Source organism: Rhodovulum viride (assembly GCF_003265965.1).
Lineage (GTDB): Bacteria > Pseudomonadota > Alphaproteobacteria > Rhodobacterales > Rhodobacteraceae > Rhodovulum > Rhodovulum kholense.
Genome location: NZ_MUAV01000022.1, coordinates 1 through 57391 on the forward strand (window position 1 = coordinate 1; position 57391 = coordinate 57391).

Sequence of the window (57391 nt, forward strand, 5' to 3'; positions counted from 1 at the left end):
TCCTCGCCCAGCACAATGCCGGGGCGCGGATGCAGCGCCATGCCGGCCGCCCGGCGGGCGCCCCGCTTTCCACCCTCACCACGCGCGGCACGCAACAGCAGATCGTCGCCGCGCATCTGATGAGCCTGCACGGCAAGACCCGGCGCGATCAGCCCCTCGACGCGCCCATGCCGACGCTTTGCGCCGGGGGCGGGCATGGCGCGCTGGTCGCGGCCTTCCTGCAGAAATACTACGGCGCGGGCACCGGCCAGGCAGCTGGCACGCCGCTGCACACGCTCTCGACCCGCGACACCTTCGGACTGGTAACGGTCGAGATCGACGGTGCGAGCTATGCCATCGCCGATATCGGCATGCGCATGCTGACCCCGCGCGAGATGTTCCGCGCCCAGGGCTTCCCCGAGAGCTACCGGATCGACACCGCCCCGGACGGCCGTGCCTTCACCAAGACCGAACAGACCCGCATGTGCGGCAACTCGGTCTGCCCGCCCGTCGCCGCCGCCATCATCGCGGCCAACTGTCCACACTTGGCCGCCGCCCCGAAGCGCCATGCCGGATGACCCCGCGCGCAGCGCCCAGACCACGAAGGAGCCCCTCTGATGCCCAGGATCACCCCCGACCGGATCGAGGAGATCGAGAGCCTCGCCCGGCACAATTGCGACGAGCTGGCGGGCCTGACCGCCGAGCTCGCCGAGCTGCAGGCCCGCGTAGACAAGCTGGAAGGCAGGACGAATGAACTCGGTTCAACCGATACCAAACCCGCACAGCGCAGATACCGCGACCCTTGTCGATGCGAGGCTGTCGCGACGGAGACAGAAGGGATGCAGGAGGGCAGGAAGAATGGCGACACCTAGTCCCCAAGCTGTTGCGCGTCAGACGATGGCCGCACTGCTTCGCGAGGCTCGTGCGGCGGGCTGGATTCGCGTTCGAGGAGAAATTAGACCGGACGGGAGTATGACTGTGGACGCCGGTATGATCGAGGCGGACACGTCCGACGACTTCCTCGAAGGTGACCTGAGGATGGGGCAGTGACCAAGAAAAGCCTCCCCAAATACGTCTACTGGGATCGCGGCTATGTCAGGTTCATCCGCCGGGCGCGCGGTCAAAGCGTAATGATGAAAGAAGAGCCCGGGACGCCAGAGTTCTGGGATCACTATAATGCCCTGTTGAAAGGGCGCGAGCCCGTTCCCTCGAAAAGGAACTTCGAGGCTTTGATTCTCAGTTACTATGAAAGTGACGCGTTCAAGAAGCTGAAGCCGCGCACCAAGGCCGACTATCAGAAATACATCAGCCATATTCGGTCGATTTGGGGCACGAAAGACCCGGCTAAGATTGAGCCACACCACGTCTATGAACTGCACCGTGCCAATGCCGAGCGATGGCGGCAGGCGAATTACCTGGTGCAGGTGATGGTGGTCCTGATGAACCACGCCCGCCTGATCGGCCTCCTCAAGAAGGAGCATGGAAACCCCGCCAAGGGCATTCCGCTGTTCAAGCAGGAAAGCGACGGATGGCAGCCATGGCCCGAAGACATTCGCGCAGAGTTCGAGGCCGTGGCCACCCCACGAGCGAGATTGGTCTATGAGCTTTGCTTGGGCACCGGCCAGCGGATCGGAGACGTGCTGAAGATCCGTTGGGATCACCTCAAGGATGGGGCTTACGACTTCACCCAAGGCAAAACCGATAAGCCCTTGTGGATCCCCCTCACGGATCGCCTCAGCGCCCATCTGGCGATGGTGGAAAGGAAGGGACTGACAGTCATCACAGACGCGCAGGGGCGTCCAGTTCGCTACCGCACGGTTGCGGAAGAAATGCGCAAGGTGAAGGCTGGCATGAGCCACCCTGATGCGGCGACGTTCGTGACGCACGGACTGCGAAAGAACGCGACCATCGAACTCTATCTCGCCGGATGCGACGACGAGATGGTGAAATCCGTAACCGGACACTCCGGGGTCGAGATGCTGAAAAAGTATGGAGGGCGAGTCAGGCAGAAGGTCCTAGCTGCCAAGGCTCAAGACGCACGAAACCGGATGGAACGGAACAAGACCAGAACGTGAAAGTTTCAACGCCTGTTTCAAATTTCAACAGGTGAAGCGGTGTCCGAGCGCTAAGCTACTGAAAGTATTGGAGGCGAGTAGGAGAATCGAACTCCTGTACACGGATTTGCAATCCGCTGCGTAACCACTCCGCCAACTCGCCACGTCAAGCGACTAGCCCTCTAGCATCCGAAATCCCGCAGCACAAGCCTCAACATCGCGGCCTTGGGGCGAGTTCCACCAGGACGCGGAGAGACGGCCGCGCTTGCCTTGGTCGAGTCCGATGCCGGCCTGGGCTTGAGCCTTCGGCAGGCGGCCGTCAGTCCGCCAGATGAGCGGGCTTCTTGCCGGCGATGATCATCGCGAGGATGTCGTCGGTCGTGACCTCGTCGACCCGGACGATGCCGACAAGCTGGCCGTTCTTCATCACCGCCGCCCGGTCGCACAGCGCCTTGACCTGATGGACGTCGTGGTCGATCAGGAAGATCCCGAGCCCTTGCCGTTTCAGCTCGCCGATCAGCTCGGCCACCATCTGCGTCTCTTGCGGACCGAGCGCGGCGGTGGGCTCGTCCATGATCAGGATGCGGGCGTTGAAATAGACCGCCCGGGCGATGGCGACCGACTGCCGTTGCCCGCCCGACAGCGCCGAGACCGGGGAAGCGAACTTGCGGAAATTGGGGTTGAGGCGGGCCATGATCCGGCGGGTTTCGGCCTCCATCGCAGCCTCGTCCATCAGCCCCAGCGGCGTCACCAGCTCGCGCCCGAGAAAGAGGTTCGAGGCGGCGTCGAGATTGTCGGCCAGGGCGAGCGTCTGGTAGATCGTCTCGATGTTGTAGCGCCGGGCGTCGCGCGGGTTCGAGATGGCGGCGGGGCGGCCGTCGATCAGGATCTCGCCCGCATCGCGTTGATAGGCGCCCGAAAGGCACTTGATCAGGGTCGACTTGCCCGCGCCGTTATGGCCCAGAAGCCCCACGACCTCGCCGGGATAGAGATCGACCGAGACATGATCGACCGCCTTGATGCCGCCGAAGGAAATCGAGATGTCCTTCATCTCGACCAGGGGGGTGCCCGTCTGGCCAGCCATCACCGTTCTCCCGTCCGTTTGCGGTAGAGGATGTCGACCAGCACCGCCAGCACCAGAACCGCGCCCACGACGATGTTCTGGAACGGCGCATCGACCCCCACCATGGCCATGCCCGATTGCAGCGACTGCATGATCAGCGCGCCGAGGATCGCGCCATAGATCGTGCCCGAACCGCCCGCAAGCGCCGTGCCGCCGATCACCGCGGCCGCGATCACGCGCAGCTCGTCCAGCGTGCCGATGTCGTTCGAATGGAAGGTCAGCCGGGCGGAGGCCACCACCGCCGACAGCGCACACAGCACACCCATCAGCGCGAAGACCTTGACCGTCAGCCAGCGCGTGTTGATCCCCGACAGGGCAGCGGCATCGGGGTTGCCGCCCGTCGCGAACACATAGCGCCCGAACCGGGTGCGCCGGGCGATCACCGTCATTCCGGCCGCGATCAGGATCAGCAGGATCACCGAGAAGGGCAACCCGTAGCCCGCGGAAAAGCCCTCGGGCATGACCTCGCCGCGGGACTCGAAGATCCGCGCCAGACGCCGGGCGGGAACGTCATAGGCATTCAGAACCGCGACGAAGCCGAGGATCGCACCCGCGACCACAAGGCCCAGGAGCGCCTCGGCCCAGCGTGGCTTGACCGGGAAATCATGCGCCCGACGGTTGCGGCGGCGCGCGGCCATGTAGACCAGCGCGAAGACGGTCGCCGCCAGCCCGAAGCCCCAGGACAGGCTCTCGCCCAGGGTGCCGTTGATGCCGCCCAGAAGCTGATAGGTCGGGTCCAGCGGGCCGATGGTCTGCCCGTTCGTCAGGTACCAGGCGACGTTGCGCCAGACCAGAAGCCCGCCCAGCGTGACGATGAAGGCAGGGATGCCCAGAAACCCCACCAGCCAGCCCTGAAACCCGCCGATCACCGCGCCTGTCGCGAGCCCCGCGGCGATGGCCAGCGGTGCGATCGCCCAATGGCCGAGCCCAAGCCCCAGCCAGTCGGGCAAAACGACGGTCTGCACCATCGCCATCACCGCCGAGCAGGTCGCCAGCAACGCGCCGACCGACAGGTCTATATTGCGGGTGACGATCACGAAGACCATGCCGGTGGCCATGATCGCCACGCTGACGGTCTGGATCGTCAGGTTGAAGATGTTCCGGGGCGTCAGGAACCGCCCGTCGGTCACCAGATTGAACACCAGGCACAGCACCACGAAGGCGCCGATCATGCCAAGCAGGCGCGTGTCCAGCTCCAGCGAGTCGAAGATCGACTTGCGGGCGGGCGCGTCGCTGCGGGTCTGGGCGTGTTGCATTCCCTGCCTCTCCGAAGACCTTGGAGCCGCGCTTCGGCTCCGGGGGCGGCAGGTGCCGCCCGCCGGGCCGTTCGGGGCTCAGTTGCAGGGGGCGGGGCCGTTCTCGACCCCCTGACACAGCGCGTCGACGCTGATCCAGCCGGCATCGGTGACCGTGCTCAGGTTGTCCCGCGTGACCGGGATCGGTTCGAGGAACTTGGCCCAGAGCGTGGTGCCGCTGGGCGAGGTCCATTGCTGGGCGCCGTCGATGTCGCTCATCTTGGTGCCGCCCGCCAGCTCGACAGCGATTTCGCCCGCGGCCTTGCCAAGCTCGCGCGCATCCTTCCAGACCGACACCGTCTGGGTGCCCTTGGCGACCCGGTTCAGCGCGGCATGGTCGCCGTCCTGCCCGGAAACGGGAATGCCGCCCATGCCTTGTGCCATCAGCGCCGCCACCGCGCCGCCCGCGGTGCCGTCATTCGAGGCCACGACCGCATCGACCTCGTTGTCATTGGCGGTCAGGACCTGTTCCATGTTGCGCTGGGCGTTGGCGGGCAGCCAGCCGTCGGTATAGGCCTCGCCCACGATCTTGATCTTGCCTGCGTCGATCGCGGGTTGCAGCACCTGCTGCTGGCCGCCCCGCAGGAAATCGGCGTTCGGGTCGGTGGGCGAGCCCTTGATCATCACGTAATTGCCCTCGGGCGCCTTCTCCAGCACGGCGCGGGCCTGCATCCGGCCGACCTCGACATTGTCGAAGGTCAGGTAGAACGCGCGGCTGTCCTCGATCAGCCGGTCATAGGCGATCACCGGAATGCCCTCGTCCGAGGCCGATTGCACCGCCGGAATGATCGCCGAGGTGTCCTGGGCCAGGATCAGCAGCGCATCGACGCCCTGCGCGATCAGGCTTTCCACATCCGACAACTGCTTGGCCGACGAAGATTGCGCGTCGGTCGAGACGTATTTCGCCCCCGCCGCGTCCAGCGCGGACTTGATCGCGGCCTCGTCGGTCTTCCAGCGTTCTTCCTGAAAGTTCGACCAGCTTACCCCCACGGTCAGATCCTGCGCGAGCAGCGGCCCGCCAAGACAGGTCGCGGCCAGAAGGCCCGCGATCAGCGTTCTTCCTTGCATCTGATACCTCCCAAGCATCACCGGGCCGCGGCCGTCGCCTGGCGGACGCCGCGGCGCCTTGGCCGCAAGCATGACACCGATTTTTCACCTGTCAAAATAAAAATGTTCTGCGATACTTGAGCTGCCCGGATATGGGGAGGAAATGCCGGGGTCCAGCTGTCGCGGCGTGCGGATCGGCATGCGGCGCGGCGTAATTTCCCTATTTTTCGCGCGGATTTAGTTCGGTGAATGAAAAATGATGACGCCGGTCTCGACGCTGCATCTGGGGCCCGGAAACCCCGATCAGCCGCGCGGCTGCGGTCCTCTGGCGCCGCCGCGCAGCCCGGCGCCGCGCCCGCTGCGCCAGCAGATCTTCGAGCAGGTCCGGGCGATGGGTGAGGTCTCGCGGGGGCAGCTTGCGCGCGAGCTCGGGGTCAGCCCGGCGTCGGTGACGACCCAGACCTCCGAACTGATCGAGCAAGGCTATCTGACCGAGGTACCCCTGGTGCCCGGGGCCGAACCGCTGAGGGGGCGCCCGCCGGTCGCCCTGAGGGTCGCGGCCGGGGCGCATGCGGTGGCGGGGGTCAAGTTCTCGATGCGCAAGCATGTGGCGGTGGCGCTCGATTTCGCGGGCAACCAGATCGCCGAAGCCAGCGAGCCCGCCCGCGACCGCGCCCCGCCCGGCGACCAGATCGAGGTGCTGGCGCGGCTGATCGGGTCGGTCTGCGCCGAGGCCGGGATCGGGCCGGGCGATCTGGCGCAGGTCGGCATCGGGGTGCCGGGCTTCGTCGATCATGCCTCGGGTCGGGTGCACTGGTCGCCGGTCTTCGGCGCGCGCGATGTCGATCTGGCGCAGGCGGCCTCGGCTCGGCTCGGCCTGCCGGTGATCGTCGACAACGACGCCAATCTGGCGGCGCTGGCCGAACTGTGGTTCGGCAGCGGCCGGACCCTGTCGGATTTCGCCGTCGTCACGCTCGAGCACGGGCTGGGCATGGGGCTGGTGCTGAACCACCGGGTGTTTCGCGGCGCGCTGGGGCTTGGGGTCGAGCTGGGCCATACCAAGGTGGAACTCGACGGCGCGCTCTGCCGCTGCGGCCAGCGCGGTTGTCTCGAGGCCTATGTCGCCGATTACGCGTTGGCGCGCGAGGCCCATGTCGCGCTCGATCTCGCGGGCGGCAGTGTGGGCGGCGGGGCCGAGGGCGGCGCCGATCTGGTCGAGAGGCTCTATGCCGAGGCCAAGGCGGGCAATGCGGTGGCGCAGTCGATCTTTCGCCGCGCCGGGCGCTATCTGGCGCTGGGGCTGGCCAATGTCATCAACGTCTTCGACCCCGAACTGCTGATCCTCAGCGGCGAGCGGATGCGCTATGACTATCTTCATGCGCAGGAGACCATCGCCGAGGTCGGCGGCTCGGTGCTGCCCGCCCGCGCGACCCCGCCCCGGATCGAGGTCCATGCCTGGGGCGATCTGCTGGGGGCGCATGGCGCCGGCGCGCTGGCGCTGGGCGCGGTGACCGACCGCCGGATCGGCGGCCCGTTCGAGGGGGCGGCGGCATGAAGGGGCTGACGCTCGCACTGTTGGCTCTCGGCACGCCCGCCTCGGCCGGTCCGGTCTTTCTCGACCGCAGCGCCGCGCTGCCGGTGACCCATGTCTATTCCGGCGGCTGGGAGCATTTTGTGGGAGGGGGCGTCGCGATCCTCGATTGCAACGGCGACGGGCGGCCCGATTTCGCCGCCGCCGGGGGCGCGGGGCCCACGCATCTTTTCGTCAACCGCACCCCCGGGCCGGGCGCGGCGCTGGCCTTCGAGGCGGCCGAACTGTCGGTACCGACGGGCGTCACCGGGCTCTGGCCGCTCGATATCGACGGCGACGGGACCCTCGATCTGGCGGTGCTGCGGGCCGGGCCGAACCTGCTGCTGCGGGGCGACGGGCAGTGCGGTTTTGCCAAGGCCGATTGGGGCTTCGCGGGCGGCGACGGCTGGAGCACGGCCTTTTCCGCGACATGGGAGCCCGGGCGCAGCCTGCCGACGCTGGCCATCGGCAACTATGTCGACCGCGCCGATCCGAACGGCCCCTTCGGCACTTGCGACGGTAACGAGCTGCACCGGGCCGAGGCCGGACGTTACGGCGCGCCGCTGCCGCTCAGGCCCGGCTTCTGTGCCCTCTCGATGCTCATTTCCGACTGGCAGCGGACCGGTCGGCCCGAGCTTCGGATCTCGAACGACCGGCATTACTATGTCAGCGGCGGCTACGAGCAGATGTGGCGGCTGGACCCGCTGGCCGAGCGCGGGCCGGACGAGGGCTGGCGCCGGGTCTCGCTGTGGGGAATGGGGATCGCCAGCGCCGATCTCGACGGCAACGGCTTTCCCGAGGTGATGCTGACCTCGATGGGCGACCAGCTTTTGCAGTTCAACGAGGCGGGCGTGCTGCGCGACGCGCCCTATGCGCAGGGCAGCTATGCCCAGCGGCCCTATCTGGGCGATGACGGGCGGCCCTCGACCGGCTGGCATGCCGAATTCGGCGATGTCGACAATGACGGGCGGCTCGATCTCTTTATTGCCAAGGGCAATGTCGACCAGATGCCCTCGAATGCGATGAGGGACCCCAACAACCTGCTGATGCAGCAGCCCGACGGCACGTTTCATGAGGCGGGGGATGCGGCCGGGATCGCCTCGGGCGCGCGCTCGCGCGGGGCAGGGCTGGCCGATTTCGATGGCGACGGGCGGCTCGATCTGGTGGTGGTGAACCGCCGCGCGGCCCTGGAGCTGTGGCAGAACGCGACGCCCGGCACAGGTCACTGGCTTGGGGTCGAGCTGCGCCGGGACCCGCCCAATACCCGTGCGGTCGGGGCCTGGATCGAGCTGCGCGCGGGCGGCCTGTCGCAGACCCGCGAGGTCACGGTCGGCGGCGGCCATGGCGGCGGGCAGGCGGGGCCTTTGCATTTCGGGCTGGGCGCGGCCGAGACGGCCCTGCTGCGCGTGCTCTGGCCCGGCGCGGGCTGGAGCGACTGGCAGGAGGTCGCGGCCGATGGCGTGGTGACGCTGCGCCCCTAGCGGTCGACCGGCAGGCCGCTGGGCACGGCGTCGGGGATGCCCAGCCGCCCGGCCAGCGCGGTTTCGTCGGTCAGCGCCTCGAGAAAGGCCATCAAGGCCTCGATCTCGTCCGGGGCAAGACCGGGGCCGGGCTTGGCCGTAGCCTCGATGGCGGCGCGGGCCTCGGGGTCGTCGAGTACGGCCCAGACCGGCTGGGGGCTGTCGAAATGCGGCAGTACGGCCTCGCGCGGGTGGCGGTCCAGAACCTTTCGGGGTGCAGCGTGCCGGGCGAGGAAGGCGCGCAGGTCGGTATCGCCCCCGGCATGGCCCCAGGGACCGGTGCGGGTCACGTTTCTGAGCATCGGCGTGCGGAAGGCGAAGGCGTCGGCGGCATGGCCGGTGACGCGGAACCGGCCCGGATCGGCCTGGCCCGTCTCGAACCGCTCGACCTTGCCGGGGCCGAGCTGCGGCGCGCCCATCGCGTGAAAGCCCATGTCGGAGAGAAGCGGCCCGGAATGGCAGGCGTCGCAGCCCGCCGGGCCGTAGAACAGCGCCTGGCCTTCGGCTGCCGGTCCGGTCAGCGGCGGGCCGCCCCGGAGCGCCCGGTCGAAGGCGCTGTCATCGGCGCGCCACTCGGCCGAGACGAAGGCGGCGATGGCATTCGAGATGTCGGTGAAGGCAATGGGGCGCCCGGCGGCGATCTCGGGATAGACCGCCTCGAACCGGGTCCGGTAGGCCGGAAGCGCCGCGACCCGGTCCGCGATCCGGTCCCAGGCGCCGCCCGGCCCGGTGATGAACCCCTGCCGGACGGCGCGGGCCACGTCGTTTTCCTGATAATGCCCGGCCATCTCGTCGGGCGAAAGCACCGGGAACATGGTCTGCGCCGACAGCAGATTGGCGAACCCCGCCACCATCTCGTCCTCCATCGGGGTGCGGAACCCGGTCGGGCGGCGGGCATCGGTCTCGATCCGGCCGTCGGCAAACAGCACCGTCACCCCGGCCGCGCCCATGTTGAAGAGCGGCGGCGCGTTGCGCGGGATGAGCCGCTCGGGCAGGTTCGCCGGGTCGGCGCGGCGGTCGGGCCCCAGCCCGATGCCGCCCTCGCCAAGCCCCAGCGACAGCCCGTCGCCGGTCGCGAAGCGCGGATGGTGGCAGGTCGCGCAAGAGATGGTGCGGTTGCCCGACAGGATCGGGTCGTAGAACAAGAGCTGTCCAAGACGGATCTCGGCCTCGGGCGCGGCCGCGAAATCGGCATCGGTGAGCGGCGCGGGCAGGCTGCCCGCCAGACCCGGCGGGGCCGCCAGCGCCGCCATGAGGGCCGCGGCAAGGCGTGTCATCGTGTCCTCCCGCCGCCAGCAAAGCGCGGGCGGCAGGCGCGCGTCAAGCCCTTCAGACGAAGCGGTTCACCAGCCCTTCGAGGTATTCCTGCCGACCCGAGCGCGGCTCGGGGTCGCGTTCGGCAGCCAGAACCCGGTCGGCGATCTGATCGAGGCTGCGTTCGCCCTTCAGCATCGCCTGCGCCTCGGGCGCTTGCCAGCCTGCGTAGCGGTCGGCCAGTGCGGCATCCAAGCTGCCCTCCTCGATCATCGCGGCGGCGGCCTTCAGGCCCCGCGCGCAGGTGTCCATGCCAAGGATATGGCCATGGAACAGATCGGCCGGGTCGATCGACTGGCGCCGGATCTTGGCGTCGAAATTGGTGCCGCCGTTGGTGAAGCCGCCCGCCTTCAGGATCTCGCGATAGGCCAGCGCCACCGATTGCGGGTCGTTCGGGAAATGGTCGGTATCCCAGCCGCATTGCGGATCGTTCCGGTTCATGTCGATCGAGCCCAGCACGCCCAGCGCCGCCGCCAGGGCCAGTTCATGTTCGAAACTGTGGCCCGCGAGGAAGGCATGGCCGACCTCGATGTTCAGCTTGACCTCGTTTTCCAGCCCGTAGCGCTTGAGGAAGCCGTAGCAGGTGGCGACGTCGTAGTCGTATTGATGCTTGGTCGGCTCCTGCGGCTTCGGCTCGACCAGGATCGTGCCCTTGAAGCCGATCTTGTGCTTGTACTCGACCACCATCGACAGCATCCGGCCCATCTGGTCCAGCTCCTGGCCGAGATCGGTGTTCAGCAGCGTCTCGTAGCCTTCGCGCCCGCCCCAGAGCACGTAGTTCTCGCCGCCCAGCCGGTGGGTCACGTCCATCATCGCCTTGATCGAGGCGGCGGCATAGGCAAAGACCTCGGGGTCCGGGTTGGTGGCCGCGCCCGCCATGTAGCGGCGGTGGGAAAAGAGGTTCGCCGTGCCCCAGAGCAGGCGGATGCCGGTCGCTTCCATCTTCTGGGCAAAGACCTCGGCGACGCGGTTCAGGTTGGTGACCGTGTCGACCAGCGTCTTGCCTTCGGGGCGCACATCGGCGTCGTGAAAGCAGAAATAGGGCAGGCCGAGCTTCGAGAACAGCTCGAAGGCGACATCGGCCTTGACGAAGGCCCGGTCCATCCCGTCGCCATACCAGGGGCGCTCGAAGGTGCGGCCGCCGAACGGGTCGAGCCCCTCATAGGCGAGGCTGTGCCAATAGGCACCGGCAAAACGCAGATGGTCCTCCATCCGCTTGCCAAGCACCAGCGCGTCCGGGTCGTAATGGCGGAAGGCCAGCGGGTTGGTGCTGTCGGGGCCTTCATAGGCGATCTTGCCGATGCCGTGGAAGAAGTCGGTCATGTGCGGTCCTCCTGTCCGGGGCGGCGCCGCGTCCGCATGCGCCCCCCGCCTGTTTGGTAGCCCCGATCCGGGCATGGAACAATCGCGATGCCAGGATCGGGGGGGCTCCTGTCCGGTCGGCGCGTCCGGTCGGCACGCGCGCGGCGGAGCGGAAGAGCGATAGGGTGGCGGATCAGTCCGCCCCGGCGGTCTCGGTGCAGATGGCCCCGGCCGACGCCCGCGCGCCGTCGCGCAGAAGCTGCGCATAGGCTTCGGCCAGATGGCCCTTCAGGGTCCGGGCCAGCGCCTCGGGGAAGATCTCGCGGACCGAGAGCAGCGCCGCGACCTTGGCCTCGGGCGTCTCGGCCCCGTCGCTCAGCGCGCGCAGCCGCTCGGCCAGCGGGTCGCGCACGTCGATGGGTCGGCCCGCCTCGTCAAGACCGCCGACATAGCGCATCCAGGCCGCGACGGTCAGGATCAGCCCGGGGCTCGCTCGGCCCTCGACAAGGTTGTCGGACAGGGTCGCGAGGATGCGCTGGGGCAGTTTCTGGCTGCCGTCCATGGCGATCTGCCAGGTGCGGTGCCGGATCGCGGGATTGGCGAAGCGCGCGCCAAGCGCCTCGGCATAGGCGGCCAGCGACACGCCGGGCGGCGGGGTCAGCGCCGGGGCGATCTCGTCGGCCCAAAGGTGGCGCACAAAGGCCCCCAGCGCCGGATCGGCCACGGTTTCGGAAATCGTCTCGTGCCCGGCCAGATAGCCCAGATAGGCCAGCGCCGAATGGGCGCCGTTCAGCATGCGCAGCTTCATGTGCTCGTAGGGCGTGACCTCGGTGACCAGTTCGGCGCCGACCGCGCCCCAGTCGGGCCGCGCGTCATCGACGAAATCGTCCTCGATCGCCCATTGCCGGAAGGGCTCGTGCATCACCGGGGCGGCGTCGTGGCAGCCGGTCAGCGCCTCGACGCGGGCGATGTCCTCGGGGCTGGTGGCGGGCACGATCCGGTCGACCATGGTGGAGGGAAAGCGGCCCTCGGTGCCGATCCAGTCGGCGAGGCCCGGGTCGATCCGGCTGGCCAGCGCCAGCACCACGCCGCGCACCACCCGGCCGTTGTCGGGAAGGTTGTCGCAGGTCAGCACGGTGAAGGGGCGCAGCCCCCGGTCGTGGCGCAGCTGCAGCGCCCGCACCAGATAGCCCGGCGCCGAGACCGGATGGGCCGAGCCCAGATCGTGCAGGATGTCGGGATGATCGAGATTGAGCGCGCCGGTCGCGGGGTCGTGGCAATAGCCCTTCTCGGTGACGGTCAGGGTCACGATGCGGATCGCCGGATCGGCCATCGCCTCGAGCACGGCCTGCGGGTCTTCGGGCGCGACCAGCACGTCGCGCAGGATCTCGACCGGATGCGCAAAGGCGCCCTCGGGGCCAAGCTCCAGCGCGGTATAGGTGCAGCCCTGCGGCGCCAGCGCGTCGCGGGTGCCGGGCGATTTCAGCGAGACGCCAATGATGCCCCAGGCGCCGCCCGAGTGGGCCACGGCGTCTTCGGTATAGATGGCGCCATGGGCGCGGAAGAAGGCGCCAAGGCCAAGGTGGACGATGCCGGCCTCGGGGGCCTTGGCGGTGCGGGTCATTCGGTCAGCGGGCAAGCCAGCCTCCATCTACGTTCAGGACCGCGCCGTGAATGTAGCGCGCGGCCGGGGAGCAAAGGAACGCGGCGGTTCCGGCGATGTCCTCGGGGGCGCCCCAGCGCCCGGCCGGAATCCGGTCGAGGATCGCCTGGCTGCGCAGGGGGTCGTCGCGCAGCGCCGCGGTGTTGTTCGTGGCGATATAGCCCGGGGCGATGGCATTGACATTGATGCCGCGCCCCGCCCATTCGTTGGCGAGGATTTTCGTCAGCCCGGCCACCCCATGTTTCGCCGCCGTATAGGCCGGGACGCGTATACCGCCCTGAAAGCTGAGAAGCGAGGCGATGTTGACGATGGCCGCGGGCAGGGTGCCCGTCTCCAGACAGGCCCGGGCAAAGCCCTGGGACGTGAAGAAAAGCGCCTTCAGATCGACATCCATCACTGCGTCCCAGTCGGCCTCGGAATAGTCCAGGCTGTCGGCCCGGCGGATGATCCCGGCATTGTTGACGAGGATGCTGTAGCCCTCCCCGGCAAAGAGATCGCGCCCGGCCATCGGGTCGGCCAGATCGAGGATCAGGCTTTGGCCTGTACCGCCCGCGGCCTCGATCAGGCTCACGGTCTCGTCCGAGGGACGGCGCCCGGCGCAAGTGACGGCCGCGCCCTGGGCTGCCAGCGCCCGGGCGATGGCCTGACCGATCCCGGTATTGGCGCCGGTGACGAAGGCGCGGCGGCCGTCCAGCGAGAATGGGCTCATCGCAGGTCTCCGGGCGCGACCATGTCCATGTCGGTGAAGTCGATATTGTCGCCCGCCATCGCCCAGACGAAGCCATAGCGCCCGGTTCCGGCCCCGGCATGGATCGACCAGGGCGGCGACAATGCGGCCTCTTCATTGGCGACGAAGAGATGCCGGGTCTCGTCGGGCGGGCCCATCAGGTGCAGCACCCGGTCCCCGGGCGCCATGTCCCAGTAAAGATAGGCCTCCATCCGCCGGTCATGGGTATGGGGCGGCATGGTGTTCCAGACCGATCCCGGCTCGAGCACCGTATAGCCCAGCACCAGCTGGCAGCTTTCCATCACCAGCGGGTGGATGAACTGCATGATCGCCCGCCGGTTGGCGGCTTCGGCGCTGCCCAACTCGACCCGGTTGGCCTCGGCGGGACGGATCAGGCGGGTCGGGCAGGTCCGGTGCGCGGGTGCCGAGGCAAGGTAGAACCGCCCCTCGCCCGCAAAGCCGACCGGCCCCGCCCCCATCCCCAGATACAGCACGTCGCCCCGCGCCATCGCCCAGCTTTCGCCCATCGCGGTGACGGTCCCGGTCCCGCCCAGATTGACGATCCCAAGCTCGCGCCGGTCGAGAAAGCCCGGCGTGCCGGTCTCGGCCACGTGATCAAGCGTCAGCCGCCCGCCCGCGGGCACCGCGCCCCCCAGAACGAAGCGGTCGTAATGGCTGTAGACCAGCCGCAGGCGGCCGTCCTGAAAGAGCCCCTCTGCCAGGAAATGGCGGCGCAGCGCGGCGGTATCCATGGTTCTCGCCTGGTCGGGATGCACCGCATGGCGGGTCTCGACGTGAAGCATGCTGTCTCCTCTCACAGAAAATCGTCGCGGCGGGGGGCGAAGCTGTCGATCAGCTCGCCCGGCTCGAGGCAAAGGCAGCCATGTTCGGCCCCCGAGGGGATGACAAAGCTGTCGCCGGGCCCGACCTCGAAGCTGTCGCCCGCGACCGAAAAGCGGAACCGGCCCGACCGCACATGGGTCGCCTGCACATGGGGGTGGCTGTGCAAAGGACCCTCGGCGCCTTCGCAAAAGCGGAACGAGACCAGCATCAGCTCGGGGGTCTCGGCCAGCACGCGGCGGCGGATGCCGGGGTCGGTATCGGTTTCGGGATAGGGCATCGGGTTGTCCTTAGTGGAAGAGCCCGGGCAGCCAGAGCGACAGCGCGGGGATGTAGGTGACCGCGATCAGCGTGGCGAGCGCGGCCAGATAGAAGGGCCAGATCGTGCGCATCACCTGCCAGATCGGCACCCGCCCGACGGCGCAGCCGACGAACAGCACGGCGCCGACCGGCGGGGTGCAGAGCCCGATCCCGAGATTGAGGATCAGGATCACCCCGAAATGCACCGGATCGACCCCGAAGGCCTGCGCCACCGGCAGGAAGATCGGCGTGGTGATGACGATCAGCGGCGACATGTCCATGAAGGTGCCGAGGATCAGCAGCACGACGTTGATCAGCAGCAGGATCACCAGCGGGTTGTCGGACAGATCCGCCAGCACCGCGACCAGCTGCGCGGGCACCCGCAGGAAGGCCAGAAGCCAGCCGAAGGCGGCGGCGCAGCCGATCACCATCAGCACCATGGCGGTCGTGCGCACCGCCGCCTTGGTCGCCTCGACGAAATCGACGAAGCTGAGCGAGCGGTAGACCAGAAGCGTCACCCCCAGCGCATAGACCACCGCGATGTTCGAGCTTTCCGAGGCGGTGAAGACGCCCGAACGCACGCCGCCGAAGATGATCGCGATCAGGATCAGCCCCGGAATTGCGTTCAGCAGAAGCCCGCCCAGCGCGGAGAGGCCCGGGAAGGGCTCGGTCGGATAGCCGCGGCGGATCGCGACGAGGCGCGCCGCCACCATCAGCGACAGCGCCAGCAAGAGCCCCGGCACGATGCCCGCCGTGAAAAGATCGGCGATCGAGATCTTTCCGCCCGCCGAGATCGAATAGATGATCATGTTGTGCGAGGGCGGGATCATCAGCGCGATGATCGACGAGACCACGGTGATGTTGACCGCATAGTCGGTGCCATAGCCGCGCGCCTTCATCTGCGGCACCATCAGCCCACCCACCGCCGAGGCATCGGCCGCGGCCGAGCCCGAGACCCCGCCGAACAGCACCGAGGCCGCGATGTTGACCTGCCCGAGCCCGCCCTTGAAATGGCCGACCAGCGCGCCCGCCAGCGCCACCAGCCGCCGGGCGATGTCGCCCCGCACCATCAGATCGCCCGCATAGATGAAGAACGGGATCGCCATCAGCGCATAGACCGAGACCCCCGAATTCAGCCGCTGGAACACCACGACCGGCGGCAGCCCCAGATACAGGACCGTCGCGAACGAGGCCGCGCCGAGGCAGAAGGCGACCGGCGTGCCGATCAGCAGAAGCGTGACGAAGGTGCCGAAAAGAACCCAGAGCTCCATCCCTCAACGCGCCTCCGACCCGGGTGCGGCCGACAATCCGGCATCGGACGCGGGCTCGATCTCGTGATCGTCGCCGAAGCGCGGCGTCGACAGCCCGGCCGCGCGCCGGGCCAGCCGTTCCAGCGCGAACAGCACCAGCAGCGCGCCGCCGCCGACCAGCGGCAGGAAGTCGAAGGCGCCCGAGATGCCCAGCGCGGGCAGCTTGTTGCCGGCGGTGCGGCCGGCCAGTTCGGCGCCGTAGATCACCATGCCGGTGCCGAACCCCGCGACGACAAAGTCCGACACTGAATAGAGCCAGGGCCGCACCCGGTCCGGCAGCACGTACAGCACCACGTCGAAGGACAGGTGATACCCCTCGCGGATGCCCACCGCCGCGCCGAGGAAGATGAACCAGCCCATGATCATCACCGCGGCGGGCTCGGTCCATTGCAGCGAGTCGTTCAGCACGTAGCGCCAGAACACCTGGGCGGCGATGAAGACGGTCATCAGCACAAGTCCCGCCCCCGCCGTCCAGAGCCCGGCCGTGGCAAGCGCGCCGGTGACCCGCGCGACCCTTCGCATCGTCCGCTGCACTCTTTCCTCCCCGGTTGCAGGTGCGGAACGGCGCGCGATCCGGGCCGCGCGCCGTTCGCATCGCTCATTCGGTGGCCTGAATCCGGGTCACCATGTCCTTCAGCTTGTCCGAGGTGACGTATTTCTCGTAGACCGGCACCATCGCCTCGATGAACGGGGTCTTGTCGATCTCGGTCACGATCTCGACGCCCGCCTCGCGCATCTTCGCCTCCGACTCCGCCTCGCGCGCCGCCCAAAGCTCGCGCATGTGCGGCACCGAGTCCTTCGCGGCCGCCCGCACCGCCTCCTGCTCTTCGGCCGACAGCCCGTCCCAGGTCTTTTTCGAGATCACCAGAACCTCGGGCACGATCAGGTGCTGGTCGAGCGTGTAGTGCCGGGCGACCTCGAAATGACCCGAGCTGTCATAGGAGGGCCAGTTGTTCTCGGCGCCGTCGATCACCCCGGTCTGGATCGAGGAATAGACCTCGCCATAGGGCATCGGCGTCGCATTGGCGCCGAGTGCGTCGACCATGTCGACGAACAGATCCGACTGCATCACCCGGAATTTCATGCCCTTCAGATCGGACATCGCCTGGATCGGGTGCTGGCTGTTGTAGAAGCTGCGCGCCCCGGCATCGTAGAAGGCCAGCCCGATCAGGTCGTGATCGGCAAAGGCTGCGAGGATCTCGTCGCCGATGGGGCCGTCCATGACATGATGCATGTGCTCGACCGAGCGGAAGATATAGGGCAGCGACGGCACCTGGGTTTCCGGGATCATGTTGTTGAACGGGCCGAGGCTGACCCGGTTCATGTCGATGACGCCGAACTGGGTCTGCTCGATCGTGTCCTTCTCTTCGCCCAGCTGGGCCGAGTGGAACACCTCGATGCAAAGCGCGCCGCCGGTCCTCTCCTCCAGCAGCTTGCCCATGTATTGCACGGCCGCGACCGTCGGATAGCCCTCGGGATGGGTGTCCGAGGACCGCAGGGTCCGGTCGCAGGCCAGGGCCGCCGGGGCCAGGGCCAGGGTCGCGAGCGCGGCCGGGGCCAGCAGTGCCGCGAGGCGTTTCAGTTGGGTCATGGTCTCCTCCCTGTGGTGGCTGTCACAGCCGGTAGGCCTTCCGGGGAAGCCGGTGGGCGAGGTCGTGGATGACCTCATGGGCCTCGTCCCCGGTCAGCCGTCCGCTGCGGACGAGCGTCGCGAGGAACGCGGCATCGACCCGGCGCGCGACGTCATGGCGGGCCGGGATCGAACAGAAGGCGCGGGTGTCGTCGTTGAAGCCGACGGTATTGTAAAAGCCCGCGGTTTCCGTCGCGCTCTGGCGAAAGCGGGTCATGCCTTCGAAACTGTCATGGAACCACCAGGGCGGGCCGAGCCGCAGGCAGGGATAGACCCCGGCCAGCGGCGCCAGCTCGCGCGCATAGGCGGTCTCGTCGAGGGTGAAGAGGATCACCGTCAGCCCCGGTTCCTCGCCGACCGCGTCCAGAAGCGGTTTCAGCGCCCGGACGTAGTCGGTGCGCGTCGGGATGTCATAGCCCTTGTCGCGCCCGTAGCGGGCGAGAACCGGGGCCGAATGGTTTCGGAACGCGCCGGGATGGATCTGCATCACCAGCCCGTCCTCAAGCGAAAGCCGCGCCATCTCGGTCAGCATCTGGGCACGGAAGGCTTCGCGCTCGGCGGCATCGGCCCGACCGGCCCGGACCTTCCCGTAAAGCGCCTCGGCCTCGGCGCGGGGCAGGTTCGCGGTGGCGGCACTCGGATGGCCGTGATCGGTGGCGGTGGCGCCGAAGCTCCGGAAAAAGGCGCGCCGGGCGCGATGGGCGTCGAGATAGCCCTCGTAGCGGGCCGGGTCCTCGCCCGCGAGGGCGCAGAAGGCCTCGATATTTTGGGTAAAACCCTCGAAATCGGGATCGGTGACGGCATCGGGGCGGTAGGTGGTGACAACCCGGCCGGGCCAGCCGCTGGCGCGGATCCGGGCATGCCAGCGCAGATCGTCAAGCGGACCTTCGGTGGTCGCCAGCACCTCGATCCCGAACCGCTCGAACAGGGCGCGGGGCCGGTAGTCCGGCCGGACGAGGCAATCGGCGATCCGGTCGTAGATCGCGTCGGCGGTGGCGGGGCCAAGCGGCTGATCTATGCCGAAGACCTCCTGGAAGGCATGATCGAGCCAAAGCCGCGAGGGCGTGCCCCGGAACAGGTGGTAATGGTCGGCAAAGAGCCGCCAGATCGCGCGGCCGTCGGTTTCGGCCGGGCCGCCATCGGTGCGCGGCACGCCCAGCCGGTCCAGCGGCACGCCCTGGCTGTGCAGCATTCGGAAAACGTAGTGATCGGGGGTGACGAACAGCCGGGCCGGGTCGGGGAAGGGGGCGTTCTCGGCGAACCAGCGCGGGTCGGTATGGCCATGGGGCGACACGATGGGCGCTGTTGACACTGCGGCGTGAAGCTCTCGGGCCAGCGTCCGGGCGCCGGGGTCGAGCGGAAACAGCCGGTCTGCGTCGAGTAGCGCCATGGAACACCCCCCTGAAACCGTCCGGGCCTTCTTTGCGCTGTCCGCCCCGTCGCTGCGTCCGCGGTGGACTCGGGCCTTTGCTGTGACTAATATTCTAGTATATCACTTTTAGCCGCCGCTCAATCCCGATGACCAAACCGACCCTCGCGCCGCGTTTCGAGCCGCCCCTGCGGGCCTCGATCGCCGATGGTGTCTTCGCGGAACTGCAGCGCCAGCTTTTGTCGCTGGACCTCGAACCCGGCTCGAAGCTGTCCGAGGCCGAGATCGCCCGCGCGCTGGGGGTCAGCCGCCAGCCGGTGCGCGACGCCTTCTACCGGCTGGCCAAGCTGGGCTTTCTGCAGATCCTGCCGCAGCGGGCGACCACGGTGACGCTGATCTCGACCGGTGCGGTGATGCGGGCGCGGGCGATCCGCACGGCGCTTGAGGCCGAAACGGTGCGGGTTGCGGCCAGCGCGCTGACGCCTGCCGATTTCGACGTGCTCGACGCGCTGCTGGCCGATCAGGACGCGGCCATCGCCGCCGCCGACCGGCCGCGCTTTCACCGGCTGGACGACCTCTTTCACCGCGAGATCTGCGAGCGCGCGGGGCTTGGCTATTTCTGGGACCTGATCGCCGAGAACAAGGGCCATATGGACCGGGTGCGGATGCTGTCGCTGGCCTTCGCCTCGCGGCATGCCTGGGACGATCATGTGCGCATCGTCGCGGCGCTGAAGGCGCACGATCCCGAGGCCGCCTGCACCGCGCTGCGGGCGCATCTGAGCCGGATCCTGGGCCAGATCGAACGCATCCGCGCCGACAACCTGGCCTGGTTCGCCGACGAGCCCGCGCCGCCCGGCCCCTGACGACGATCTGCCGCGCCCGCTTCGGCCCGTCACAATGATCCGGCGCAAGGCAAGGTGGCGGCCGGGCTGATTCACTTGGGCCATCCGTGGGCGCGCGGCACCGGAGCCAGAACCATGCCAGACCGCAGTCCGAACCCGTCTTCGCGCCGCCGGGGCCTGCCGCCCCGCGCCCTTGCCGCCCTTTATCTGGCGGCGATCCTGCTGCCGCTGGCCCTGGCCTGGACCGGCGGGCTCGACCATCGGCGGCTGTCGATGATGCTGGCCGCGGGCGCCGGGATCGCCTCGGCGGCGATGATCCTGATGCAGATGGTCACCAGCGGCCGGTTCGAGGCGGTCTCGGGCCGGATCGGCATCGACGTGACCATGGCGTTTCACAAATGGGCCGCGCCGACCGCGCTGGTGCTGGCGCTGGGCCATGCGCTGCTGCTGGTCGGGCCGCCCGATGCCGCGCATCCGCACCGGCTGGCGCGGCGGCTTTTGCGGATGGCGACCGAGGACGGGCTGGTCGACGGGCGGCTGGCGCTGGGCCTGCTGGCGCTGATCGTGGCGCTGGCCCTGCTGCGCGAGCGGCTGCCGCTGCGCTATGAAATCTGGCGGGCAAGCCATGCGCTGGGCGCGGTCGCGCTGGTCGGCACGCTGCTGTGGCATATCGCCAGCGACGCGCGCCCGGCGGGCCTGACCCTGCCCTTGTGGGGGCTTTTCGCGCTGGCCGCGCTGGTCCCGGCCGCGGGCGTCTACCTGCGCCGCCTGACCCGGCCCGCCGCCGCCGACTGGCGCATCGCCTCGCTGCGGCCGGTGGCCGAGCGGCTTTGGGAGCTGCGGCTCGATCCGCCCGCGGGCGGCGGGCTTGCCTTCCGGGCCGGACAGTTCGCCTGGCTGTCCTTCGGCGGGCGGCGGCTGCCGCTTTTCGACCATCCCTTCTCGATTGCCTCGGCGCCGGGCCTGCCGGGCCTGCGCTTTCTCATTCAGGAAGCGGGCGATTTCACCCGACGGCTGGGTCGGCTTGCCCCCGGCACGCCGGTCGGGCTTGACGCGCCGCATGGCAGCTTCGGGCTGGCGGAGGGAACCGGGCCGGTTCTGCTGATCGCGGGCGGGGTCGGGATCGCGCCGATCCTGTCGGTGCTGGACGATCTGGCGGCGCGCGGCGACGGGCGGCCGGTACGGCTGGTCTATGCCTGCCGCAGCCCCGAGGCGATGGTTCCCGACGATCTGCTGCGCCCGGCCTGCGACCGGCTGGGGGTGGTGCCGCTGAAGCTCGTCGATCGCGGGGCGGGGCCGGGGCTTGCACCCGGGCCGCTGACCGAGGCGCATCTGCGGGCGCTGCTGAACGGGCTCGATCCGGGGGCGACCCAGGCGCTGATCTGCGGACCGGGACCGATGATGACCATGGCGGCCGATACGCTTGCCCAGCTGGGCCTGCGGCCCGAGCGGATCGGCTATGAGCGGTTCAGCTATGCCGTTGCCGAAAGCTCGGCCCGCGACCGGCGGATGCTGTCGGGGTTTGCCGCGCTCTTCGCGGCCATCGGTGCGGCGGTTCTGGCCTTCGCGCTGGTCTGACCGGCGCGACGGCCGAGTCTCGGCGCGCGCCATGCTTGGGGCGGCGTCCTTTTCGCCCCGGCGCCCGGATTGTGACCCTATTTTGGGCAATGCGTGCCGGGCGGCCGGATTAGGTCCCGCATCGGGCGTTCTGGAACTGGAACAGATTGACGCAGGGCAGTCCGGCCTTCAGGTTGATCGCGTGGCGGGGCAATCGCGTCTCGTCACACGAGTTTCACCCAAGGCGTTGTGGACACCTTCCAAAAGCCGTCCGGCCTCTCGCTTCGGCGAGACATACGGGCGGCTTTCTTCTTGTGACGGGGCTGTTGCGAGGGCCGCGCGGTGCGTGGTCCGAGGCCTTGAAGGGCGTGCTTCGAAAGCCTTGTCGGCCGACCCGACACCCGGTTATCCCGACTTGCTTGCCGGCCGAGAACGCCGAATAAACGGCAGGTAAAACAGACGTCAAAGAAAAGGCGAAAATTTTCTTTATTGCCACCATCGTGGGGGCGTAGAGCTCGGTGGTAACGAGAGTGTCTCCGGTTTGAGTGGAGCGTGGTCATGAGTGGCAAGACGGTTCTGGTGACCGGAGGCGCAGGGTTCCTTGGCTCGCATCTCTGCGACAGGCTGGTCGAGGGCGAGGCGCAGGTGATCTGCGTGGACAACCTTCAGACCGGCCGGCTCGACAACATTTCTCACCTGATGCAGCGGCGCGGATTCCGGTTCATCCGGCATGACGTGACCGACCGGCTCGGTATCGACGGCCCGATCGACGAGATCTACAACCTCGCCTGCCCGGCCTCGCCGCCGCAATACGAACGCGATCCGATCCACACCTTCCGCACCAGCGTGCTGGGCGCGATGAACCTGCTGGATCTTGCCGAGGCCAAGGGTGCGCGCATCCTGCAGGCCTCGACCTCCGAGGTTTATGGCGATCCGGCGCTCAGCCCGCAGTCGGAAACCTATTGGGGCAATGTCAACATGATCGGCCCGCGCGCCTGCTATGACGAGGGCAAGCGTGGCGCCGAGACGCTGTTTCATCTCTATCGCGAGGATCGCGGCGTCGATATCCGGGTGGCGCGGATTTTCAACACCTATGGGCCGCGGATGCGCCCCGATGACGGGCGGGTGGTGTCGAACTTCATCGTTCAGGCGCTGGCCGGAACGCCGCTGACCGTCTATGGCTCGGGCCGCCAGACCCGGTCCTTCTGCTATGTCGACGATCTGGTCGCCGGTCTGGTCCGGCTGATGGCCTCGCCCGCGACGGTGAAGGGGCCGGTCAATCTGGGCAATCCCGGCGAGTTCACGGTGCTGGCGCTGGCCGAGCTGGTGCTGGCCAAGACCGGCTCGCGGTCGAAGGTCGCGTTCCGGACGCTGCCGGGCGACGATCCGCGCCGCAGGCGGCCCGATATCGCGCTGGCCGAGCGGGTGCTGGGCTGGGGGCCGACGGTTCCGCTTGAGGAAGGGCTTGACCGGACCATCCCCTATTTTGCAGAGGTGATGCATCAAAACGTGGCCGGAGTCTGACGCAGAGTGTCAACGCCAGGTCCCGTTCTCGTCACCGGCGGGGCGGGTTATATCGGAAGCCATACCTGCCGGCGCCTGTCCGACGCCGGATACCTTCCCATAGCCTTCGACAATCTCAGCACCGGTCATGCCGATGCGGTCCGTTGGGGGCCACTGGTCGAGGGCGATACCCGCGACCGTGCGGCGCTGATCCGGGCGATCCGCACCCATGCGCCGGTCGCGGTCGTCCATTTCGCCGCCGCCGCCTATGTCGGCCAGTCGATGCGCGATCCGGGCTTTTATTACGACAACAATGTCGGCGGCATGACCGCGCTGCTTTGTGCCTGTGCCGAGACCGGGCTCGACCGCGTGATCTTCAGTTCGAGCTGCGCAAGCTACGGTCTGCCCGAGGCGTTGCCGATCACCGAGGCAACGCCGCAGGCCCCGATCAACCCCTATGGCCGGACCAAGCTGATCGGCGAGCAGATGCTGGCCGATTTCGGCCGTGCCCATGGGCTGCGCCATGTCGCGCTGCGCTATTTCAACGCCTGCGGCGCCGACCCGGCCGCCGGGCTGTCAGAGCGTCACGACCCCGAAACCCATCTGCTGCCGCTGGCCTTGTTCGCGGCGGCCGGGCTGCGGCCAGCGCTCGAGCTTTACGGCACCGATTATCCGACGCCCGACGGCACCTGTATCCGCGACTATGTCCATGTCAGCGATCTGGCCGAGGGACACCTGCTGGCGCTGCGCCATCTGCAAGGCGGCGGCGCCGATCTGCGGGTCAATCTGGGCACCGGCCGCGGTCACTCGATCCGCGAGGTGCTGGCGGCGGTCGAGCGGGTCATCGGCCGCCCGGTGCCGGTCGTGGAACGGCCGCGGCGGCCGGGCGACCCGCCCGCGCTGGTGGCCGATCCGTCCCGGGCACGCGAGGCGCTGGGCTTCGAGGCCCGGCATCGCGATCTCGACGGCATCCTGCGCGATGCGGCGCTGGCCCTGGGACTGGACGTGACCGATGCCGGGATGGCCTGACGCGGGACTGGCGGGACTGCTGCCCGGGGCCGATCCGGGCGGGCCGTTTCTGGTGTCGCTCTTCACCCGCGGCCAGCGCTGGCGCTATGGGCTGGCGGCGCTGGCCTGGCTGGGCGCCGCCGTCTTCTTCTGGTCCTGGTGGCTGCAGCCCGCGCATAATATCGGCGGCCTCCGCTTTGCGATCTGCTCGGGGCTTCTGGGCTGGCTGACCTTCCTGCAGGCCTATTTCCTGGCCTTCCTGCTGCAGGCCCGGCGGCCCGTGGGCGATCTGGCCGGGCTGGAGGGCGCCCGCGTCGCCATGGTGGTGACGAAAAGCCCCTCGGAACCCTTCGAGATCCTGCGCGAGACGCTGAGCGCGATGCTGGCCCAGGACTGGCCGCACGACACCTGGCTGGCCGACGAGGACCCCGCGCCCGAGACGCTGGCCTGGTGCGCGGCGCATGGCGTGCAGGTCTCGACCCGAAGGGGCCGGGCCGACTATCACCGCCCCGACTGGCCGCGCCGCACCCGCTGCAAGGAGGGCAACCTTGCCTTATTCTACGACAGCCACGGCTATGACCGCTACGATATCGTGGCCCAGCTTGACGCCGATCACGTGCCGCAGCCGGGCTATCTGCGCGAGATGCTGCGCCCCTTCCTCGACCCGCGTGTGGGCTATGTCAGCGCACCCTCGATCTGTTCCTCGAATGCCGCCGACAGCTGGTCGGCGCGGGCCCGGCTATACGCCGAGGCGGCGTTTCACGGTGTGTTGCAGGCGGGCTATTCCAACGGTTGGGCGCCGCTGTGCATCGGCTCGCATTATGCGGTCCGGACGCGGGCGCTGAGACAGATCGGCGGGCTCGGGCCGGAACTGGCCGAGGACCATTCCACCTCGATGCTGATGAATGCCGGGGGCTGGCGCGGGGTCCATGCCATCGACGCCATCGCCATCGGCGCGGGGCCGGCCAATTTCGCCGACATGCTGACCCAGGAATTCCAGTGGTCGCGCAGCCTCGTGACGATCCTGCTGCGCTATACGCCGCGCTATCTGAAGGACCTGCCGCCCCGGCTGAGGCTGCTGTTTCTCTTCACCCAAAGCATCTATCCCGCGCAGGTGGCCTTCATGGCGACCGGGACGCTGATCCTGGCGACGGCGCTGATCTTTGACATGCGGTTCGCCGGAGTGACCTATCCGGCCTTCCTGGGCCATGCGCTGCCGACGCTGGCGGTGTTTCTCGCCATCGGGGCGATGCTGCGCCGCGACGGGCTGTACCGCCCCGCCGGGACGCCGGTGCTCAGCTGGGAACGCATGCTCTTTCCCTGTGCGCAATGGCCCTGGGCCGCCTGGGGCACGCTGATGGCGCTGCGCGACCGGATCTTCGGCGGCTTCGTCGATTTCCGGATCACGCCGAAGGGGGCGGCGGCCGAGGCGCGGCTGCCGGTCCGGCTGCTGGCGCCCTATCTTGGTATCGCCGGGCTGGGGTTGGGGCCGGTTCTGCTGCTGCCCCATGTCGAGGAGGCTGCGGGCTTTTACCTCCTGTCTCTGTTCAACGGGGCGATCTATACCGGGCTCGTTGCGGCCGTTCTGGTCCATCATCTGACCGAGAACGGGCTTCGGCTGAGGACGCGGTGGCGGGACTTCGGGCCCCATGTCGCGATGCTGGCGCTTCTGGTCGGGCTGAGCGCCGGGTCGGTCTGGGTCCGGGGGGTGCAGAGTCTGCATTTCCTGACTGTCGGTCTTGGCCCGTTTCATGTCACCTCGGCACAGTATGTCGTGTCCGGGGCGGGGCAGGGGGGCCGCAAGAAGCTGCATTATGTGCTGGATTTCGGGCGCGACCCGGATTTCCGGCGCCCATGAGGACCTTCGCAGATGAGACGTGACTTCCTATTCGCCCTCGGTCTGGTCGCCGCGATCGGCCTGGCGGCCGCCGCACCGGCCGAACCGATCGAGGCCCCCCCGGGCGAGATGCCTTTCGGCGTCTACGACCCGGACGGCGCCTTCGCCGACGATCCCGAAGTGTCGATCGAGCACCTCTTCCTGCCCTGGGAGGACGTGTTCCTGCCCAGCCTGATCGAGGCCGACGCCTATGCCCGGGCGCGGAACCGGTCGGTCCTGGCCACGATCGAGCCCTGGACTTGGAACCGGTCCGAGCGCAATACCCCCGAAGCCTTGCAGGAGGGCATCGCCTCGGGCGATTACGACCGCTACATGGCCTCGATCTGCGCGGTGCTGAACCTCTTCGAAAGCCCGGTCACCGTGCGCTGGGCGCAGGAGATGGAAGATGACAGCGGCCAGTTCATCTGGTCGAACTGGGACCCCGAGACCTACAAGGCCGCCTATCGCCGGATGGTCGATGTCTGCCGCAAGAACGCGCCGAAAGTGGCCTATATGTGGTCGCCGCTGGGCTATGAGGCGCTCGACGCCTATTACCCGGGCGACGACTATGTCGACATCGTCGGCCTGTCGGTCTTCGGGCTTCAGCCCTGGGAGACCGCCATTCTCGGGGAGGAACAGTCCTTCCAGTCGATCCTGGCGCCGCGCTATGCCCGGGTCGAGCGGTTCAACAAGCCGGTGGTCGTGGCCGAACTCGGCTATTCGGGCCGCGAGGACTATGTCGCCAAATGGACCTCGGAGGTCCGCCAGATCTATCCCGAATTCCCCAATCTGGTGGCTGTGGTCTATTTCAACCAGGTCGAGGTCTATCCCTGGCCCGACGATTTCGGTCTGCCCGACTGGAAGGTCGGCGAACGCATCCTCGCCCCCTGAGGCCGACCTCCAACTGCCTGTTCCGGCATCGTTTTCGGCGGATTCCGGCGCATCCGGCCCGGCCCCGGCGCGCCGCCCGCGCCCCGGGGCGGCGGTGGCGCCGTTTGGGTCTCCCCTTTGCCTCCCGATGGCCACAGAAAGGAACCGTTTACCGGATAGCCTCGTTGGCATCCGTGGGACCGTCATTGCCATGGGGCCGTCCGTCCGGAGCGCGCACGCGTCTCTGTCCGGGACGGTTATCCCGGCAAGGGACGTGTGGGTGCAAGACGGCGAGGGGAATGTGTCATGCCGGATCGCAAGAAAGCAGTGTGCCTGCCCTTGGCGGGCCGCAGGTCGGCCGGGCCGATCGTCGCGTTCGGGGTCGCGCTTGCGGGCCTGTCCGGGCCTGCCGCGGCCGAGGGCTTCGCGCCGAACAAGGCCGTCGTCGGCGCCTCGGTCATGCGCTGGCTCGACCCGGCGCCAAAGCCGCCGCAGGCCAGCAAATCCGAACGCAAGGCCGCCGCGCAGGCGCTGGACCGGCGCCACGGTCAGGGCTCGCATATCTGCTCGGCCTCGGGCTTCGGCCAGCGCCCCCGCTGCTTCGCCCGCTGACCCGCGCCGGGGCTAGGCGCGTCCCGCAGCCCCTTTGCGGCCGCGCCAGAGCTGGGCTATGCCCGGGGGCGAGAACCGCAAAGGGGGCATCCGATGACAGCCGACAGATGTGCCGGGCCGGGACGCGGCCGATGATCGCCTATCTGGCCGGCTGGACCCGCCGCAAGGACGCGATCTTTCGTGCCATCGCCGCCGCGGCCGGGGGCGGCCACCGGCTGCCGCTGATCGGGCTGTCGTTTCGGGGCTTTCCCGAAACCCGTGCCCGCACCGCCGAGGCGCTGGCCGTGGCCAAGCGCCAGCCGAAGGGCCGCCTCGGCCGGAGGCTGAAACGCGCGCTGATCGCCGCGCAGTACAACTGGTCGCGGCGCTATTTCACCCGTCATCCCGACCGGATCGCGGTCTGCTGGAACGGGCTGACCGGCTCGCGCCGCGCCTTCATGGAGGGCGCCCGCGACGCGGGGGCGGGTCGGATCTTTGCCGAACTGGCGCCGTTTCCCGGCCGGGTGACGCTTGACCCCGTGGGTGTGAACGCCCGGAACGGGCTGCCACGCGACGCCCGCTTTTATCTCGACTGGGCGGCCGAGGACCCGTCGCGGCAGGGCGAGGACTGGCGCGCGCTGGGGCAGGGGCTGGTCGCGCGCGCCTCGCGCCGGGCCGATGTCGGGCAGGGCGGGGCCGGGGCGCTGGACGGCGCCGGGCCGTTCCTGTTCTGCCCCCTGCAGGTGCCCAATGACAGCCAGATCACGCTGTTCGCGGGCTGGGTGCGGTCGGTCGAGGGCATGATCGCGGCGCTGGCACGCACCGCGCAAGCACTGCCCGAGGGCTGGCATATCCGGTTGAAAGAGCACCCTTCGGCCAAGACATCGCTGGCCGGAGCTCTGGCCGAGGCGGTCGCCGATGCGCACGGGCGGCTGGTGATCGACAACGCGACCGACAGCTTTGCCCAGCTTGCGGCCTCAGGAGGGGTCATCACCATCAACTCGTCGATGGGGCTGCAGGCCTTCTTTCACGACAAGCCGGTGATCGTCCTGGGCGAGGCCTTCTTCGCCATCCCCGGGCTGACCACCCCCGCCCGCGACGAGGCCGCACTGGCCGAAGCGCTGCGCGCGCCCGCGGATCTGGGCTTCGACCCGGCGCTGCGGGCCGCGTTCATGACCTATCTCGAACGGGTTTATTATCCGAAGATCGAAGAGGGCCCTGACGGCGTCCGGATCGATCCGGCGGCGCTTGCGCGGGTGCTGGCGGCGGCGCGTCCCTGAACGGGCCTTTCACCCGCGCGGGCTTTCCTGTATGGCTCCCCGGACTGAAATCCGACTTGCCTTAAGGGAGCCAGATATGGGCTACAAGGTCGCCGTCGTTGGCGCCACGGGGAACGTGGGCCGCGAAATGCTGAACATCCTCGCCGAACGCGAGTTTCCGGTGGACGAGATCGCCGCACTTGCGTCGCGCCGCTCGCTCGGCACCGAATGCAGCTTTGGCGACAAGACCGTCAAGACCCAGGATCTGGAACATTTCGATTTCACCGGCTGGGACATGGCGCTGTTCGCCATCGGCTCGGACGCGACCAAGGAATATGCCCCCAAGGCTGCCAAGGCCGGCTGCGTGGTGATCGACAACAGCTCGCTCTACCGCTACGACCCGGACATCCCGCTGATCGTGCCCGAGGTGAATGCCGATGCGATCATGGGCTATGCCAAGCGGAACATTATCGCCAACCCCAACTGCTCGACCGCGCAGATGGTGGTGGCGCTGAAGCCCCTGCACGACCGCGCGAAGATCAAGCGCGTCGTCGTCTCGACCTACCAGTCGGTGTCGGGCTCGGGCAAGGAGGCGATGGACGAGCTTTGGGACCAGACCAAGGGCATGTATGTGCCGGGTCAGGAAGTGGCGCCGTCGGTCTACCCCAAGCAGATCGCCTTCAACGTGATCCCGCATATCGACGTCTTCCTCGATGACGGGTCCACCAAGGAAGAATGGAAGATGGTCGCCGAGACCAAGAAGATCGTCGACCCGTCGATCAAAGTCACCGCGACCTGCGTGCGGGTGCCGGTCTTCGTCGGCCATTCCGAGGCGATCAACATCGAATTCGAGGAGTTTCTCGACGAGGACGAGGCGCGCGACATCCTGCGCGAGGCGCCGGGGATCATGGTCGTCGACAAGCGCGAGGCCGGCGGCTACGTGACCCCGGTCGAATGCGTGGGCGAATTCGCGACCTATATCAGCCGGATCCGGCAGGACTCGACCATCGAGAACGGGCTGAACATCTGGTGCGTCTCGGACAACCTGCGCAAGGGCGCCGCGCTGAACGCGGTGCAGATCGCCGAACTGCTCGGCCAGCGCGTGCTGAAGAAGGGGTGAGCGGCGCTCCGGGGCGTCAGCCCCGGCAAACGCTCCAGTGGAGCGTTTGAGCCGCGAACGGGCGGAGCCCCGGCAAGGCGGCGTCCGAGGCGTCAGCCCCGGCAAACGCTCCGGTGGAGCGTTTGAGCCGCGAACGGGCGGAGCCCCGGCAAGGTGGCGGCCCGGGGCACCAGCCCCGGCAAACGCTCCGGTAGAGCGCTTGAGCCACGAACGGCGCCAGCTCCGGCACGGCGGCGCTCCGGGGGGCCCAGGCAATGGTCCGGCGCGTCAGTCGCGCCCCTTTCCGACACCCCCCCATCCCGAACCATCCCGCGGCCCCGGCGATGCGCCGCCAGGGGACGCAGGCCCCGCCCGATCCCCCCGCCTCGCTCTCCCCGCGCGCGACGCCTTGCCGGTCTTCGCGTTCCGCTTGCAGCCCATCGGCCCTTGCCGCAGTCTTGCGCCAGACCCGCCGTCTTCGGAGCGATACGATGCGAGCCTTTGCCCTTTGCCTGATCCTGACCCCCCTGCCGGTCTGGGCCGACGACCTGCTGATCCCCAGCCGGGTCAGCGCGGTGACCCTGTTTCCCGATGGCGCGGCGGTGACGCGGAGCGCGGCCTTCGATCTTCCGGCCGGAACCCACCGTCTGATTCTGGCCGATCTGCCCGAGACCACGCCGCTGGGCTCGGTCCGGGTCGCGGTCGAGGGCGCGAGCCTTGGCAGCGTTTCGGCGCGGCGCGATTTCGTTCCGCCGCGTGGCGCGGGCAAGTCGCCCGAGATCGAGGCCGCCGAGGCCGAGGTCGAACGCCGCCGCCAGGCGCTTGAGGCGGCCGAGGCCGAGATCGCCCGGACCCGGGCCGAGGCGCAAGGGGCCGAGGCGCGCGCGGCCTTCCTCGGGCGGCTCGGGCAGGGAGAGGCGGCCGTGGCGGTCCCGGTCGAGGACCTGCGGGCGCTGGCGCGGATGATCGGGACAGAGACCGAAGGGGCGCTGGCCGACGCCATCGCCGCCCGGGGCCGCGCCGACCTTGCCGAACGCGGGCTGACACCGCTGCGCGAGGCGCTGGCCGAGGCCGAGCAGGCGCTGGCGGCGCTGGTGCCCGAGGATGCCGCGCGGGCGATGCTGGCGATCACCGTGACCGGCCCCGAGGGCGCACCGGCCGAAGGCGAGGTGACGGTCAGCTATACGGTCGAGGCTGCCCGCTGGCGGCCGGTCTACGATCTTCGGCTGGACCGCGCGGCCCGCAGGCTGACCGTCGAACGCGGCGCGCTGGTGGCGCAGGAGACCGGCGAGACCTGGTCTCAGGTCGCGCTGAGCCTGTCGACCGCGCGGCCCGGCGGCCAGACGGCCCCGAGCGATCTCTGGCCGCTTTTGCGCCGGATCTCGGACCCGGTGGCGGCCTTCGAGGCCTCGGATCTGGCGGTGCGGTCGCGCGCGGTCCTCGCCGCGCCCCAGATGGCCGAAATGGACGCAGCCCCCGCCGGGGCCGCGCCGGTGATCGCGGTCGCGGATTTCGACGGGCTTGCGGTCAGCTATGACTATCCCGCCGCCGTCGACATCGCGACCGGGGCCGACAACCTGCGCCTGTCGCTGGGCGATCTCGGGATGCCGGTCGAGCTTGCGGCCGAGGCGGTGCCCGAATTCGACGACAGTGCCTATCTGGTGGCCTCGTTCGTCAACGAGACGGGCGAGATCCTGCTGCCGAGTTCCGAGGCGATGGCCTATCTCGACGGCCGCTTCGTCGGCCAGCAGGCGATCGGGCTGATCCCGGCGGGGGGCAAGGCCGACCTGCCTTTCGGCCCCATCGACGGGCTGCGGCTGACCCGCACCGTGCTGGATCGCAACGAGGGCGACCGGGGGGTCCTGAAGCGGAGCAACGAACAGTCCGAGGCGGTCAGGATCGAGGTCGAGAACCTGACGGCCGAAAGCTGGCCGGTGCGGCTTCTGGACCGGGTGCCCTATTCGGAACAGGAGGACCTGAAGATCGTCTGGCAGGCCGATCCGGCGCCGAGCGGGACCGATGTCGAGGGCCGGCGCGGGCTGTTGGAGTGGCGCTTCGATCTTGCGCCGGGCGCCACGCGCGAGGTGGCGCTGAGCCATCGCCTGACCTGGCCCGAGGGCAAGGTTCTGGACTAGCTGGCCCCACGCCCCGCCAGGGCGACCGCTGGCGGGGCGCGGCGGGATCAGCCCGCCCGGGCGCGGATGCCCTCGCCCGAGGCGGCCGTCGGTACCAGCGCGCGCACCAGATCCTTGACCGACAAGAGCCCGACCTGACGGCCGTCCCGCACCACGCGATAGCGCAGCGACGTGTCGCCGCCCGAGAGCGCGATGACCGATTCCAGATTGGCATCGGCCTCGACATCGCCCGCGATACCCTCGGGCGCCGCCTCGGTCCGGGTCATCACCGACCGAACCCGCAGCACCCGGGCGCGGTTGATGTCCGAGATGAAGTCGACGATGTAAGGGTCGTTCGGCTGCATCAGGATGTGCTGCGGCTCGCCCTGCTGCACGATTTCGCCGTCCTTCAGGATCACCAGATGATCGGCAAGCTTCAGCGCCTCGTCCAGATCGTGGGTGATGAAGACCACGGTCTTGTGCAGTTCGGCCTGCAGTTCCAGCAGCAGATCCTGCATGTCGGTGCGGATCAGCGGGTCGAGCGCCGAAAACGCCTCGTCCATCAGCATGATATCGGCGTTCGAGGTCAGGGCGCGCGCGATGCCCACCCGCTGCTGCATGCCGCCCGACAGCTGATGCGGGAACTGGTTGCCCTGACCTTCCAGACCCACGCGGTCGAGCCACTTGCGCGCCTCGTCCTCCCATTGCTCGCGCGGCACGCCCCGGACCTCGAGCGGCGTGCCCGCGTTCTCCAGCACGGTCCGATGCGGCAGCAGGGCGAATTTCTGGAACACCATCGACATGTTCACCCGGCGCAGCTCGCGCAGCCGGGCGTCGTTATAGGCCAGCACGTCCTCGCCATTGACGACGACCTCGCCCGAGGTGGGGTCGATCAGCCGGTTGATATGCCGGATCAGGGTCGATTTGCCCGAGCCTGACAGACCCATGATGACCGTCATCTGCCCGGCCTTCATGTCGACATTGATGTCGCGCAGGCCCAGCACATGGCGGTGGGTTTCCAGCAGCTCGGCCTTGTCCATCCCCGACCGTGCCAGCGGCAGGACCGATTGCGGATCGGCGCCGAAGATCTTGTAGAGGTTCCGGATCGAGATTTTCACATCGTCGCTCATCTGGGGGTCCTCACTGTTTCCGCGCCGTGTTCACGCGGGCCAGTGCCGCCTTGGTGACCCGGTCGAGGATCACCGCCAAGAGCACGATCCCCAGCCCCGAGACGAGGCCAACGCCCAGTTCGAGATTGCGGATGCCGCGCAGCACCAGCACGCCCAGACCCGGGGCCGAGACCATCGAGGCGATCACGACCATCGCGAGGCTCATCATGATGGTCTGGTTGACGCCCGCCATGATGTTGGGCAGCGCCAGCGGGATCTGCACCCCCCAAAGCTTCTGGCGGCGGGTCATGCCGAAGGCGTCGGCGGCCTCGATCACCTCCTTGTCGACCAGCCGGATGCCCAGATTGGTCAGCCGGACCACCGGCACGATGGCGTAGACGATCACCGCGATGCCATAGAGCTTGGGCTCGGTCACCGAGAACAGGAAGATCAGCGGGATCAGGTAGACGAAGGGTGGCAGCGTCTGCAGCATGTCGAGGATCGGAATGGCGATCCGCTGGAACGTGTCGCTTCGCGACATGGCGATGCCGATGGGCACCCCCAGAAGCACGCAGATGAAGGCGCAGACGAAGATGATCGCCAGCGTCTGCATCGCGTAGTCGTAATGGTTGATGAAGGCCAGAAAGCCGATACAGGCGGCGACGAAGGCCACCAGCCCCCAGGACCGCGTGACCAGGCGCACGACCAAGAGGATCAGCGGGATCATGATCCACCAGGGCGAGGTCTGGAACAGCCACAGCGCGCCTTCCAGCGCCCAGCTCAGTGGCTGGGTCAGCGGGTCGAGCACGATGCTGAGCCCGTCCTTGATCGACAGGAAGCCGTCTTCCAGCCCCTTGGTCAGCTCGCGCGCCTGCGGAAAGGCCGGGCAGGCGCGGTTGAGCGCATTCATCGAGGGAAAGGGAAAGTCCCAGAGCGAGGGGGCTGGCGCCGCCGCCCCGCGGGCCTGGCCCAGGAGGTCGGCCATCGACATCGGGGCCGCCGAGGCGCCGCCGTCGCACCAGGCGCGCAGGCCCAGCCCGTCGAAGAGAAAATCGTAGCTTGCCATCTGTTCGGGTCTCCTTGAGAGGGGGCGGTCCGGCCCCTCGGGAACGGAAAGGACGGGCCTGCCGGGGACAGGCCCGTCCGAAATCCGCGTGTCGCGTTTACTGGTTCAGCAGAGCCGCCAGCTTTTCGCGTGCCGCGTCGTCGAGCCAGGCCGACCAGACATCCTTGTGCTCGGTCAGATAATGGACCGCGCCTTCCTCGGGCGAGGCGTTGTTCTCGTCCATCCAGGCGATGACCGCGCTCATGTCGTCGACGTCGAAGCTGACCTTCCGCAGCATCTCGGCGACCTCGGGTTCGCGGTCGGCGAAATCGGTAGTGACGACGGTCAGAACCGGTGCGGCCGGGAAGGCCGAGGGTTTCGGGTCGGGATTGTCGGGGGTCTGGTTGGCCTCGTGGGCGGCCTCGTCATAGGGGCCGAGATCGACCGACACCATGTTGTACTTGCCCAGCACCGCGGTCGGCGCCCAGTAATAGCCGAACCAGGGCTCCTTCTTCTCGTAGGCCGACGCCATCGAGGTGGCCAGCGTCTCGCCCGAGCCGTGGTTGAAGACCTCGATGCCATGGCCTTCAAGGTCGAAGGCCGGGATCAGGTTGTCGTTCACGACCCGGCAGCCCCAGCCGTCGGGGCAGTTGTTGAAGGTACCGCCGACCCAGTCGGGATGGGCCAGGACGCCCTCGATGGTGGTCAGTTCGGGATGCTCCTCGGCCAGATAGTCGGGGATCCACCAGCCCTCGACCCCACCGGGATCAAGCACCTTGCCCAGTTCCTCGATCTTGCCCTGGTCCTTGAGCTTGGAATAGACCTCGCCGGTCGAGTTGACCCACATTTCCGACACGGTGTCGGGCTCGCCGTTCTCGGCGATCGAGGTCACCGCAGGCACGGTGTCCGAGGGCACGACCTTGACCGTGCAGCCATAGCCCTGCTCCATCAGGAATTTCTCGACATTGGTCACGACCGAGGCCGAAGCCCAGTTCATCTCGGCGATCGACACCTCGCCGCACTCGGCCTGCGCCACTGCGGGCAGGGTCAGTCCGGCCAGAAGGGCGCCAAGGGCTGTTGCTCGTTTCATCGGATGCTCCGTCTTGAAAGGTGAAAAGACAATTTCCGCCGCCCGGCAGGACGGGTCGGAGGCCGGGGCGGCAGGGTCGCGATGAGCAGCGGGCAGGCCGCAAACGGCCTTGCGCGGCGTCGGGCCGCGGCCGAAAGGCGGGGGGAAACGCCCCGCAATTCGGCATGTATCTGAAAACCAAGCATCGCAACCGGGGCCGGGTTTAGGTGAAAACACCGTGCCTGCCAACCGGGGAATGCCATTTTACGACATGGATGGTCGTTTTCAGGCTTGTCGATGTTCGGCTTGGGGAGGGCCTATGCCGCTGATATTGATGCCGTTTCGGCTGTTTTCCGGGGCCGGTGCGCGGCAAGGCCGCTTCGGCCCGAGGATGCCTTGCGCCGCGGCGCGCGTCGGTTTGCCGCGGATTCGCCCGGCTTGGGCCAGAGATTTCTTACCGGCTCCTTATTTCGCCCCCTTTTCCTTTGCATGCCGCAACGGCAAGCGCGCGCCGCCGGGTCCGTGCTGAAAGAAACCTCGGATCGGCGCCGCCTGACCGGCCGCGTCCCCGACCGGAACGAGGGACTTGTCCATGGCGCGCCCGATCTATTCGACCCAGCAGATCGCCAACCAGCTTCTGACCGGCTACTGGTCCGCGACCGGCCAGCCCGCGCGGTCCTGGCAGTTCTCGGGGTCCGATCACACCGTCACCTATTCCTTCGGGTCGAGCCTGAACGCGTCCGAGCGGGCGCTGGCCCGCACCGCGCTGGACGCCTGGAGCGAGGCCGCGAATATCGGCTTCACCGAGGTTTCCTCGGGCGCGCAGATGTCCTTCGTCAACAACAGCTCGGGCGCCTATGCCCAGGCCTATGTCTCGGGCAACGCGATCAGCAGCGTCACCGTGAACATCGCCCGAAGCTGGGTCACCACCTACGGGACCGGGATCGACAGCTACAGCTATCAGACCTATCTGCACGAGATCGGGCACGCGCTGGGGCTGGGCCATACCGGCAATTTCAACGGCTCGGCCAGCTATTCGCGCGATGCGCTTTATGCCAATGACAGCTGGCAGACCAGCGTCATGTCCTATTTCTCGCAGGGCGAAAACACTTCGGTCGCTGCCACCACCGCCTTCACCCTGACCCCGATGATCGCCGATGCCCTCGCGGTTCAGACGCTGTACGGCGCCCCGGCCGCGGTCCATGCGGGCGATACCGTCTACGGCCGCAACTCGACCGCGGGCGGCGCGCTTGACACGCTCGGCCGGACCGGGATCCAGCCGGTGACCTTCGTGCTGTCCGACAGCGGCGGCACCGATCTGGTCGATTTCTCGCATTGGGCGGCGGGCAACCGGATCGACCTGACCGCCGGCAGCGTCTCGGACGCTCTGGGCTGGACCGGCAACATGATGATCGCCGCGGGCACGGTGATCGAGAATGTCACGACCGGCGCCGGGGCCGACCGGGTGACCGGAAACGGCGCGGCCAACACGATTTCCGCCGGGGCGGGCAACGACACGCTCGATGGGGGGGCGGGCGACGACGTGCTGACCGGCGGCGCCGGAAACGACATCATGACCGGCGGGGCCGGGGCGGATCTGTTCCGCTTCTTCTCCGGGTTCGGAGATGACCGGATCACCGATTTCGCGTCGGTCGACCGGATCGACTTTACCACCATCCCGGGCGCGGCCAGCTGGGCGGATCTGGTGGCGCTGATGGCGCAGTCGGCCTCGGGCGTGACCATCGCCACGACCGAAGGCAGCGTACTGTTGCAGGGGATCACGCTCGGCGCGCTGAGCGTCGCCAACTTCCTGCTGTCGGACGGATCGGGCGGTGGATCGGGCAGCGGGTCGGGCGGAAGCGGGTCGGGCAGCGGTGGCTCGGGCGTCAGTTCGGCAACCCGGATCTCGGGCACCGAGGCGAGGGACGCGATCCAGGGCACGACCGGCGACGATCTGATCGACGGGCTTGCCGGGGCGGACACCATCCGGGCGAATTCGGGCAATGACACGGTGACCGGCGGGCTCGGCAACGACATCGTCTATCTCGAGGCTGGCGACGACGTCTTCGTCGACGGCACAGATATCGGTGTCGACCGGGTCTATGGCGGGGCGGGCAACGACCGGCTGGTGTCGCAGGGCGGGCGCGACCTGTTCTATGGCGAGGCCGGCGACGACGTGCTGACCGCCAGCAATGCGGGCAGCGTGCTGTCGGGTGGAACCGGCAACGACACCATCACCGGCGGCGCCGGGATGGACAACGTGACCGACGATGGCGGCGCCGACCTGGTCGATCTGGGCGCGGGCAATGACCGCTATCTGGGCCGCGGCGACAGCCCCGGCATGGCCGACACCGTCAGCGGCGGCGACGGCAACGACACCATCACCACCAGCAATGGCAACGACCTGATCGACGGCGGCGCCGGGAACGACCGGGTGAGCGCGGGCGCCGGCAACGACACCGTCACCGGCGGCGCTGGCAACGATGCGCTGCAGGGCGGCAAGGGCGATGACAGCCTGTCGGGCGGTGCGGGCGATGACAGCATCTCCGATACCGGCGGCAAGGACAGCGTCGATCTGGGCGCGGGCAACGACCGCTATTCGGCCACCGGCGACACCGCGGCGATGGGCGACACGGTCAGCGGCGGAGACGGAAACGACCGGATCATCGGCAGCAACGGCAATGACAGCCTGTCGGGCGATGCGGGCAATGACCTGCTGTCGGGCGGTGGCGGCGCCGATACGCTGGCAGGCGGTGCGGGCAACGACACGATGACCGGTGGCGGCGGCAACGACGTCTTCGTGCTGGGCGCGGGCTTCGGCACCGACACGATCATGGACCTTCGCGCGGGCGATGTGATCGACCTCAGTGCGGTTGGCGCGATCGCGGACTGGAGCACGCTGATGACCGGCGCCACGCAATTGCGGACCGGCACGCTGCTGACAACCTCGGAAGGGACGCTCCTGCTGCGCGGGACCGCTCTGGCGACGCTCGGGGTGTCGTCCTTCCGCTTTGCAGGCTCGGGCAATGACGGCTTTGCCACGTCGGGCACGATCACGGGCACCGCTGGCGCGGATGTGCTGAACGGCAGCGCCATGGCCGATGACATCGCGGCGGGCGCGGGCAACGACCGGGTCGATGCCGGGGCCGGGCGCGACACCGTCGATCTTGGCGAGGGCGCCGATATTTTCGTCGACACCGCCGAGACCGGCGCCGCGGGCGGCGACACGGTGCGCGGCGGCACCGGCGACGACAGGATCTTCGGCACGGCCGGGTCGAACAGCTTTCATGGCGAGGCCGGGCGCGATGTGATCCTGGGCGGGGCCGAGGCCGATCTGATCGACGGCGGTGCCGACAATGACACGATCACCGGCGGCGCGGGCGACGACACCGTGCTGGGCGGGGCGGGCAACGACCAGATCCGGCTGGACGACGGCAACGACACTTTCACCGACAGCGCCGATGCCGGGATCGACCGGGTCTATGGCGGGGCGGGCGATGACCGGCTGATCAGCCTTGGCGGCCGCGACGCGCTGTACGGCGAGGCGGGCGACGATCTGCTTCAGGCCAGCGATGCGGGCGGTCTCTTGTCGGGCGGCCTCGGCAACGACACGCTGACCGGTGGCGCAGGCAATGACAGCGTCACCGACAGCGGCGGTAACGATCTGGTCGATCTGGGCGCGGGCAATGACCGCTATACGGCGACCGGCGACAGCCGCAGCCAGGGCGATACCGTCTCGGGCGGCGAGGGGAACGACTCGATCCAGCTTGGGGCGGGCAATGACAGCGTCGATGGCGGTGCGGGCAACGACCGGGTGGGCGATACGGGCGGCCGCGACCTTGTAAGCCTTGGCGACGGCGATGACAGCTTCAACGGCAGCCGGGATCTGGCTGGCGACGGCGACACCGTTTCGGGCGGGGCGGGCAGAGACCGGATCTATGGCGGGCGCGGCGCCGACAGCCTGTCGGGCGATGCAGGGGATGACCTCCTGGCCGGCGGCGCCGGGGCGGATACGATTCTGGGCGGAACGGGCAACGACCGGCTGACCGGCGGCGCCGAGGCCGATCTTTTCGTCTTTGCCGATGGCGACGGCGTCGATCTGGTGATGGACTTCCGCGCCGGGCTCGACCGGATCGACCTGACGGCCGTCTCGGGCCTGTCGAGCTGGGCCGATGTGACGGTTCACATGACCCAGAGCGGTCGCGATGTGCTGCTCGACTTCGCGACGGTCGACATCCACCTGGCGCGGGTCGATATCGGCGAACTCAGCGACAGCGACTTCCTGATCTGATCCACCACAAGGGCGCGGAACCGGCGGCGGTGCGGCTCAGGGCCGCTCCGTCTTGCCGTTTCGCCGCCGGGTGTCCTTGCGGGGGCACTTCCGCCGCCGAAGTGCCGCAACGTTCGTGCCCGCCTTCAGATTCTCCGGGCCGAGGGGCACGCCCTTCCCGGGGGCGGGAAGCGGCGTGCAAGCATTTGTTATTTAATGGATTTGCAAGGCGCTCCGATCCTGTGCGCCGTGCGGAACCGCATGTGGGCCCGGAAGAGCCTTGCGGCGCCCCGGCGGAGGCCTCGCAAATGCCGCAATTCGGCATCAGCCATGCAACCTTACCGTGTGCCGGTCGCTCGGAGCGGGCTTTCCGCGCCTTGGGCCAACCGAAAGTGCGAGGACCCGTGTCGTGCCAAAGGAACAAGTGAACGGTTTCAGTATAGGGCCGCGCGCCAAACATCAGCTTGAACCGACTTCCTCTCCCCGTCAGTTCGGGGCTTTGATCGGACGCTTTCGAAACCGGGCGATTCCCTCCGAAGACCCCGCCCGGGAGAGGCCGTCGGTCAATGGCGAAGGCAGCGCCGACCACGCGACCGGACCGGCGGCGTCCGCCCCGACCGGCGCGTGCGTTCTGGAGCAGGCCGAAATCCTTCAGGTGGCGGCGGCTTCGGCCGGAATCGGTCAATGGTATGCCGAACTTCCCGCGACCGAGATCCGCGCCACAGGCGAGTATTTCAGGGCCCTGGGCTATGAGCCCGGCGAGATCCCTCTGGATGTGCAAAGCTGTGTCGACCGCATTCATCCCGAGGACCGCGCGAGCATCCTCAGCCAGATCGAGGCGGCGGTCCGGGGCGAGGTCGAGCGGTTCGGCTTCGATCACCGGCTTCGCTGCAAGGATGGCAGCTATCGCTGGTTCGCGGTCACAGGGCAGCTTTTCGCGGCGGCGGCCGGCGACCGGCGGGCGATCATCTGCGGCAGCCTCGTCGACGTCACCGATCTTAAACGGAACGAGATCCACGCGGCCGCGCTGGCTGAGGCCGCGCGCCATGCCGGCGAGCGGCTGAACGCGCTGGCCGACAACGCGCCGGTGGCGCTGTTCGAGCTGCGGCGCGATCTCGATGGGGGGCTGAGCGCCCCCTATTTCAGTGTCAAGCTGCCCGATCTGTTCGGCGTCACGGCCGCGGATCTTGCGCAGGACGTGCGCGCCGGGCTCCGCTGGATCCATCGCGACGACCTTGCCGCGCTGCGCGAACAGGCCCGGCGGTCGGCCGAGGACCTGTGCCCGGGGTCGGCGCGTTTCCGGCTGCGGCACCCCGAGCGGGGGATTCGCTGGTATCTGGGCTCGTCCCTGCCGACGGCGCAGCCCGACGGGACGGTGCTGTGGCGCTGCAGCGTGCTGGACATCACCGACGAGATCGCGGCAGAGCGGCGGGCGGCCAGGGCCTCGGCGGCTCAGCGTCTGGCCCATGAACGGCTGACGACGCTGGCCGAGAACTCGCCGGGCGCGCTTTTCTCGCTGCGGCAGGCGCGCGACGGCAAGATGCGCTTTCCCTATTTCACCTCGCGATTGCCCGACCTGATGGGGGTGCCCGGGACCGAACTGCGCAAGAGTGTCGGCAAGGCGTTCCGCCATGTTGCGCCCGAGGACGAGGCCCTGGTCGAGGACGCCTTCGCCCAGTCGCTGGAGACCGGCGCCCGGGCCGAGTTCAAGTTCCGGGTCGAGCATCCGCAAAAGGGAACGATCTGGCTTTTGTGTTCGGCCAGTCCGCTGCGCTCGGCCGACGGGGCGATGTGGTACGGCTACATGATCGACATCACCGAGCGGCTCGAGATGGAAAGCAGGGCGGCGCTGGCCGCGGCCGAGGCGCATGATGCGATGGACCGTCTGGCCTCGATCGCCGAGATCGCTCCGGTCGGGCTTTACGAAGCTCAGCGCGCGCCCCTGGGGGGGCTGAACTTCACTTATACCAGTGCCCATTTCAACGATCTTATGGGGTTTCCCGGCGGCGACGTTCAGCGGCTGCAGACGCATATCCTCGAGCGCATCCATCCCGACGACCTGCCCCAGTTCCTGGCCAATATCGAAACCACCTCGCAAACGCTGACGCTCCGCCGCCAGCGGTTCCGGATCTTCCATCCGGTCCGGGGCATGCGCTGGCTCGATGCCTCGGCGACCCCGCGCGAGGGGCCGGACGGGGTCCTGACCTGGCGCGGCGCGCTTTACGACGTGACCGCCGATGTCGAACGCGAAGCCGACCTGCGCCGCGCCCACGGCCTGGCCGAGAAGATGCGGATCGAGAACGAGCGGCAGGCGCTGCATGACGGGTTGACCGCCCTGCCGAACCGGCGGTTCTACGACCGGGTGCTGGCCGAGCGTCTGGCCGAGGCGGGGGCGGGCGGGCCGCGCGATTGCGTGCTGATCCGCATCGACCTCGACCATTTCAAATATGTCAACGACACGCTGGGTCATGAGGCCGGGGACCAGGTGCTGATCCGGGTGGCCGAGGTGTTGCGCGGTGCGATCCGGGCGGGCGATTTCGCCGCGCGGATCGGGGGCGACGAATTCGCCATCCTGCTGGCGCCGGGCATGACGCGGCGCCATGCGCAGGATGTGGTCGAACGGGTGCAGGCCCGGCTGGCCGAACCGATGCTGTATCGCGGGCGCCCCTGCCGGTTCGGCGCGAGCTTCGGCATCGCCCTGTGCGACGACATCTGCAGCCCCGACAGCGACATCCAGCTGTTCGCCGATGCCGCGCTTTACCGCGCCAAGGCCAGCGGCCGCAGCCGGATGCAGTTCTTCACACGGGCGCTGCACGATTCGATCCTGAACGACCGGCGTCTGGCGGCCGAGATTCACGAGGCGCTGGAGCGCGACGAGTTCGTGCCGTTCTTCCAACCCCAGGTCTGCGCGATGGAAAACCGTCTGGTCGGGGCCGAGACGCTTCTGCGCTGGCGCCACCCGACGAAGGGTCTGCTGGCGCCCTCGGCCTTCATGCATGTGGCCGAGCAGCTGCGGCTGGTGCCCGAGATCGACCGCCTGATGATGGAGAAATCCCGCCAGGCGCTGGACCGCTGGCGCGCGGCGGGGCTGCATCTGCCCAAGATCAGCTTCAATGTCAGTTCGGGCCGGATGCACGACCCGGATGTGGTCTCGGCCGCGCGAGCGATGCGCAGCGAGGACACCAAGGTGACCTTCGAGCTGCTGGAATCGATCCTGGTCGAAGAGGAAAGCGATGCCTTCCGCACCCATCTGGCCGCCGTGCGCGAGGCCGGGATCGACATCGAGATCGACGATTTCGGCTCGGGCCATGCCTCGATCATCGGACTGCTCGAGATCGCGCCGTCTTCGCTGAAGATCGACCGCCGCATCGTGGCGCCGGTGGCGCGCGACCTGCGGTCGCGCAATCTGGTGCGCGCGATCGTCGAGATCGCCGAGGCTCTGGGGATCGGCACCGTGGCCGAGGGGGTCGAGACCCCCGATCAGGTGCGCATCCTGCGGGGGCTGGGCTGTCAGGTGCTGCAGGGTTATCTGTATTCCCGGCCCGTCGACGAGGCCGGGTTCCTGGCCTATGCAACGGAAAAGCTGCGGCGGCGGGCCTGACCGGCCGCCGCCGGAAGGCCGTCAGCCCAGAAGCAATGGCAGATAGGTCACGAGGATCAGGACCGCGACCAGCACCGCCAGATAGGGCAGCACCGCCTTGGCGATGCGCTCCAGCCCCAGCCCGGTGACCGAGGAGGCGACATAGAGGTTGATCGCGACCGGGGGCGTGATCATGCCGATGGCAAGGCCCACGACGAGGATCACCCCGAAATGCACCGGGTCCACCCCAAGTTGCAGCGCCAGCGGCAGCAGAAGCGGCGTCAGGATGATCAGCGCCGAGGCGGTCTCGACGAAGATGCCGGTGACGAGGATCAGGACCAGCATCATCGCCAGCACGATCATCGGATTATCCGAGACCGACAGCACCAGCGCCCCGATGTGGGCGGGCACCTGCCAGTTCGACAAGGCCCAGCTGAGCGCGGCCGAGGCCGAGATCACGAACATGATGACGGCCGTGGTCACGCCCGAGCGGATCATCAGCCGGTAGATGTCCTTCAGCCCCATGTCGCGATAGATGAAGAGCGAGACGAAGATCGCGTAATTGACCGCGATGACCGCCGCCTCGGAGGGCGTGAAGAGGCCCGAAAAGATGCCGCCCAGGATGATGACCGGGGTCATAAGCCCCCAGAAGGCCGACACGAAGCTGCGCGCGATGGTTCTCAGCGAGAAGGGGGCGCCCTTGGGATAGGCCCGCCGGTGACCCTGCACCAGGGCCACGACCATCAGCCCGGTGCCCATGGCGATGCCGGGCAAAAAACCGTTCAGGAAAAGCGCCGAGACGGATTCCTGCGCGATCACCGCGTAGATGATCATCGGCACCGAGGGGGGGATCACGACGCCGATGGTGCCGCCCGCCGCGATCAGGCTGGCGGCCGAGGCCGGGTCATAGCCCTTGCGGGTGAGTTCGGGCACCAGGGTCGAGCTGACCGCCGCCGTCGTCGCCGCCCCCGAGCCCGAGATCGCGGCGAAGAACATCGCCGCCAGCACCGAGACGATGGAAAGCCCGCCCTTGAGAAAGCCGATCATCGCATCGGCCAGCGCCACCAGCCGGGCGCTGACCTTGCCCTCGGCCATGATGTCGCCCGCGAGGATGAACATCGGCACCGCGACCAGCGCGAAGGAGTTGATGCCGGAAAACATCTGCTGCGGCAGCACCAGAAGCGGCACGCCGCCGGCCTGCATCGCGACCATTGTCGCGCCGCCGATGGCCAGCGCCACCGGCAGGCCGAGGATCATGAACAGAAAGAAAAGCCCGAAAAGAAGCAGGCTCATTCCACCGGCTCCCCGGCATCGGGAAGGGCGCCGGTCAGCACAAGCCGCATCAGATCGGTCGCGGCGAGCCAGGCCATCAGGCCCGCGCTGACGGGGATGATCGCGTAGACATAGCTCATGGGCAGCCGGAGCGCGGCGGATTTCTGGAAGCTCTGCATCGCCATGTAGGTCTGGCCGACCCAGGCCAGGCTGATCAGGAAGGCCACGGCGATGACCAGCGCCAGCGCGGTCGCCGCGCGGCGTGCGGGGTCGGGCAGCCGCTCGACCAGCACGCCGACCGCGATATGGCGGTGCCGTTGCCAGGCCAGCGCCGCGCCCAGAAAGGTCAGCCCGATCAGCAGGAAGCGCGCGACCTCCTCGGTCCAGCCGACCGCGGTGAAGGCCACCCGCGACACGATCTGCAGCGTGATGACCGCGATCAGCGCCGCCATGCCCGCCGCGATCACGGGGGCAAGCACGGCGCCGATCGCGCGTTCGATCCGGCCGAGGAGGCTCAGCACGTCAGTTCAGCTCCGCCCGGATCCGGGTCAGGGTGTCACCGAACCTCTCGCCGTATTTCTCGTAGACCGGCGCCACCGCGTCCTGGAAGGCGGTCAGGTCGGGGGTCTCGTTCACCTCCATCCCGGCGGCCTTCAACTCGTCGAGCTGCTGGGCCTCCATATCGGCGTTGAAGGCGCGTTCGGTGGCCGCTGCGTCATGGGCGGCCTCGACCACGATCTGCTGCGCCGCCTCGGGCAGCTTCGACCAGGTCGGCATGCCCATCACGAAGACGGCGGGCGCATAGGTGTGTCGGGTCATGGTCATGTATTTCTGGGTCTCGTTCAGCTTGAACGAATAGACCACGCCGACCGGGTTTTCCTGCCCGTCGATGGTGCCCTGCTGCATCGCCGTCAGCGCCTCGGTCCAGGCCATCGGAATGGCATTGGCGCCCAGCGCGCGGAAGCTGTCGGTATAGACCGGGTTCTCCATCACGCGGATGCGCAGCCCGTCGAGATCGGCGGGCGTCGCCACCGGGCGCTTGGAGTTCGTGAGGTTGCGGAAGCCGCGCTCGGCATAGGCGAGGCCCTTGAGATTGACATCGGCCAGCTTGTCCAGCAGCTCTTGCCCGATCTCGCCGTCGAGCACCCCATAGGCAGCCTCGCGCGAAGGGAAGAGGAAGGGCAACTCGAACACCGCCATCTCCTCGACGAAGTTCGCGACCGGTCCGTTGGTGATCAGCCCCATGTCGATGCTGCCGATCTGCATGCCTTCGAGCAGGGTGCGTTCGTCGCCGAGCGTGGCATTGGGCACGATCTCGACCGAGATCTTGCCGCCGCTGCGTTCGGCCACCAGATCGCGGAAGGCGACGGCGGCCACCTGATAGGCGTCCTTCTCGTTCACCACATGGGCCAGCCGCAGGGTGACGGGCTTCATGCCGTCGAGATCGGCGGCCAGAGCGGGGCTGCCGCCAAGCGCCAGCGCGGCGGCCGCGGCGGACAGGAACGAACGTCTCTGCATCGGGGAGTCTCCTTCAGGATCAGCGGCGGGACCTTGGGCGATGTTACGCAGGGCGTCAACCGAACATGCCGATAATTGCGGCAGGCGCGGGCGGGTGGACAGGATGATTTGTCGGAGGGCGTGCCCGGATTTCGCCTTGATCGCGACAGACTGCTGCCCCGGGGTGGCATTATCCCGAATTTCAGAACAATTCTGCCGTGGCCCGCCAATCGATGCCCGATCTTTCACCGCCGATGCCGCGGCCGATGGCCAGGGCGCGTGCCGTCCCGGCCCGGGCGGTGCTGGCGGTCGTGACCCCGGCGGCGCTGATCCTGCGCCTGCCGCTGCTGTTGTGGGGGGCCGACGCGCTCGACCGGCAGGTCTTTCCCGACGACACCTATTATGTGCTGTCCATCGCGCGCAACATCGCGGCCGGTCTCGGCCCCACCGCCGATGGGACGGTGCCGACCACCGGGTTTCAGCCGCTGATCGTGGCGCTTTTGGTGCCGGTCTTCCGGCTGACCGCCGACCCGGTGCTGCCCGCACTGGCGGCGGCCGCCATCGGGGCCATCGCCGGGGCGCTGGCGCTGACCGGGTCATGTCTGGCGGCGGCCGGGGTCGGGCTGGTGCTGGCCACCGGTCCGGTCTTTGCACTGACCCATCCGAACGGGCTTGAAACCGCACTGGCGGCGGCGGTGCTACTGGCCACAGCCGTTGTGCTGGCCGAAACCCGGCCGGGTGCACCGATGCGTCGCTTCGTCGGGATCCGGGGGGCTGGCCGGGCTCGCGGTGCTGGCGCGGGTCGATGCGGCGGTGCTGCTGGCACCGGCGGGGATCTGGGCGGTTCGCGCGCTGGGCTGGCGCGGCGCGGGGCTCGCGGCGCTGACGGGATGTGCCGTGATCGCGCCCTGGGTCGGGATCTGCCTTTGGCTGACCGGAGATCCTCTGCCCGAAAGCGGGGCGGCGGTGGCCACGCTTGCGGCAGCCGACGGGTTCGACGGATGGATGACCTTCACGATGGGCGTGCTGGCCTTGGGCGCGGTCTGGCCCGACGCGGTCTTCGGCTGGTCGCCCGCGGCCGGGATCGCGGTCGCGGCCGTGCTCCTGCTGCCTTTGCTGGCGGTCCGGCGGGGACATTGTCCGCCGCTGGCGGCGGTGCTGGCCTTTGGCTCTCTTGCCCTGTTCCTGGCCTATACGTTGGGGCTTGGTGCGGTCTGGTTCTTCGAGCGGTATTTCTCGCCGATCCATTGCCTGGTGCCGGTGCTGGCGGCGGCTCTGGTGTTCGGGCGGTCCCCGCCCTTGGCGGTGCGTGTGCTTTGGGGCCTGGCCGTCCTCGCGCTTTGCGGCTTTGGGCTCTGGCGTCTCGCACCGGAGCTGAGCGATCCGGGGACCGAGCGGCTGCATGCCTTCGCGCCCCCCAGCGGCTATGGCGAGATGGCGCGCGACCTGCTGCCCGAGGTGCCGCCGGGCGCGACCCTTGGGGCGCTGCAAAGCGGGGCGCTTGGATATTTTGCGCCGCCGGGTCTGCGGGTGGTCAATCTCGACGGGGTGGTGAACGGTCCGGCGGCCGCCGCGCTGCGCGAGGGGCGGGTCTGTACCTATCTGAAGGCCGCCGGGGTCACCCATTTCGCCGATTGGGACCTGAACCGCGCCCTGCTTCTGCGCCGGGTCGACCCCGGCGCTGCGGTCGTCCTCGACCCGCTTCACCGGTCGGCCGTGGCGCAGGGTCGTCACCGCGTCACGCTTTACAGCGTCACGGCAGACTGCACCCCGCGACCCTGAGCCTCGCGATCTCCTGACATCCTGCCCCGGCCGCGCGGCGCGACACGCTGTGTCTGGCGCCGGATTCTCCCGGCGCGATTCGGAATTTCCTCTCGAAACCGGGGTCGACGCCGCCCGCGGCCGGGTGGGATCCCCCGATCGGCCGCTATTCAAAAAATGCATGATAGCTATGCGTTCAGAAATGTGGCGAGCGCAGGCCCGCTGCCCCGACTTCGCCACAGGTCGAAACGAAGGGTTACGCTGCCGACGGAGCGGAGTCCGGCGCTTCTGCAACGCAACGTCAGAGATCGGCGGGAAGAAATACCGTTTGGCGGCCGCCCGGGCGCGAGTCGGGGAATCGGATGTGCCGATCGCGCTTCGTTACCGCAGCGGGATCGGGCGCAACGTCACAGCGTCCGGCAAGCGAGAAAGAACGAGGCTTTTGAATTTAATCTTGCCGAAGGGCGGTTCTCGCCGCGGTTCGGTTTCCCTAGCGTCACCTTTTGGGGCGTTTTGGCCAAAATCCCAATTGCGGCATTTCCTAGGAGAACCAGAAAAATTTAGCGGACTGTCCGTTTGTCGCCCGGCGGCTTCTCATCCAGAACGCGAATGTCCGGAAACAGAACAGGCCTAAAACCTCGTCTTTTCCCGAACCCTGGACGGAGATGCAGAAATGGACCCGGAAACACCCGACATGATCGGAACGGGAGAGATTTGCCTGGCGCATGAGCTTGGACCGCGCGACGCGGCCGGCATCCGCGACCGGGTCCTGGCGGCCCTGCGCGGGGGCGGTGCCATCGTTGTCGACACGACCGAAGCGACCGGCATGCATGTGGCGATCCTACAGATATTGCTGGCTTTGGCCCGGGACGCGGCCCTGGCCGGCCGGCCGTTCACGCTGATCGCCCCGCCCGGCGGCGCCTGCGCGACCGCCTTCGAACGGGCCGGTCTCGACCTGCCGGGTCAGGCGCGCGCCGCCTGACCGGAACTCCCCCAGATCTTGGAGAACTGCAATGTCAAAGACGATCCTCGCCATCGACGACTCGCCGTCGATCCTTCAGATGGTGGCGCACACCCTGACAACCGCAGGTTATCAGGTGATCGAGGCGGTCGACGGGGCGGACGGCTATGACAAGGCCGTCGCCAACCGGATCGACGCGGTCATCACCGACCTGAACATGCCCCGGCTGAGCGGGCTCGACTTCATCCGCAAGTACCGCACCCATGCCTCGAGCGCGGGCGTGCCCATCGTGTTCCTGACCACCGAGACCGATGACGGGCTGAAGCGCGAGGCCAAGGAAGCCGGGGCCACCGGCTGGATCGCCAAGCCCTTCAAGCAGGACCAGCTGCTGGCCGTCGTGAAGAAGGTCGCCGGAGCATGACCCTGTCCTCCGATCCCGCCGAGACCTTCCGCCAGGAGGCGCGCGACCTTCTGGACACGCTGGAACAGACCCTTCTGGATCTGGAACACGACCCGGGCGACAGCGCCCTCGTCGATGCAAGCTTCCGCGCCATGCACACCCTCAAAGGGTCGGGCGCGATGTTCGGCTATGACGAAGTGGCCGATTTCGTGCATGAATTCGAGACTGCCTTCGACCGCGTCCGCAAGGGCAAGGCGGCGATCAGCCCGGGTCTGGTGGTGATCGCGCTGGCGGCCAAGGACCATATCGCCGATCTGGTCGGCGAGCCCGGCCGGCATGCTGCGAAGGGCGCGCCGATCCTCGAGGCGCTGCGCAACACGGTCGATACCGGCCGGAATGCCGGCTCTGCCGCGCCCGCCGGAACGGCCCCGGCCGCCGGGGCGCCCGCTGGCGGGGTGCGGGTGCGGTTCCGGCTGCCGTCCGATGCCATCGCCTTCGGGACCGATCCGCTCTTGCTGCTGGACGAGATGCGCGAGCTGGGGGCCGACCGCGTGGTCGGGCTGACCGACCGGCTGCCGCCGCTCGACGAGCTCGATCCGAACGGGACCTATCTGGGCTGGGAGGTCACCTTCGAGGCCGGGATCTCGGCCGAACAGATCGACGATGTCTTCCTCTTCGTGCGCGACGGCATGGAGCTGACGCTGGAACCGCTGCAGCCGCCGCAGGCGCCGAAGGACGCGTCCGAGGCGGCGGCATCCGCCGACACGGCCCGGCGCGGTCGCGACGCCGAGGGCCGCGCCGCCTCGTCGCTCCGGGTGCCGGCCGAGCGGCTCGACGAGCTGATGGACCGGGTCGGCGAGCTGGTGATCGCCCAGTCGCGGCTGGCGCAGATCGCCTCGGCCGGGGACGACCTGAACCTCAAGGCCGTGGTCGAAGAGCTGGAACGGCTGTCCTCGGGCTTGCGCGACACCACGATGGGCATCCGCATGGTCCCGATCGGCACGCTGTTCTCGCGCTTCCGGCGGCTGGTGCACGACCTCTCGGGAGAACTGGGCAAGGAGATCGACTTCGTCACCAGCGGCGAAGAGACCGAGCTGGACAAGACCATGATCGAGCGGCTGGCCGATCCGCTGGTCCACCTGATCCGCAACGCCATCGACCATGGCGTCGAGGGGCCCGAGGCGCGCGGCCACGCCGGCAAGCCTGCCCGTGGCCGGGTGCGCCTGTCGGCCGCCCATACCGGGGCCGAGGTGGCGATCTCGATTGCCGATGACGGGGCCGGGCTCGACCCGGCGCGGATCCGCGCCAAGGCCGAACAGAACGGCCTGTTGACGCCCGAACAGAAGGTGACCGATCAGGAGCTTTACCAGTTCGTGTTCCATCCCGGGTTTTCGACCGCAAGCCAGGTCACCTCGATCTCGGGGCGCGGGGTCGGCATGGACGTGGTCAAGCGCACCATCGAGGGCCTGCGCGGCACCATCGACCTGACCAGCACGCCCGGTCAGGGCACGGTCGCAACGCTGCGCCTGCCCCTGACGCTGGCGATCATCGAAAGCATGCTGGTGCAGGTCGGGGCCGGCCGCTACGCGATCCCGCTCTCGGCGGTCGAGGAATGCGTAGAACTGCCCGCCGCGCAGGATGGCAAGGCTGCCGGGCGCAATTTCCTGAACATCCGCGGGCGGCTGGTGCCGTTCCTGCGGTTGCGCGAGCTGTTCAAGACCCGGGCCGAGCGGGCCGAGCACCAGAAGGTGGTGATCGTCTCGGCGGGCGAGGCGCGGGTCGGGCTGGTGGTCGACCAGATCATCGGCAACAGCCAGACCGTCATCAAGTCGCTGTCCAAGCTGCACGCCGATGTCGAGACCTTCTCGGGGGCGACCATCCTCGGCGACGGCACGGTGGCGATGATCCTCGATGTGAGCGCGCTGGTCGGCTTCGGCCAGGCCTATGAAAGCCGCCTGCGCGGCGAACAGCTGGGGAGGGTGGCATGAGCGCCGTCGACAAGCCCACCGGGCCCGCCGCGATGCGCGCCCTGACTGTCGGGCTCCAGGGCGAGGTCTTCGCGCTGCCGGCCGAAACCGTCAGCGAGATCCTCGACATGGTTCCCGTGACCGAGGTGCCCAATGCGCGGGCCTTCGTGAACGGCGTCATCAACGTGCGCGGCAAGGTCGTGCCGCTTGCGGATCTTCGGGTCATGTTCGGCATGGAGCGCACCCCGCCCGATGCCGATACCCGGATCGTCGTGACCGAGATCGACCTCGACGGGGAACCGGCGCTGGTCGGGATCATCGCCGACAAGGTGCACGACGTCACCGAAATCTCGGACGCCTCCGTCGAGGAGGCGCCGAAGGTCGGCATGCGCTGGCCCGCCGAATTCGTGCGCGGCATCGGCAAGCATGGCGACGACTTCATCATCATCCCGGACATGGGCCGGATCTTCGGATCGAAGGGGGATCGCGATCCGTCCTTCGCCACGGACGAAAGGAAAGCGAAATGACACTCTCTCTCAGGGCCAAGCTCGCCCTCGCCTTCGGCGCCCTGCTGCTGTTGATCAGCCTCTTGGGGGGCGTTGCGATCCTGCAGATGAACCGGATCAACGCGCAGTCGACGATCATCGCCGACAACTGGCTGCCCAGCGTGGACGAGGTGCGCAAGCTCGACACGATCATGGCCAAGTATCGCATCGGCGAGTATGCCCATGTTCTGGCCACCACCGAGTCCGAATTCGAACGGATCGAAACCTATATCGACGGCGTCCGGGCCAAGCTTGACGCCAGCCGCGCCGCCTATGAGGCGCTGATCATCGCGCCCGAGGAACGGCAGCTTTACGCCCAGTTCAACGAAAGGCTGACGAACTATCTCGAGAACTCCAAGCGCATCCTGCGCTATTCGCGCAACAACCAGAAGGACCTGGCTGGCCGCGATATGAGCGACTCTCTGGAACTGTTCGATGCGGTCACGGCCGATCTGACGGAACTGGTGGCCTTCAACTCGAACGGAGCGCGTGCGGCCAGCGCGGAAGGCGACGAAGCCTACGCGACCTCGCAGAAGGTGGTTTTCGGGGTGATCGGGCTGGCGCTGCTGGTCGGCATCGGTACCGCGATCTTCCTGATCCGCAACATCACCCGCGCCCTGGGCGGCGAGCCCGACTATGCCCGCGACGTGATCCGCGAGATCGCCAGCGGCAATCTCGAGGTCAAGGTGGCGACCCGCGAGGGCGACCGCGACAGCCTTCTGGCGGCCGCGCGCGACATGGTGGCCAAGCTGAAAGAGGTCATCACCGAGGTCGCGGTCTCGTCCCGCAACGTGGGCTCCGGCAGCCAGGAGATGTCGGCCGCGGCCGAGCAGCTGGGCCAGGGCGCGACCGAACAGGCCTCGTCGACCGAGGAAGTGTCGTCCTCGATGGAAGAGATGGCGGCCAACATCAAGCAGAACGCCGACAACGCCTCGCAGACCGAGAAGATCGCCCGCCAGTCGGCCGGCGACGCCAAAAGCAGCGGCGATGCCGTGGGCAAGGCGGTCAAGGCGATGGAGACCATCGCCGAGAAGATCCTGATCGTGCAGGAAATCGCCCGTCAGACCGACCTTCTGGCGCTGAACGCGGCGGTCGAGGCGGCGCGGGCCGGGGAACATGGCCGCGGCTTTGCGGTGGTGGCCTCGGAAGTGCGCAAGCTGGCCGAACGCAGCCAGGCGGCGGCGCAGGAAATCTCGGGCCTGTCGGGCGATACGGTCAAGGCCGCGCAGCAGGCGGGCGAGATGCTGACCCGGCTGGTGCCCGACATCCAGCGCACCGCCGAACTGGTGGCCGAAATCTCGAATGCCAGCCAGGAACAGAATGCCGGGGCCGCGCAGATCAACGTCGCGATCCAGCAGCTCGACAAGGTGACCCAGCAGAACACCTCGGCTTCCGAGCAGATGGCGGCCACCGCCGAAGAGCTGGAAAGCCAATCGAGCCAGCTGCAGCAGGTCATCGGCTACTTCCGTGTCGCGCTGGACGACATGGCCGGGCGTGCGGGAAGCCATCATGCGGCGTCGCGCGGACGCCGGTCGGACAGCTCGCCGGTCGAGGACGCGATCCGCAAGACCGCCGCGCCCGCCCGGCGGCGCCCGTCCCAGGCCTCGGGGGGCTTCATGCTCGACATGGGCGGCGATGACGACATCGACGGGCAGTTCGTGCGCTCCGGCGCCGCCTGAGCCGCCCTGTTCCTCAGTTCCGGCCGCCTCGCCGAGGCGGCCGGTCTCCGACCGATCCCGGGAGATCAGAATGGCCGACCAGACCCAATATGTGACGCTCGGCGCCGCCGACAGTCTTTTCGCCGTGCCCGTCGAACGGGTGCAGCAGATCCTTGAAACCCAGCCGATCGCGGCGATGCCCCATGCGCCCGCCGACTTCCTGGGCATGATCGACGTGCGCGGGCAAAGCGTGCCGGTGATGGACCTGCGCAAGCGCCTGGCGCTGCCCGCCGCCGAGGACAGCCACAGCACCCGGATCATGGTGCTGGACGCCCGCGTGGGCGAGGCGCCGCGCCGGATCGGGCTCAAGACCGACCGGGTGTTCGAGGTGACCGCGCTCGATGCCGACACGATGGAGGCGCCGCCCGATCTGGGCGCGTCCTGGCGCACCGAATTCGTCGCGGGCGTCGGCCGCCGCAACGGGGCCTTCGTGACCGTTCTCGATCTCGACCGGCTGTTCGCCGCGGCCGATCTGCCCGCCGCGTCCGGCGTCGCCGCCTGAGCCCCTGACTGAGCCCCCGCCCATCCCGGGTTTTCGACCGCGTCGCGGACCGCCCGGCCCTTCATCCCCCTTTCACGGAGCCCGCCATGCCTGCCTCTTCGCTAGCCCTGAGACCTACCGGCGGTGCCGATGACGGCGACCGGATCGACGACACCAGCTTTTCGCGCATCGCCGCGCTGGTGAACCGCCAGACCGGGATCCGGCTGCCGCCGTCCAAGCGCATGATGGTCGAGGCCCGGCTGCGGCGGCGGGTTCGGGCCTGCGGCCAGCCCAACCTTGCCGCCTATTGCCGCTTCCTGTTCCACGAGGGCGGGCTCGACCGCGAGGCGTTGCACCTGATCGACGTGGTCACCACCAACAAGACCGACTTCTTCCGCGAACCCGACCATTTCCGGTTTCTGGCCGGACCCGGGCTCGACGCGATGCTGGGGCGGGCCGGGGGCGGGCGCCGGACCCGGCTGAAGCTCTGGAGCGCGGCCAGCTCGATCGGGGCCGAGGCCTATACCATCGCGATGGTGCTGGCCGAGGCGGCGGCGCGGGGGCCGGGCTTCGACTTTTCGGTGCTGGGCACCGATATTTCGACCAGTGTGCTGGCCCATGCCAAGATGGCGATCTATCCAACCGCCTTCGCGGCCCCGGTGCCCGAGGCGCTGCGGCAGCGCTATTTCATGGAGGCGCGCGATCCCCAGCGTCAGGAAATGCGGGTGGTGCCCGAACTGCGGGCGCGGGTCTCGTTCGCGCGGCTCAACCTGATGGACACGCGCTATGCGGTCGACAGCGATTTCGACGCGATCTTCCTGCGCAACGTGCTGATCTATTTCGAACGCGACGTGCAGATCGCCGTGGTCGGGCGGCTGATCCGGCATATCCGGCCGGGCGGGTTCCTGTTTCTCGGCCATTCCGAAAGCGCGATCGGGGCCGAACTTCCGCTGCGCCAGCTCGCGCCCGCTACCTTCCAGGTCGAATGAGGACGCCATGACCTTCCAATCCAGCTTTTCCGGCAAGAAATGGCGTGTGCTGATCGTCGACGATTCCGCCTCGGTGCGGCGCGTGCTCAGCGACATCATCGCCAGCGATCCCTGTCTCGAGGTGATGGGGACCGCCGCCGACCCCTATGCCGCGGCCGAACGGATCGGGCGCGAGCTGCCCGACGTGATTTTTCTGGATATCGAGATGCCGCGCATGGACGGGCTGACCTTCCTGCGCAAGATCATGGCCCAGCGTCCGCTGCCGGTGGTGATCTGTTCCAGCCTGACCGAAGAGGGCTCGTCGGCGCTGATGGCGGCGATGGAGGCGGGCGCGGTCGATGTGGTGACCAAGCCGCGCATGGGCTCGGTCGAGTTCCTGCAGCATTCGCGGATGATGATCTGCGACACCGCCCGCGCGGCCGCCCAGGCCCGGATCCGGCCGGTGCGCGCGCGGCGCATGGAGGTCGAGAAGAAGCTCAGCGCCGATGCCATGCTGCCCGCCCGGCCCGGGCGCGGCCCCTCGGTGGTCGCGGCCGAACGGATCGTCTGCATCGGCGCCTCGACCGGCGGCACCGAGGCGATCCGCGAGGTGCTGGAGGCGCTGCCCGCCGACTGTCCGCCCATCGTGATCGTCCAGCACATGCCCGAAGGCTTTACCGCGGCCTTTGCCCGGCGGCTTGACGGGCTGTGCGCAATGACTGTGCGCGAGGCCCGAGACGGAGACCCGATCCTGCCCGGACAGGTGCTGATCGCGCCGGGCAATCGCCACATGATGATCGCGCGGGCGGGCGCCCATGCCCGCATCGTCATCGCGGACGGCCCGCCGGTCTGCCGGCACCGGCCCTCGGTCGACGTGATGTTCCGGTCTGCCGCGCAGCAGCTGGGCAGCGGGGCGGCGGGCATCCTGCTGACCGGCATGGGCGATGACGGCGCGCAGGGCCTGCTGGAAATGCGCCAGACCGGCGCCGCGACCGTCGCCCAGGACGAGGAAAGCTCTGTGGTCTTCGGCATGCCGAAAGAGGCCATCGAACGCGACGCGGCCGCCCGGGTCCTGCCGCTGTCGCGCATCGCGCCCGCGATCCTGCAATTCTGGGCCGGGTCCGGGGGTGCGCGATGAGCGCGGCGGCTGCCTGGCTCCGGGTGGTTCCCGCCGACCCGCCCGGGTCCACGGTCCTCGACGAGATCGTTTCGGGCCGGTTCGCAGTCGACATTGCCGGGCCGCGGCAGGCCATCGAGCAGGCCTTTCTGGCGATGGGCAGCGGTCTGATGGCCGGGGCGCATCTGCTGAGCGACATCTCGGGCGCGCATCGCGACATGGCGCTGGAATTCGAGGGGCCGGCCTTCTTGCAGGGGGTCGCGCAGATCAGCCGCCTGCGCGACGAGGTCGGCCGGGTGCTGGAGGGCATCACCACCGGCGACGCGGAAATCGCCCGGCTGGCCGAGACCACCAAGCAGGTGCGCGCGCCGCTGGAACAGATGGATTCGGCCATCCGGCTTCTGGGGCTCGTCGCGGTCAACGCCCGCATCGTGGCGGCGGGCATCGAGTCCGGCCAGAGCGACCTGACTGCCTTCACCAGCGAGATGGCCGGGATCGCGGCCGAGGCCAAGGCGGCGGTGCGCTCGATCGCGGAGGTGCATGAACGGGTCTGCCGCACCGTGGCCGAGACCCGGCGCACCCAGACCGAGTTCAGCCGCGGCCATTACCGGACCATGGCCGCGATCCGCGACCGTCTGGACGAGGACCTGCGCAGCATCGAGGCCCAGCGCGCCCAGGCGGCGGAGCATGCCGACAAGTCGGCGACGCTGGCGGCGGGCATCGGTGCCCAGGTCGGCGAGGCGGTCGCGGCGGTGCAGGCGGGCGACATGACGCGCCAGCGGCTGGAACATATCGAGACCATCCTCGACCGGCTGGCCGATGCCGCCGAGGCCGACCGGCTGGCGCGGCTTCTGGGGCCGCTGGCGGCGGCCGAGCTGGGCGCGACCCATGCCGATTTCGTGGCCGAGGTCGCGCATTTCGTCGAGGCGCTCGAGGCGATGCGGATCGATGCCGACGAGGTGCTGCGCGCCGGGACCGAACGCGCCGGGCGGACGCTGGCGGCGAGCGGCGAGGCGCTGGCGGCGCTCGTCCGGGACTTGCGCTCGATCGGCCCGCTGCTGGACGACGATGCCCGCAACCGCGAGACCGCCCGCCAGCTGGGCGAGGGCGCGGCCGATGCGATGAACCTGATGATGTCGCGGATCGACGTCCTGGAACGCACCGAACATGACGTGCGGCTGCTGGGGCTGAACATGGCGATCCGCTGTAGTGGGCTTGGCGACCGGGCCAGCGGGCTTCGGGTCATCGCCAAGGAGCTGAGCGGCGTCGCGGCCGATACCAGTGCCGCCGCCGCCCAGATCCGCGACATCCTCGACGGGGCGCAGAAGACGGTGGCCGATACCCGGCGCCGGACCGCCGAGGGCGGCGGGGTCGAGGGCGATCCGGCGGCCGCAGCGAGTGATCTCGAAACCGTGCTCGACCGGCTGCGGTCCCATGGCGCGACACTGGCCGAGGCCTGCCCCCGGACCATCGCGATCCTCGACGAGACCGCCGAGCGCGCTCACCGGGTCAGCGCCAGCGGCGATGGCTGGCCCGCACTGGTGGCGCGGCTGGAAACCCTTGGCGGGACGCCCGACCCGGACGAGGTGGCGGCCTTCGGGGATCTGCTGGCCGGGCTCCGGCGGGTCTATACGATGCAGCAGGAACGCCGGATTCACGACGCCGTGCTGGGCCTGCCCACGCCCCAGGGCGAGGACGAGCCGCCCGCGGCCGACGGCGGCGACGCGGACGACATCGACGGGTTCCTGTTCTGACGCGACCCCCGCGGGGGCCGTGGCAGGGGTCCGCGATCAGGCGGCGCGGCGGCGCAGGGCGACCCCCGGCAGCGCCAGCGCGGCCAGCAGCATCGGCAGCGTCGCGGGCAGCGGC

General features: G+C 68.6%; 48 protein-coding genes and 1 tRNA gene (1 of these 49 cut by a window edge). 27 read left to right on the plus strand and 22 right to left on the minus strand.

Annotated elements, in window-relative coordinates; genetic code table 11:
- The 3 genes from BYZ73_RS16175 to BYZ73_RS16190 form a co-directional block, all read left to right on the plus strand.
- The coding region (locus BYZ73_RS16175) for a DNA cytosine methyltransferase (RefSeq protein ID WP_181498083.1) at positions 1–557 on the plus strand (557 nt) is incomplete at its 5' end.
- A 39-nt stretch (positions 558–596) separates the two neighbouring features.
- Complete coding sequence (locus tag BYZ73_RS16180; RefSeq protein WP_112316739.1) at positions 597–851, plus strand: hypothetical protein; 255 nt, start codon at positions 597–599, stop codon at positions 849–851.
- A gap of 174 nt (positions 852–1025) precedes the next feature.
- The gene (locus tag BYZ73_RS16190) at positions 1026–2054 is read left to right on the plus strand and encodes a site-specific integrase (protein ID WP_112316741.1); all 1029 of its coding nucleotides are present in this window, start codon (positions 1026–1028) and stop codon (positions 2052–2054) included.
- Between the two features lie 68 nt (positions 2055–2122).
- On the opposite strand, the gene BYZ73_RS16195 is transcribed toward BYZ73_RS16190, so the two are convergent.
- The 4 genes from BYZ73_RS16195 to xylF all read right to left on the minus strand — a co-directional run bounded on the left by BYZ73_RS16195 (position 2123) and on the right by xylF (position 5519).
- Positions 2123–2196 (minus strand) — tRNA-Cys (locus BYZ73_RS16195).
- A gap of 156 nt (positions 2197–2352) precedes the next feature.
- Complete coding sequence (locus BYZ73_RS16200; RefSeq protein ID WP_112316742.1) at positions 2353–3117, minus strand: ATP-binding cassette domain-containing protein; 765 nt, start codon at positions 3115–3117, stop codon at positions 2353–2355.
- A complete protein-coding gene (locus tag BYZ73_RS16205; protein WP_112316743.1) occupies positions 3117–4412 on the minus strand; it encodes a sugar ABC transporter permease in 1296 nt (431 codons plus the stop codon). The genes BYZ73_RS16200 and BYZ73_RS16205 overlap by 1 nt, the downstream gene beginning before the upstream one ends.
- A gap of 78 nt (positions 4413–4490) precedes the next feature.
- Positions 4491–5519, minus strand: coding sequence for a D-xylose ABC transporter substrate-binding protein (gene xylF / locus BYZ73_RS16210; protein ID WP_112316786.1), 1029 nt, complete (start codon positions 5517–5519; stop codon positions 4491–4493).
- A gap of 238 nt (positions 5520–5757) precedes the next feature.
- Here xylF and BYZ73_RS16215 point away from each other — a divergent pair, with 238 nt between their 5' ends.
- Together BYZ73_RS16215 and BYZ73_RS16220 are read left to right on the plus strand one after the other, a co-directional pair.
- Positions 5758–7053, plus strand: a complete 1296-nt coding sequence (locus BYZ73_RS16215) for an ROK family transcriptional regulator (protein ID WP_112316744.1) — start codon at positions 5758–5760, stop codon at positions 7051–7053.
- Positions 7050–8549 carry a CRTAC1 family protein gene (locus tag BYZ73_RS16220; protein WP_112316745.1) on the plus strand — a complete coding sequence of 500 codons (1500 nt, stop codon included), beginning with the start codon at positions 7050–7052 and terminating at the stop codon, positions 8547–8549. The genes BYZ73_RS16215 and BYZ73_RS16220 overlap by 4 nt, the downstream gene beginning before the upstream one ends.
- On the opposite strand, the gene BYZ73_RS16225 is transcribed toward BYZ73_RS16220, so the two are convergent.
- From BYZ73_RS16225 to uxaC, 10 genes are all read right to left on the minus strand, one after another.
- Positions 8546–9865 (minus strand): cytochrome-c peroxidase, encoded by a 1320-nt coding sequence (locus BYZ73_RS16225; protein WP_112316746.1) that lies wholly within the window; start codon positions 9863–9865, stop codon positions 8546–8548. The genes BYZ73_RS16220 and BYZ73_RS16225 overlap by 4 nt on opposite strands.
- Before the next feature lie 52 nt (positions 9866–9917).
- Positions 9918–11225 (minus strand): xylose isomerase, encoded by a 1308-nt coding sequence (xylA, locus tag BYZ73_RS16230; protein WP_112316747.1) that lies wholly within the window; start codon positions 11223–11225, stop codon positions 9918–9920.
- A 172-nt stretch (positions 11226–11397) separates the two neighbouring features.
- On the minus strand, positions 11398–12843 hold the full coding sequence (locus BYZ73_RS16235) for a mannitol dehydrogenase family protein (RefSeq protein WP_425451094.1): 1446 nt from the start codon (positions 12841–12843) through the stop codon (positions 11398–11400).
- Positions 12833–13576, minus strand: coding sequence for a 2-dehydro-3-deoxy-D-gluconate 5-dehydrogenase KduD (gene kduD / locus BYZ73_RS16240; RefSeq protein ID WP_112316749.1), 744 nt, complete (start codon positions 13574–13576; stop codon positions 12833–12835). The genes BYZ73_RS16235 and kduD overlap by 11 nt, the downstream gene beginning before the upstream one ends.
- Entirely contained in the window at positions 13573–14397 is an 825-nt protein-coding gene (gene kduI, locus BYZ73_RS16245) for a 5-dehydro-4-deoxy-D-glucuronate isomerase (protein ID WP_112316750.1), read from the minus strand. Before kduI ends, kduD begins: the two co-directional genes overlap by 4 nt.
- An 11-nt stretch (positions 14398–14408) precedes the next feature.
- Positions 14409–14714, minus strand: a complete 306-nt coding sequence (locus tag BYZ73_RS16250; RefSeq protein WP_112316751.1) for a cupin domain-containing protein — start codon at positions 14712–14714, stop codon at positions 14409–14411.
- Positions 14715–14724: 10 nt separating this feature from the next.
- The gene (locus BYZ73_RS16255) at positions 14725–16005 is read right to left on the minus strand and encodes a TRAP transporter large permease (RefSeq protein WP_112316752.1); all 1281 of its coding nucleotides are present in this window, start codon (positions 16003–16005) and stop codon (positions 14725–14727) included.
- A 3-nt stretch (positions 16006–16008) separates the two neighbouring features.
- Complete coding sequence (locus tag BYZ73_RS16260; RefSeq protein WP_112316753.1) at positions 16009–16566, minus strand: TRAP transporter small permease; 558 nt, start codon at positions 16564–16566, stop codon at positions 16009–16011.
- Between the two features lie 76 nt (positions 16567–16642).
- On the minus strand, positions 16643–17635 hold the full coding sequence (locus BYZ73_RS16265; RefSeq protein WP_112316754.1) for a TRAP transporter substrate-binding protein: 993 nt from the start codon (positions 17633–17635) through the stop codon (positions 16643–16645).
- Between the two features lie 22 nt (positions 17636–17657).
- Positions 17658–19064, minus strand: a complete 1407-nt coding sequence (uxaC, locus tag BYZ73_RS16270; protein ID WP_112316755.1) for a glucuronate isomerase — start codon at positions 19062–19064, stop codon at positions 17658–17660.
- 128 nt (positions 19065–19192) lie between these two features.
- On the opposite strand from uxaC, the gene BYZ73_RS16275 reads away from it, so the two are divergent.
- From BYZ73_RS16275 to BYZ73_RS16320, 10 genes are all read left to right on the plus strand, one after another.
- Positions 19193–19906 carry a GntR family transcriptional regulator gene (locus BYZ73_RS16275; protein WP_112316756.1) on the plus strand — a complete coding sequence of 238 codons (714 nt, stop codon included), beginning with the start codon at positions 19193–19195 and terminating at the stop codon, positions 19904–19906.
- A gap of 114 nt (positions 19907–20020) precedes the next feature.
- Entirely contained in the window at positions 20021–21463 is a 1443-nt protein-coding gene (locus tag BYZ73_RS16280) for a ferredoxin reductase family protein (protein ID WP_112316757.1), read from the plus strand.
- Positions 21464–22000: 537 nt separating this feature from the next.
- A complete protein-coding gene (locus BYZ73_RS16285) occupies positions 22001–22966 on the plus strand; it encodes a UDP-glucuronic acid decarboxylase family protein (RefSeq protein WP_112316758.1) in 966 nt (321 codons plus the stop codon).
- Between the two features lie 6 nt (positions 22967–22972).
- A complete protein-coding gene (galE, locus tag BYZ73_RS16290) occupies positions 22973–23974 on the plus strand; it encodes a UDP-glucose 4-epimerase GalE (protein WP_112316759.1) in 1002 nt (333 codons plus the stop codon).
- Complete coding sequence (locus tag BYZ73_RS16295) at positions 23958–25811, plus strand: glycosyltransferase family 2 protein (protein WP_112316760.1); 1854 nt, start codon at positions 23958–23960, stop codon at positions 25809–25811. Before galE ends, BYZ73_RS16295 begins: the two co-directional genes overlap by 17 nt.
- Positions 25812–25823: 12 nt before the next feature.
- The gene (locus BYZ73_RS16300; RefSeq protein WP_112316761.1) at positions 25824–26720 is read left to right on the plus strand and encodes a glycoside hydrolase family 26 protein; all 897 of its coding nucleotides are present in this window, start codon (positions 25824–25826) and stop codon (positions 26718–26720) included.
- Positions 26721–27005: 285 nt separating this feature from the next.
- Complete coding sequence (locus BYZ73_RS16305) at positions 27006–27311, plus strand: hypothetical protein (RefSeq protein WP_146746319.1); 306 nt, start codon at positions 27006–27008, stop codon at positions 27309–27311.
- Positions 27312–27442: 131 nt separating this feature from the next.
- Entirely contained in the window at positions 27443–28570 is a 1128-nt protein-coding gene (locus tag BYZ73_RS16310) for a capsular polysaccharide export protein, LipB/KpsS family (RefSeq protein ID WP_112316787.1), read from the plus strand.
- Positions 28571–28646: 76 nt separating this feature from the next.
- Positions 28647–29669 (plus strand): aspartate-semialdehyde dehydrogenase, encoded by a 1023-nt coding sequence (locus BYZ73_RS16315; RefSeq protein ID WP_108028095.1) that lies wholly within the window; start codon positions 28647–28649, stop codon positions 29667–29669.
- Between the two features lie 470 nt (positions 29670–30139).
- Positions 30140–31783 (plus strand): DUF4139 domain-containing protein, encoded by a 1644-nt coding sequence (locus BYZ73_RS16320; protein ID WP_112316763.1) that lies wholly within the window; start codon positions 30140–30142, stop codon positions 31781–31783.
- A gap of 47 nt (positions 31784–31830) precedes the next feature.
- Here the strand turns inward: BYZ73_RS16320 and BYZ73_RS16325 are convergent, their stop codons facing one another.
- The 3 genes from BYZ73_RS16325 to BYZ73_RS16335 form a co-directional block, all read right to left on the minus strand.
- A complete protein-coding gene (locus tag BYZ73_RS16325) occupies positions 31831–32892 on the minus strand; it encodes a quaternary amine ABC transporter ATP-binding protein (protein ID WP_112316764.1) in 1062 nt (353 codons plus the stop codon).
- A gap of 10 nt (positions 32893–32902) precedes the next feature.
- Entirely contained in the window at positions 32903–33937 is a 1035-nt protein-coding gene (locus BYZ73_RS16330) for an ABC transporter permease (protein ID WP_112316765.1), read from the minus strand.
- 97 nt (positions 33938–34034) lie between these two features.
- Complete coding sequence (locus tag BYZ73_RS16335; protein ID WP_108028091.1) at positions 34035–35006, minus strand: ABC transporter substrate-binding protein; 972 nt, start codon at positions 35004–35006, stop codon at positions 34035–34037.
- Positions 35007–35577: 571 nt separating this feature from the next.
- Here BYZ73_RS16335 and BYZ73_RS16340 point away from each other — a divergent pair.
- Positions 35578–39276 (plus strand): M10 family metallopeptidase C-terminal domain-containing protein, encoded by a 3699-nt coding sequence (locus BYZ73_RS16340; protein WP_112316766.1) that lies wholly within the window; start codon positions 35578–35580, stop codon positions 39274–39276.
- Between the two features lie 634 nt (positions 39277–39910).
- A complete protein-coding gene (locus BYZ73_RS16345) occupies positions 39911–42856 on the plus strand; it encodes a GGDEF and EAL domain-containing protein (protein ID WP_146746320.1) in 2946 nt (981 codons plus the stop codon).
- Positions 42857–42877: 21 nt separating this feature from the next.
- Here BYZ73_RS16345 and BYZ73_RS16350 read toward each other — a convergent pair whose 3' ends face one another.
- The 4 genes from BYZ73_RS16350 to BYZ73_RS22835 form a co-directional block, all read right to left on the minus strand.
- Positions 42878–44128 carry a TRAP transporter large permease gene (locus BYZ73_RS16350; protein ID WP_112316768.1) on the minus strand — a complete coding sequence of 417 codons (1251 nt, stop codon included), beginning with the start codon at positions 44126–44128 and terminating at the stop codon, positions 42878–42880.
- Positions 44125–44628 (minus strand): TRAP transporter small permease, encoded by a 504-nt coding sequence (locus tag BYZ73_RS16355; protein ID WP_220086853.1) that lies wholly within the window; start codon positions 44626–44628, stop codon positions 44125–44127. The genes BYZ73_RS16350 and BYZ73_RS16355 overlap by 4 nt, the downstream gene beginning before the upstream one ends.
- Position 44629: 1 nt before the next feature.
- Positions 44630–45625 (minus strand): TRAP transporter substrate-binding protein, encoded by a 996-nt coding sequence (locus BYZ73_RS16360; protein WP_108028087.1) that lies wholly within the window; start codon positions 45623–45625, stop codon positions 44630–44632.
- A gap of 457 nt (positions 45626–46082) precedes the next feature.
- The gene (locus tag BYZ73_RS22835) at positions 46083–46241 is read right to left on the minus strand and encodes a hypothetical protein (RefSeq protein ID WP_181498084.1); all 159 of its coding nucleotides are present in this window, start codon (positions 46239–46241) and stop codon (positions 46083–46085) included.
- A 101-nt stretch (positions 46242–46342) separates the two neighbouring features.
- Here BYZ73_RS22835 and BYZ73_RS16365 point away from each other — a divergent pair, with 101 nt between their 5' ends.
- The 10 genes from BYZ73_RS16365 to BYZ73_RS16410 all read left to right on the plus strand — a co-directional run bounded on the left by BYZ73_RS16365 (position 46343) and on the right by BYZ73_RS16410 (position 57276).
- The gene (locus BYZ73_RS16365) at positions 46343–47386 is read left to right on the plus strand and encodes a hypothetical protein (RefSeq protein WP_146746321.1); all 1044 of its coding nucleotides are present in this window, start codon (positions 46343–46345) and stop codon (positions 47384–47386) included.
- 673 nt (positions 47387–48059) lie between these two features.
- Positions 48060–48347, plus strand: a complete 288-nt coding sequence (locus BYZ73_RS16370) for an STAS domain-containing protein (RefSeq protein ID WP_181498085.1) — start codon at positions 48060–48062, stop codon at positions 48345–48347.
- Between the two features lie 31 nt (positions 48348–48378).
- Positions 48379–48747, plus strand: coding sequence for a response regulator (locus BYZ73_RS16375; protein WP_075787314.1), 369 nt, complete (start codon positions 48379–48381; stop codon positions 48745–48747).
- A complete protein-coding gene (locus BYZ73_RS16380) occupies positions 48744–50714 on the plus strand; it encodes a chemotaxis protein CheA (protein ID WP_112316770.1) in 1971 nt (656 codons plus the stop codon). The genes BYZ73_RS16375 and BYZ73_RS16380 overlap by 4 nt, the downstream gene beginning before the upstream one ends.
- Positions 50711–51220 (plus strand): chemotaxis protein CheW, encoded by a 510-nt coding sequence (locus BYZ73_RS16385; RefSeq protein ID WP_108028083.1) that lies wholly within the window; start codon positions 50711–50713, stop codon positions 51218–51220. The genes BYZ73_RS16380 and BYZ73_RS16385 overlap by 4 nt, the downstream gene beginning before the upstream one ends.
- Positions 51217–52917 (plus strand): methyl-accepting chemotaxis protein, encoded by a 1701-nt coding sequence (locus tag BYZ73_RS16390; protein ID WP_112316771.1) that lies wholly within the window; start codon positions 51217–51219, stop codon positions 52915–52917. The genes BYZ73_RS16385 and BYZ73_RS16390 overlap by 4 nt, the downstream gene beginning before the upstream one ends.
- A gap of 70 nt (positions 52918–52987) precedes the next feature.
- Positions 52988–53458: a chemotaxis protein CheW gene (locus tag BYZ73_RS16395; protein ID WP_108028081.1), complete on the plus strand. Its 471-nt coding sequence runs from the start codon at positions 52988–52990 to the stop codon at positions 53456–53458.
- Between the two features lie 86 nt (positions 53459–53544).
- A complete protein-coding gene (locus BYZ73_RS16400; protein ID WP_112316772.1) occupies positions 53545–54426 on the plus strand; it encodes a CheR family methyltransferase in 882 nt (293 codons plus the stop codon).
- A 7-nt stretch (positions 54427–54433) separates the two neighbouring features.
- Entirely contained in the window at positions 54434–55543 is a 1110-nt protein-coding gene (locus tag BYZ73_RS16405) for a protein-glutamate methylesterase/protein-glutamine glutaminase (protein WP_112316773.1), read from the plus strand.
- The gene (locus tag BYZ73_RS16410; protein ID WP_112316774.1) at positions 55540–57276 is read left to right on the plus strand and encodes a hypothetical protein; all 1737 of its coding nucleotides are present in this window, start codon (positions 55540–55542) and stop codon (positions 57274–57276) included. The genes BYZ73_RS16405 and BYZ73_RS16410 overlap by 4 nt, the downstream gene beginning before the upstream one ends.
- 36 nt (positions 57277–57312) lie before the next feature.
- Here the strand turns inward: BYZ73_RS16410 and BYZ73_RS16415 are convergent, their stop codons facing one another.
- On the minus strand, positions 57313–57391 hold the final stretch of the coding sequence (locus BYZ73_RS16415; protein ID WP_108028077.1) for a hypothetical protein. Its footprint extends 464 nt past the window's final position; only the last 79 of its 543 coding nucleotides appear in the window; its start codon lies off the right edge, out of view; the stop codon is at positions 57313–57315.

What these genes read in the sequence shown, in the direction of transcription:
- BYZ73_RS16320 (WP_112316763.1), top strand. Translation starts at nt 30,140, where the DNA reads ATGCGAGCCTTTGCCCTTTGCCTGATCCTGACCCCCCTGCCGGTCTGG.
- BYZ73_RS16410 (WP_112316774.1), top strand. Translation starts at nt 55,540, where the DNA reads ATGAGCGCGGCGGCTGCCTGGCTCCGGGTGGTTCCCGCCGACCCGCCC.
- BYZ73_RS16330 (WP_112316765.1), bottom strand. Translation starts at nt 33,937, where the DNA reads ATGGCAAGCTACGATTTTCTCTTCGACGGGCTGGGCCTGCGCGCCTGG.
- BYZ73_RS16220 (WP_112316745.1), top strand. Translation starts at nt 7,050, where the DNA reads ATGAAGGGGCTGACGCTCGCACTGTTGGCTCTCGGCACGCCCGCCTCG.
- BYZ73_RS16340 (WP_112316766.1), top strand. Translation starts at nt 35,578, where the DNA reads ATGGCGCGCCCGATCTATTCGACCCAGCAGATCGCCAACCAGCTTCTG.
- BYZ73_RS16200 (WP_112316742.1), bottom strand. Translation starts at nt 3,117, where the DNA reads ATGGCTGGCCAGACGGGCACCCCCCTGGTCGAGATGAAGGACATCTCG.
- uxaC (WP_112316755.1), bottom strand. Translation starts at nt 19,064, where the DNA reads ATGGCGCTACTCGACGCAGACCGGCTGTTTCCGCTCGACCCCGGCGCC.
- BYZ73_RS16225 (WP_112316746.1), bottom strand. Translation starts at nt 9,865, where the DNA reads ATGACACGCCTTGCCGCGGCCCTCATGGCGGCGCTGGCGGCCCCGCCG.
- BYZ73_RS16385 (WP_108028083.1), top strand. Translation starts at nt 50,711, where the DNA reads ATGAGCGCCGTCGACAAGCCCACCGGGCCCGCCGCGATGCGCGCCCTG.
- xylA (WP_112316747.1), bottom strand. Translation starts at nt 11,225, where the DNA reads ATGACCGACTTCTTCCACGGCATCGGCAAGATCGCCTATGAAGGCCCC.
- BYZ73_RS16265 (WP_112316754.1), bottom strand. Translation starts at nt 17,635, where the DNA reads ATGACCCAACTGAAACGCCTCGCGGCACTGCTGGCCCCGGCCGCGCTC.
- BYZ73_RS16400 (WP_112316772.1), top strand. Translation starts at nt 53,545, where the DNA reads ATGCCTGCCTCTTCGCTAGCCCTGAGACCTACCGGCGGTGCCGATGAC.
- BYZ73_RS16215 (WP_112316744.1), top strand. Translation starts at nt 5,758, where the DNA reads ATGACGCCGGTCTCGACGCTGCATCTGGGGCCCGGAAACCCCGATCAG.
- BYZ73_RS16275 (WP_112316756.1), top strand. Translation starts at nt 19,193, where the DNA reads ATGACCAAACCGACCCTCGCGCCGCGTTTCGAGCCGCCCCTGCGGGCC.
- BYZ73_RS16205 (WP_112316743.1), bottom strand. Translation starts at nt 4,412, where the DNA reads ATGCAACACGCCCAGACCCGCAGCGACGCGCCCGCCCGCAAGTCGATC.
- BYZ73_RS16305 (WP_146746319.1), top strand. Translation starts at nt 27,006, where the DNA reads ATGCCGGATCGCAAGAAAGCAGTGTGCCTGCCCTTGGCGGGCCGCAGG.
- xylF (WP_112316786.1), bottom strand. Translation starts at nt 5,519, where the DNA reads ATGCAAGGAAGAACGCTGATCGCGGGCCTTCTGGCCGCGACCTGTCTT.
- BYZ73_RS16260 (WP_112316753.1), bottom strand. Translation starts at nt 16,566, where the DNA reads ATGCGAAGGGTCGCGCGGGTCACCGGCGCGCTTGCCACGGCCGGGCTC.
- BYZ73_RS16300 (WP_112316761.1), top strand. Translation starts at nt 25,824, where the DNA reads ATGAGACGTGACTTCCTATTCGCCCTCGGTCTGGTCGCCGCGATCGGC.
- BYZ73_RS16405 (WP_112316773.1), top strand. Translation starts at nt 54,434, where the DNA reads ATGACCTTCCAATCCAGCTTTTCCGGCAAGAAATGGCGTGTGCTGATC.
- BYZ73_RS16255 (WP_112316752.1), bottom strand. Translation starts at nt 16,005, where the DNA reads ATGGAGCTCTGGGTTCTTTTCGGCACCTTCGTCACGCTTCTGCTGATC.
- BYZ73_RS16390 (WP_112316771.1), top strand. Translation starts at nt 51,217, where the DNA reads ATGACACTCTCTCTCAGGGCCAAGCTCGCCCTCGCCTTCGGCGCCCTG.
- BYZ73_RS16395 (WP_108028081.1), top strand. Translation starts at nt 52,988, where the DNA reads ATGGCCGACCAGACCCAATATGTGACGCTCGGCGCCGCCGACAGTCTT.
- BYZ73_RS16335 (WP_108028091.1), bottom strand. Translation starts at nt 35,006, where the DNA reads ATGAAACGAGCAACAGCCCTTGGCGCCCTTCTGGCCGGACTGACCCTG.
- BYZ73_RS16310 (WP_112316787.1), top strand. Translation starts at nt 27,443, where the DNA reads ATGATCGCCTATCTGGCCGGCTGGACCCGCCGCAAGGACGCGATCTTT.
- kduI (WP_112316750.1), bottom strand. Translation starts at nt 14,397, where the DNA reads ATGCTTCACGTCGAGACCCGCCATGCGGTGCATCCCGACCAGGCGAGA.
- BYZ73_RS16325 (WP_112316764.1), bottom strand. Translation starts at nt 32,892, where the DNA reads ATGAGCGACGATGTGAAAATCTCGATCCGGAACCTCTACAAGATCTTC.
- BYZ73_RS16295 (WP_112316760.1), top strand. Translation starts at nt 23,958, where the DNA reads ATGCCGGGATGGCCTGACGCGGGACTGGCGGGACTGCTGCCCGGGGCC.
- BYZ73_RS16285 (WP_112316758.1), top strand. Translation starts at nt 22,001, where the DNA reads ATGAGTGGCAAGACGGTTCTGGTGACCGGAGGCGCAGGGTTCCTTGGC.
- BYZ73_RS16315 (WP_108028095.1), top strand. Translation starts at nt 28,647, where the DNA reads ATGGGCTACAAGGTCGCCGTCGTTGGCGCCACGGGGAACGTGGGCCGC.
- BYZ73_RS16250 (WP_112316751.1), bottom strand. Translation starts at nt 14,714, where the DNA reads ATGCCCTATCCCGAAACCGATACCGACCCCGGCATCCGCCGCCGCGTG.
- BYZ73_RS16280 (WP_112316757.1), top strand. Translation starts at nt 20,021, where the DNA reads ATGCCAGACCGCAGTCCGAACCCGTCTTCGCGCCGCCGGGGCCTGCCG.
- kduD (WP_112316749.1), bottom strand. Translation starts at nt 13,576, where the DNA reads ATGAGCCCATTCTCGCTGGACGGCCGCCGCGCCTTCGTCACCGGCGCC.
- BYZ73_RS16180 (WP_112316739.1), top strand. Translation starts at nt 597, where the DNA reads ATGCCCAGGATCACCCCCGACCGGATCGAGGAGATCGAGAGCCTCGCC.
- BYZ73_RS16360 (WP_108028087.1), bottom strand. Translation starts at nt 45,625, where the DNA reads ATGCAGAGACGTTCGTTCCTGTCCGCCGCGGCCGCCGCGCTGGCGCTT.
- BYZ73_RS16380 (WP_112316770.1), top strand. Translation starts at nt 48,744, where the DNA reads ATGACCCTGTCCTCCGATCCCGCCGAGACCTTCCGCCAGGAGGCGCGC.
- BYZ73_RS16370 (WP_181498085.1), top strand. Translation starts at nt 48,060, where the DNA reads ATGATCGGAACGGGAGAGATTTGCCTGGCGCATGAGCTTGGACCGCGC.
- BYZ73_RS16350 (WP_112316768.1), bottom strand. Translation starts at nt 44,128, where the DNA reads ATGAGCCTGCTTCTTTTCGGGCTTTTCTTTCTGTTCATGATCCTCGGC.
- BYZ73_RS16375 (WP_075787314.1), top strand. Translation starts at nt 48,379, where the DNA reads ATGTCAAAGACGATCCTCGCCATCGACGACTCGCCGTCGATCCTTCAG.